A 54,309-nucleotide genomic window follows, 5' to 3' on the forward strand; every position below is an offset into this window, starting at 1 on the left:
ATGGCAAAGGCAAAGTTTGAACGGACGAAACCGCACGTCAACATCGGCACGATCGGCCACGTTGACCACGGCAAGACGACGCTGACGGCGGCGATCACCAAATACTACGGTGAATTCCGCGCCTACGACCAGATCGACGGTGCGCCGGAAGAGCGCGCGCGCGGGATCACGATCTCGACGGCGCACGTGGAATACGAAACCGCGAACCGTCACTATGCGCACGTCGACTGCCCCGGCCACGCTGACTATGTGAAGAACATGATCACCGGCGCGGCGCAGATGGACGGCGCGATTCTGGTTTGCGCCGCCTCGGACGGCCCGATGCCGCAAACCCGCGAGCACATCCTGCTCGGCCGCCAGGTGGGTATCCCCTACATGGTGTGCTACATGAACAAGATCGACCTCGTCGATGACGAAGAGCTTGTCGAGCTGGTCGAGATGGAAATCCGCGAACTGTTCTCGTCCTACGAATACCCGGGCGACGACATTCCGATCGTCAAGGGCTCGGCCCACCAGGCGATGATCGGCGAGCGCAAGGACATCGGCGAAGATTCGATCCACGCCCTGATGAAGGCCGTCGACGAATACATCCCGACCCCGGCGCGCGCGGTTGACCAGCCGTTCCTGATGCCGATCGAAGACGTGTTCTCGATCTCGGGCCGCGGCACCGTGGTGACCGGCCGTGTGGAACGTGGCGTGATCAACGTCGGCGACGAAGTGGAAATCGTGGGCATCCGCGCGACCGCCAAGTCGACCTGCACCGGCGTCGAGATGTTCCGCAAGCTGCTCGACCGCGGCGAAGCGGGCGACAACGTCGGCGTTCTGCTGCGCGGCATCGACCGTGACGGCGTCGAGCGTGGCCAGGTGCTGTGCAAGCCGAAATCGGTGAACCCGCACACCCACTTCGAAGCCGAAGCCTACATCCTGACGAAGGAAGAAGGCGGCCGTCACACGCCGTTCTTTGCGAACTACCGTCCGCAATTCTACTTCCGCACGACGGACGTGACCGGGACCGTGAAGCTGCCGGAAGGCACGGAAATGGTGATGCCGGGCGACAACCTGAAGTTCGAAGTCGAACTGATCGCCCCGATCGCGATGGAAGAGAAACTGCGCTTCGCCATCCGCGAAGGCGGCCGCACCGTCGGCGCCGGCGTCGTGTCGAAGATCATCAAGTGATGATCCCGAGACGCGCCACCAAAGGTGCGTCGAAGATCATCAAGTAATTTTCCCGCAAGGGAAAATCGGAAGGCCGCCCAAACCGGGCGGCCTTTTGCATGCAGAGGGGTAGGCTGCGGCATCACTGTCGCGACTTCATGCAAATCGCTCTTGATTTCCCCCGCGTGGTGCCTTAGCACGCGCTCAGGCCTAGGAGTTTAGCTCAGTTGGTAGAGCATCGGTCTCCAAAACCGAGGGTCGTGGGTTCGAGTCCCCCAACTCCTGCCATCCATCTTTCCCGAAAGTATCGGATGACATCAGGCGCTTCGGCGCCTGTTTTTGTTTTCCGGCAGGCCGCGGTGCCGCACAGCAACGCGCTTGAAATCCGCCGCATCTGCGCGTATCTCGGCGCGGTCGCATGAGAGGAAGCAGCATGGCAAACCCGATCCAGTTCCTGAGCCAGGTGCGCTCGGAAGTTGGCAAGATCACGTGGCCGACCCGGCGTGAAACCGTTCTGACCACCGTCATGGTGCTGGTCATGGCGATGCTGACGGCGATCTTCTTTTCCTTCGTGGATTGGGTGATCGGTTTCGGCGTCACTGCAATGTTCATGTAAGACGCATGGAAGCCCTTGAAATACGGGGCGACCGAGGCTAAACGGGCACGACACTCAAGGACCGGCGTGCATCGATTCGAATGATGCGCGCCGTTCTTCGTTGAGGGAGCAACGGCAAGACCGTTGAAATGACAAAATTTCGGCGCTCGCCGCCGGGGGGAAAGAGGCAGGTTGATGGCGAAGCGGTGGTATTCGGTTTCCGTTCTCTCGAACTTCGAGAAGAAGGTCGCCGAGCAGATCAAACAGGCCGTGATCGACAAGGGCCTGGGTGACGAGATCGAGGAAGTTCTTGTCCCCACTGAAGAAGTGATCGAAATCCGCCGCGGCAAGAAGGTCACGTCGGAGCGTCGCTTCATGCCCGGATATGTGCTGGTGCGCATGGACATGACCGATCGCGGCTATCACGCGATCACCTCGATCAACCGCGTCACCGGCTTCCTGGGTCCGCAGGGCAAGCCGACGCCGATGCGTGATTCCGAGGTCAACACGATCCTGAACCGTCAGGGCCCGACCGGCGAAGTCGTCGCGCCGCGCAACCTGATTCGCTTCGAGATCGGCGAGAATGTTTCCGTGACCGACGGCCCGTTCGAGGGCTTCTCGGGCATGGTCGAGGAAGTGGACGACGTCGCGGGCCGCCTGAAGGTCACGGTGTCGATCTTTGGCCGGCCGACGCCGGTCGAGCTGGAATTCACCCAGGTGTCGAAAACCGCCTGAGGGGATGCGTGGGAGGCGGGTGACCGCCTGACCACTAAACTTCGCTCCATGGTGGGGCGGCAGTGATAAGGAGAAGGCCACATGGCCAAGAAAGTCATCGGGCAGCTGAAGCTGCAAGTGAAGGCGGGGCAAGCCAACCCCTCCCCGCCGATCGGTCCGGCGCTGGGTCAGCGCGGGATCAACATCATGGAATTCTGCAAGGCGTTCAACGCCCGCACGCAGGAAATGGAACTCGGTTCGCCGGTTCCGTGCCTGATCACCTATTATGCCGACAAGTCGTTCACGTTCGAAACGAAAACCTCGCCGGCCTCGTTCATGCTGAAGAAGGCCGCTGGCCTGAAGCCGGTGGGCAAGCGCAACCGTCCGAAAGGGTCGGTCAAGCCGGGCCACATGGTTGCTGGCACCGTCACCGCCGCTCAGGTGAAGGCGATCGCCGAAGCCAAGATGAAAGACCTGAACGCCAACGACATTCAGGGCGCCATCAACATCATCCTCGGCTCGGCGAAGTCGGTCGGCATCGAAGTCAAGGGGTAAGCCATGGCCAAGATCGGTAAACGTTCGGCCGCTGCGCGGACCGCTTTCGAAGGCAAGGCCAACCTCTCGGTTGAAGATGCTGTCAAGCTGATCAAGTCGGCGGCTTCGGCCAAGTTCGACGAAACGCTTGAAATCGCGATGAACCTGGGCGTCGACCCGCGTCACGCCGACCAGATGGTCCGTGGCGTGGTGCAGCTGCCGCACGGCACCGGCAAGACCGTCCGCGTGGCCGTCTTCGCCCGTGGCGCCAAGGCTGACGAGGCGAAAGCCGCCGGGGCCGACATCGTCGGTGCGGAAGACCTGATGGAAACCATCCAGCAGGGCAAGATCGAGTTCGATCGCTGCATCGCCACCCCGGACATGATGCCGCTCGTCGGCCGTCTGGGCAAGATCCTCGGGCCGCGCAACCTGATGCCGAACCCGAAAGTCGGCACCGTGACGATGGACGTGAAAACGGCGATCGAAGCGGCCAAGGGCGGCGAAGTGCAATTCAAGGTCGAAAAAGCTGGCGTGATCCACGGCGGCATCGGCAAGGTCTCGTTCGCCGAAGACAAGCTCGCGGACAACGTCCGTGCTTTTGTCGACGCGGTGTCGAAAGCCAAGCCGTCGGGCGCCAAGGGCACCTACCTGAAAAAGGTGTCGCTGTCCTCGACCATGGGCCCGGGCGTGACGGTCGATCTGACCTCGGCCGCGGCCCGCTGAGAATTTGCCGGGAAACCGGCGAATGACGGGGCGGTGACGCCCCGTCCTGTCCGAGACGGAGGGTGGGGGTTTCCCCCATAAGTCCTTCCTGAGATGGGGAACGAGAATTTCCGGGGCTGCTGCCTCGGGCGATCTCTCGGGAACCGATCGGACCCGACCTGCGGGCAGTCTGCTCGTGGGAAACAGAGCCGGGGGGAAACCCCCACACTTGGAGTGTAACCGTGGATAGAGCCCAAAAAGAGAAAGTGGTCGAGGAACTCGGCCAAATCTTCGAAAGCTCTGGCGTCGTGGTGGTTGCCCACTACGAAGGCATGACGGTTGCTCAGATGCAGGACCTGCGCGCGAAAATGCGTGACGTGGGTGGGTCCGTTCGCGTTGCCAAGAACACGCTCGCCAAGATCGCCCTGGAAGGCAAGCCCTGCGAGAGCATGGCCAAACTTCTGACGGGGATGACCGTTCTTGCCTATTCCGAAGACCCTGTGGCTGCTGCCAAGGTCGCGGACGCTTACGCCAAGACGAACGACAAGTTCGCCATTCTTGGTGGGGCCATGGGCAAGGACGCTCTGGATCCGGCCGGTGTCAAAGCCGTTGCCGCCATGCCGTCGCGCGAAGAGCTTATCGCTCAAATCGCGTCGTGCATCGGGGCGCCTGCTTCGAACATCGCCGGTGCCATTGGCGCGCCTGCTTCCAACATCGCGGGCATCCTCAAGACGCTTGAGGAGCGGGAAGCCGCCTGACGCAACAATCTGCCTTCGTCGGGAAATCTCGACGTCGGATCAACCCTATATCAGAATGGAACGGAAAAATGGCCGATCTTAAAGCCCTTGCCGAGCAAATCGTCAACCTGACGCTGCTGCAAGCTCAAGAACTGAAAACCATCCTCAAAGACGACTACGGCATCGAGCCGGCCGCCGGTGGCGCCGTCGTCATGGCTGGCCCGGCTGCTGGCCCGGCTGAAGCCGCGGAAGAAAAGACCGAATTCGACGTCGTCCTGGTTGACGCCGGTGCGAACAAGATCAACGTGATCAAAGAAGTCCGCGCCATCACCGGCCTGGGCCTGAAAGAAGCCAAAGACCTCGTCGAGGCCGGCGGCAAAGTCAAAGAAGCTGCGGCCAAAGCCGAAGCCGAAGACATCAAGAAAAAGCTCGAAGCGGCTGGCGCCAAAGTCGAGCTCAAGTAATCGGGCAGGGTGCGCACGCATCCGACCAGATAACTTCAGGCTGGGTTCGGGGTTTCCCCGAGCCCAGCTATGCCCGTCTCGGCAAGGGGTTTTGCGAAACCCTTTTCCAAGGCAGGGTCGGTTCGGGAGCCTTCCGGTGGGACGGAAGGCAGGTATGGAACCGCCTCCCATTCGCAAGCGGCGTGCATCGGGCCCCGACGATGCACACCCGCGAAGAGACGAAAGGTCACGACGAGCATGGCTCAAGCTTACGTTGGTCAGAAGCGTATCCGCCGCTACTACGGCAAAATCCGCGAAGTTCTGGAAATGCCGAACCTCATCGAGGTTCAGAAGGCCTCCTACGACCTGTTCCTGCGCTCGGGCGATGCCGACAAGCCGCTGGACGGCGAGGGCATTCAGGGCGTCTTCCAGTCGGTCTTCCCGATCAAGGACTTCAATGACAACGCGATCCTCGAATTCGTGAAATACGAGCTCGAGAAGCCGAAATATGACGTCGACGAATGCATGAGCCGCGACCTGACCTATTCGGCGCCGCTCAAGGTGACGCTGCGTCTGATCGTGTTCGATGTCGACGAAACCACCGGGGCGCGGTCGGTCAAGGACATCAAGGAACAGGACGTCTACATGGGCGACATGCCCCTGATGACGCCGAACGGCACCTTCATCGTCAACGGCACCGAGCGCGTGATCGTTTCGCAGATGCACCGCTCGCCGGGTGTGTTCTTCGACCATGACCGCGGCAAGACCCATTCCTCGGGCAAGCTCTTGTTCGCCTGCCGGATCATTCCCTACCGCGGCTCGTGGCTCGACTTCGAATTCGACGCCAAGGACCTCGTGTTCGCGCGCATTGACCGTCGCCGCAAACTGCCGGTGACGACGCTGCTTTATGCGCTCGGCCTCGATCAGGAAGGCATCATGGATGCCTATTACAACACCGTCACCTTCCGCGCCGAGGGCAAACGCGGCTGGGTGTCGAAGTTCTTCCCCGAGCGCGTGCGCGGCACCCGTCCGACCTATGACCTGATCGACGCCGCTTCGGGCGAAGTGATCCTGAAGGCGGGCGAAAAGGTCACGCCGCGGATGGTGAAGAAGTGGCTCGACGAAGCCAAGGTGACCGAACTGCTCTTGCCGTTCGACCACATCCTCGGCCGCTACTGCGCCAAGGACATCATCAACGAGCGCACCGGCTACATCTACATCGAAGCGGGCGACGAGCTGACGGCGGAATACGACCGTGACGGCCAGCTGGTCGGCGGTTCGGTGAAGACGCTTCTGGACAACGGCATCACCGAGATCCCCTGCCTCGACATCGACAACATCAACGTCGGTCCCTACATCCGCAACACGATGGCGGCGGACAAGAACATGGGCCGCGACGGCGCGCTGATGGACATTTACCGCGTCATGCGACCGGGGGAACCGCCGACCGTCGAGGCGGCGTCGTCGATGTTCGACACGCTGTTCTTCGATTCGGAACGCTATGACCTCTCGGCCGTGGGCCGGGTGAAGATGAACATGCGTCTTGATCTGGATGCGCCCGATACCCAGCGCACCCTGCGCCGTGCCGACATCATCTCCTGCATCAAGGGGCTGGTGGAACTGCGCGACGGCAAGGGCGAGATCGACGACATCGACCACCTCGGCAACCGCCGCGTGCGCTCGGTCGGCGAGCTGATGGAAAACCAGTATCGCGTCGGCCTGCTGCGCATGGAACGCGCGATCAAGGAACGGATGTCCTCGGTCGAGATCGACACGGTGATGCCGCAAGATCTGATCAACGCAAAACCGGCCGCGGCCGCGGTGCGCGAATTCTTCGGCTCCTCGCAGCTGTCGCAGTTCATGGACCAGACCAACCCGCTCTCGGAAGTCACGCACAAGCGTCGTCTTTCGGCGCTCGGGCCGGGCGGTCTGACTCGCGAACGCGCGGGCTTCGAGGTGCGCGACGTTCACCCGACCCACTACGGCCGGATGTGCCCCATCGAGACGCCCGAAGGTCAGAACATCGGTCTGATCAACTCGCTGGCGACCTTTGCCCGCGTGAACAAGTATGGCTTCATCGAGACCCCCTATCGCCGCGTGCGCGAAGGTCAGGTGACCGACGAAGTCGTCTACATGTCCGCGACGGAGGAAATGCGCCACACCATCGCGCAGGCGAACGCCACGCTCGATGAGAACGGCAAGTTCGTGAACGATCTGGTCTCGACCCGTCAGGCCGGCGAATTCATGCTCAACCCGGTTGATGCGGTGGACCTGATCGACGTGTCGCCGAAACAGCTGGTTTCGGTCGCCGCGGCGCTCATCCCCTTCCTTGAAAACGACGACGCCAACCGCGCCCTCATGGGCTCGAACATGCAACGTCAGGCGGTTCCGCTCTTGCGCAACGAAGCTCCGTTCGTCGGCACCGGCATGGAAGCGACCGTGGCGCGTGACTCGGGGGCCGCGATCATGGCCCGCCGCGGCGGGATCGTGGATCAGGTCGATGCGTCGCGTATCGTTATCCGCGCCAATGAAGACATCGGCATGGGCGACGCGGGCGTCGACATCTATCGTCTGCGCAAGTTCAAACGCTCGAACCAGTCCTCGACGATCAACCAGCGTCCGATCGTCAAGGTGGGCGACATCGTGTCCAAAGGTCAGGTTGTGGCTGACGGTCCCTCGACCGATCAGGGCGAACTGGCGCTTGGCCGCAACGTGGTCGTCGCCTTCATGCCCTGGAACGGCTACAACTACGAAGACTCCATCCTGATTTCGGAACGCATCCACCGCGATGACGTGTTCACCTCGATCCATATCGAGGAATACGAAGTTGCGGCGCGCGACACGAAGCTCGGGCCGGAAGAGATCACCCGCGACATCCCGAACGTCGGCGAGGAAGCGCTGCGCAACCTCGACGAAGCGGGCATCGTCTACATCGGCGCCGAAGTCGGCCCGGGCGATATCCTCGTGGGCAAGATCACGCCGAAGGGCGAAAGCCCGATGACGCCGGAAGAAAAGCTTCTGCGCGCCATCTTCGGGGAAAAGGCGTCCGACGTCCGCGATACCTCGCTGCGTCTGCCGCCCGGCGCCTATGGCACGATCGTCGAAGTCCGCGTCTTCAACCGTCATGGTGTCGACAAGGACGAACGCGCGCTGCAGATCGAGCGTGAGGAAATCGAACGTCTCGCCCGCGACCGCGACGACGAGATGGCGATCCTCGAGCGCAACATTTACGCGCGTCTGAAAACTCTGATCCTTGGCAAGGTGACGGTCAAAGGGCCGAAGAACACCTCGATCAAGGCGGGTTCGGAAATCACCGAAGAGCTGCTCGCCTCGCTGTCGCGTGGCCAGTGGTGGCAGCTCGCCCTTGAAAACGAAGCCGATGCGAAGGAAGTGGAAGCGCTGAATGACCAGTTCGACGCGCAGAAACGGGCTCTCGAGCATCGCTTCGACGACAAGGTGGAGAAAGTCCGTCAGGGCGACGATCTGCCTCCGGGCGTGATGAAGATGGTCAAGGTCTTCGTCGCCGTGAAGCGCAAGCTGCAAGCGGGCGACAAGATGGCCGGTCGTCACGGCAACAAGGGCGTGGTGTCGAAGGTCGTTCCGATCGAAGACATGCCGTTCCTTGCCGATGGCACCCCGGTCGACCTCGTTCTGAACCCGCTCGGCGTGCCGTCGCGGATGAACGTCGGTCAGATCCTTGAAACCCACATGGGTTGGGCGAGCCGTGGTCTGGGCATCCGGATCGATGAGGCGCTGAAAGCCTATCGTCGCAACGGTGACCTGAGCCCGGTGCGCGAGGAAATGCGCCACGGCTACGGCGACGAGACCTACGAGGCGGTCTTTGCCGAGATGGAGAACGAGCGGTTCATCGAATGCGCCGAACAGGTGCGCGGCGGTGTTCCGATCGCGACTCCGGTCTTCGACGGCGCCAAGGAAGCCGATGTGAACGATGCGCTGATCCGCGCGGGCTTCAACAAGTCGGGCCAATCGATCGTCTTCGACGGCCGCACCGGCGAGCAATTCGCCCGTCCGGTCACCGTGGGCGTGAAGTACTTCCTCAAGCTGCACCACCTCGTCGATGACAAGATGCACGCCCGTTCGACCGGGCCGTACTCGCTCGTCACCCAGCAACCGCTGGGCGGCAAGGCGCAGTTCGGTGGTCAGCGTCTCGGGGAGATGGAGGTCTGGGCTCTGGAAGCTTACGGCGCCGCCTACACCCTGCAGGAGATGCTGACGGTGAAGTCGGACGACGTCGCGGGCCGGACCAAGGTCTACGAGAGCATCGTCAAGGGCGAGGACAACTTCGAGGCCGGCGTGCCCGAGTCGTTCAACGTGCTCGTCAAGGAAGTGCGGGGCCTCGGCCTCAACATGGAACTCCTGGATTCGGAGGAAGAGTGAGCGCTTCGGCGCTCACCACCCCCCTCTGACCTCACGCAAGGAAAGATCTGATGAACCAGGAAATCACCAACAACAACCCGTTCAACCCGCTGGCGCAGCCGAAGGCCTTTGACGAGATCAAGATCTCGCTCGCGAGCCCTGAACGGATCCTTTCGTGGTCCTATGGCGAGATCAAGAAGCTCGAGACCATCAACTACCGGACCTTCAAGCCCGAGCGCGACGGCCTGTTCTGCGCCCGCATCTTCGGGCCGATCAAGGACTACGAGTGCCTGTGCGGCAAGTACAAGCGGATGAAGTATCGCGGCGTCGTCTGCGAGAAATGCGGCGTTGAAGTCACGCTGCAAAAGGTCCGCCGCGAGCGCATGGGCCACATCGAGCTGGCCTCGCCGGTCGCGCATATCTGGTTCCTGAAATCGCTGCCCTCGCGCATCGGCCTGATGCTCGACATGACGCTGCGGGATCTGGAACGCATCCTTTACTTCGAAAACTACGTCGTGATCGAACCCGGTCTGACGGAGCTTTCCTATGGTCAGCTGCTGACCGAGGACGAATATCTGGATGCGCAGGACCAGTTCGGCGCCGACGCCTTCACCGCGAACATCGGGGCGGAAGCGATCCGCGAGATGCTCTCGGCGATCGACCTTGAAGCGACCGCGGAACAGCTGCGCGAAGAGCTGAAGGAAGCCACGGGCGAGCTGAAGCCGAAGAAGATCATCAAGCGTCTGAAGATCGTCGAAAGCTTCCTTGAATCGCAAAACCGTCCCGAGTGGATGATCCTGACGGTGCTGCCGGTGATCCCGCCGGAACTGCGCCCGCTGGTTCCGCTCGATGGCGGCCGTTTCGCCACGTCCGACCTGAACGACCTTTACCGTCGCGTCATCAACCGGAACAACCGTCTGAAGCGGCTGATCGAACTGCGTGCGCCCGACATCATCGTGCGCAACGAAAAGCGGATGCTGCAGGAAGCTGTTGACGCTCTGTTTGACAACGGCCGTCGTGGCCGCGTCATCACCGGCACCAACAAGCGTCCGCTGAAATCGCTCTCGGACATGCTCAAGGGCAAGCAGGGCCGGTTCCGTCAGAACCTTCTCGGCAAGCGCGTCGACTTCTCGGGCCGGTCTGTCATCGTGACCGGGCCGGAACTCAAGCTGCACCAGTGCGGCCTGCCGAAGAAGATGGCGCTCGAACTGTTCAAGCCCTTCATCTACTCGCGCCTTGAAGCCAAGGGCCTGTCGAGCACGGTGAAACAGGCGAAGAAACTGGTCGAGAAAGAGCGTCCCGAGGTTTGGGATATCCTCGACGAGGTGATCCGCGAGCACCCGGTGCTGCTGAACCGCGCGCCGACGCTGCACCGTCTGGGCATTCAGGCGTTCGAGCCGATCCTGATCGAAGGCAAGGCGATCCAGCTGCACCCGCTCGTCTGCTCGGCGTTCAACGCCGACTTCGACGGTGACCAGATGGCCGTGCACGTTCCGCTGTCGCTGGAAGCGCAGCTGGAAGCGCGCGTGCTGATGATGTCGACGAACAACGTGCTGTCGCCTGCAAACGGCAGCCCGATCATCGTTCCGTCGCAGGACATGATCCTTGGCCTCTATTACACCACGATGGAGCGCAAGGGCATGGTCGGCGAAGGCATGGTCTTCGCCTCGGTCGAGGAAGTCGAACATGCGCTGACTTCGGGCGCCGTGCACCTGCACGCCAAGGTGAAGGCCCGGATCAAGCAGATCGACGACGAGGGCAACGAAGTCTGGAAGCGCTACGACACCACGCCGGGTCGGATCCGTCTGGGCAACCTGCTGCCGCTGAACGCCAAGGCGCCCTATGACCTTGTCAACCGCCCGCTGCGGAAGAAGGACGTGCAGAACGTCATCGACACCGTCTACCGCTACTGCGGTCAGAAGGAATCGGTGATCTTCTGTGACCAGATCATGGGTCTGGGCTTCCGCGAAGCCTTCAAGGCCGGGATTTCCTTCGGCAAGGACGACATGCTCATTCCGGAACGGAAATGGGAAATCGTCGATGCCGTGCGCGATCAGGTCAAGGAATTCGAACAGCAATACATGGACGGTCTGATCACCCAGGGTGAGAAGTACAACAAGGTCGTCGATGCTTGGTCGAAATGCTCGGATGCCGTCGCGGCCGAGATGATGAAGGAAATTTCCGCCGTTCGCGTCGATGATGCGGGCGCCGAGAAAGAGCCGAACTCGGTCTACATGATGTCCCACTCCGGGGCGCGGGGTTCGCCGGCGCAGATGAAGCAGCTGGGCGGGATGCGCGGTCTGATGGCCAAGCCCTCGGGCGAGATCATCGAGACGCCGATCATCTCGAACTTCAAGGAAGGCCTGACCGTGCTCGAGTACTTCAACTCGACCCACGGCGCCCGCAAGGGTCTGGCCGACACCGCTCTGAAGACGGCGAACTCGGGCTATCTGACCCGTCGTCTGGTGGACGTGGCGCAGGACTGCATCGTGCGTTCGCATGATTGCGGCACCGAACGCGCGATCACCGCTTCGGCGGCCGTGAACGATGGCGAAGTCGTCGCGCCGCTCAGCGAACGTGTGCTGGGCCGTGTGGCTGCCGATGACGTTCTGGTTCCGGGCACCGACGAGGTGCTGGTGCGCAAGAACGAGCTGATCGACGAACGGAAGGCCGACCTGATCGAGCAAAATGCGATCCAGTCGATCCGCATCCGTTCGGCGCTGACCTGCGAGGCCGAAGAGGGCGTTTGCGCGCTCTGCTACGGTCGCGATCTGGCGCGCGGCACGCTGGTGAACCAGGGTGAAGCGGTGGGCATCATCGCGGCGCAGTCGATCGGGGAACCGGGCACGCAGCTGACGATGCGGACCTTCCACATCGGCGGTATCGCCCAGGGTGGTCAGCAGTCGTTCCTTGAAGCCTCGCAAGAGGGCAAGATCGAGTTCCGCAACGCCAACCTGCTCATCAACGACGCGGGCGAGCAGATCGTCATGGGCCGCAACATGCAGCTGGCGATCGTCTCGGATCAGGGCGAGGAACGCGCGAGCCACAAGCTCAGCTACGGTTCGAAGATCTTCGTCAAGGATGGCGACACGGTGAAACGTGGCACCAAACTGTTCGAATGGGACCCCTATACCCTGCCGATCATCGCCGAAAAGGCCGGTGTGGCGAAGTTCGTCGACCTGATCTCGGGCATTGCGGTGCGCGAAGAGACCGACGAAGCCACCGGCATGACGCAGAAGATCGTGACCGACTGGCGCTCGGCGCCGAAGGGCAACGATCTGAAGCCGGAAATCATCATCGTCAATGCCGATGGGGAACCGGTGCGCAACGATGCGGGCAACCCGGTGACCTATCCGATGTCGGTCGACGCGATTCTGTCGATCGAAGACGGTCAGGACGTGAAGGCCGGTGACGTGGTGGCGCGTATCCCGCGCGAAGGGGCGAAGACCAAGGACATCACCGGGGGTCTTCCCCGCGTGGCGGAACTGTTCGAAGCCCGTCGCCCGAAAGATCACGCGATCATCGCCGAACTCGACGGCTATGTGCGCTTCGGCAAGGACTACAAGAACAAGCGCCGCATCACCATCGAGCCGTCGCAAGACGGGCTGGAGCCGGTCGAATACATGGTGCCGAAAGGCAAGCACATCCCGGTGCAGGAAGGCGACTTCGTGCAGAAGGGTGACTACATCATGGACGGCAACCCGGCGCCGCATGACATCCTGCGCATCATGGGGATCGAGGCTCTGGCCGACTACCTCATCGACGAAGTGCAGGACGTCTATCGACTGCAGGGCGTGAAGATCAACGACAAGCACATCGAGGTGATCGTGCGGCAGATGCTGCAGAAGATCGAGATCCTCGACAGTGGCGACACCACGCTTCTCAAGGGCGAGAACATCGACAAGTCGGAGTTCGACGAAGAGAATGCGAAGGTCGAAGCCCGTGGCGGCCGTCCGGCGACGGGCGAGCCGGTGCTGCTCGGGATCACCAAGGCGTCCTTGCAGACGCGGTCCTTCATCTCGGCGGCCTCGTTCCAGGAAACGACCCGCGTGCTGACGGAAGCCTCGGTGCAGGGCAAGCGCGACAAGCTTGTCGGCCTGAAGGAAAACGTGATCGTCGGCCGTCTGATCCCGGCGGGCACGGGTGGTGCCACCACCCGCGTGCGCAAGATCGCTGCCGAACGCGACAGCAAGGTCATCGAGGCCCGCCGCGCCGAGGCCATCGATGCCGCCGCGCTGGCCGCGCCGATCGACACGGCCTATGGCGACGACGACTTCGGCCCGGTGGAAACCCCGGAAAGCCGCGAGTGATCGCCTGACACGATTGAAGCCCCCGCGCAGCAGCCCTGCGCGGGGGCTTTTCTTTTGCCTTGACCCTTGCGCGGGAAGCGGAAATCCTGATCCCGTCCAGACGCGTTATGGAACCGGGAGCCTTTGAAATGACGACAGAGTTTCGCAATCAGATCGTGGGTCTGATCCGCTTTTCCTTTGTCACCGTGGGCGACTTCTACCCCGGCTTCGACACGGTCGAGGACATGAAAGCCTTCCTCTTCGACGAGGCCCGGCTGGAGCGCCGGTTCCGCCTGTTCGAGGGGATCTGCCTGCCGACGCTGAAGGCGCAGACCGATCAGGATTTCACCTGCATCTTCCTTGTTTCGCAGGACTTTCCGACGAAATGGCGCAAGCGGCTGGACATGTTGCTGGAGGGTCTGCCCTTCGTGCAGATCGTCGAAAAGCCGCCGATGAACCACTATCAGGGCATCCGCGAGGCCTTCGCCGAAGTGCCGAGCGCGGGCTTCACCCATCGCACCACCTTCCGGCTCGACGATGACGATGCGGTGAACCTGAATTTCATCGCGACGCTGCGGGGCCTGGCCGAAAAGGTCCACATGATTCCCGCGAAGGACGAGCCGATCGGCATTTCCTTCAATCGCGGCCTCTATCTGACCTATTCGAAGAAGGGCACGAGCTATCAGCGCGCGGTCGAGCGCACGCCCTTGTCGATCGGCACGGCGCTGCTGGCGCCGGTCGCCTTTGCGGGCAACATCTATGCCTACAACCACCGCGCGCTGGGTCAGTATCACAACACCTGGATGGATCAGCAGGATATCGTCTATCTGCGCACCCTGCATCGCGACAACAAATCGAATCCGCATTTCTCGGGCTCGATGGAAGCGGTCGAGCCGAAACGGGCGGCAGTCCTTCTGCAACAGAAATTCGGCTTCGATTTCGACACGATCGAGACCCTGATGACCGGCACCTGAGCCTGCGTGGGGCACTGCGGTTGACAAGGGGGGCGCAACCCCCTATAGCCGCGCCATCCTGCGGACAGACCTGCCCGCCGGTATTCGATCTTCAGTGGTGATGGTCCGGGTCCCATAACCCGCTCCTCTGGATATCGCCCGTTCGGCAGCCTTCGGGTGGCCCGGACGGTTTTGGCGTTTCGCGATGGGCGCGGAATGTCGTCGAGAAGTGGCGCACCCGCAGGGGTGCGAGTATTGACAGCAGAACGGGGAACCGAATGCCGACGATCCAGCAGCTGATCCGCAAACCGCGGCAGCCCAAGGTGCAGCGCAGCAAGTCGCAGCACCTTCAGTCGTGCCCGCAAAAGCGGGGCGTGTGCACGCGCGTGTACACCACGACGCCGAAGAAACCGAACTCCGCTATGCGTAAGGTGGCCAAGGTCCGCCTGACGAATGGCTTCGAGGTCATCTCCTACATCCCGGGCGAAAAGCACAACCTGCAAGAGCACTCCGTCGTGCTCATCCGCGGCGGCCGGGTGAAAGACCTTCCGGGTGTCCGTTACCACATCCTGCGCGGTGTGCTGGATACCCAAGGCGTCAAAGACCGTCGCCAGCGTCGTTCGAAATACGGCGCCAAGCGTCCGAAATAAGGAGATCACCAGATGTCTCGTCGTCACGCAGCTGAAAAGCGCGAAGTGTTGCCCGACGCCAAATATGGCGATCGCGTGCTGACCAAATTCATGAACAACCTGATGATCGACGGCAAGAAGTCGGTCGCGGAACGGATCGTCTACAACGCGCTCGAGCGCGTCGAAGGCCGCGCCAAGCGTGCTCCTGTGGAAGTGTTCCACGAAGCGCTCGACAACGTGAAGCCCTCGGTCGAAGTCCGCTCGCGTCGCGTCGGCGGTGCCACCTATCAGGTGCCGGTCGAAGTGCGTCCGTCGCGCCGTGAGGCGCTGGCGATCCGCTGGCTGATCAACGCCGCCAAAAACCGCAACGAGAACACCATGGAAGAGCGCCTCGCGGGCGAGCTGCTCGATGCCATGAACTCGCGCGGTTCGGCGGTGAAGAAGCGCGAAGATACCCACAAGATGGCCGACGCGAACAAAGCGTTCAGCCATTACCGCTGGTAAGGGGTCATCATGGCACGCGAATATCCGCTCGAGCGGTACCGCAACTTCGGGATCATTGCCCACATCGACGCGGGCAAGACCACGACGTCGGAACGCATCCTGTACTACACCGGCAAGTCGCACAAAATCGGCGAGGTCCATGACGGGGCCGCGACGATGGACTGGATGGAGCAGGAACAAGAGCGCGGCATCACCATCACCTCGGCTGCCACGACCACGTTCTGGAACCGTCAGATCGATCCGTCGACCGGCGTGGGCGACAAGGCCTCGAAGTTCCGCTTCAACATCATCGACACCCCCGGCCACGTCGACTTCACCATCGAAGTCGAACGGTCTCTCGCGGTGCTCGACGGGGCTGTGGTTCTGCTCGACGGCAACGCCGGCGTGGAACCGCAGACCGAAACCGTGTGGCGTCAAGCTGACCGCTACAAGGTTCCGCGGATCGTGTTCGTCAACAAGATGGACAAGACCGGCGCCGACTTCTTCAACTGCGTCCGCATGATCAAGGACCGCACCGGCGCGAATGCGATGCCGGTTGCCCTGCCGATCGGCTCGGAAGACAAGCTTGAAGGCATCATCGATCTCGTGACCATGGAAGAATGGGTCTACGAGGGCGAAGATCTTGGCGCGTCGTGGAAGCGTCAGCCGATCCGTGCGGAACTGAAGGACGAAGCCGACGAATGGCGTCTGAACCTTCTGGAAACCGCCGTCGGTCAGGACGATGATGCGATGGAAGCCTACCTCGAGGGCAACGAGCCCGACGAGGAAACGCTGCGCAAGCTGATCCGCAAGGGCACGCTCGCCATCGACTTCATCCCGGTGCTCGCTGGGTCCGCGTTCAAGAACAAGGGCGTGCAGCCGCTGCTGAACGCCGTGATCGACTATCTGCCGAGCCCGCTCGACGTACCGCCCTACATGGGCTTCGCGCCGGGTGACGAGACGGAAACCCGCAACATCGCCCGTTCGGCCGATGACGCGCAACCCTTCTCGGGGCTGGCGTTCAAGATCATGAACGACCCCTTCGTGGGCTCGCTGACCTTCACCCGGATCTATTCGGGCAAGCTGGCCAAGGGCGACGCGATGCTGAACGCGACCAAGCAGCGCCGCGAGCGCGTTGGCCGCATGATGATGATGCACGCCATCGAACGCGAGGAAATCACCGAAGCGTTTGCGGGCGACATCATCGCGCTTGGCGGTCTGAAAGAGACCACCACCGGGGATACGCTCTGTGATCCGGCGGCGCCGGTCGTTCTCGAAACCATGACCTTCCCGGTCCCGGTGATCGAGATCGCGGTGGAACCGAAGACCAAGGCCGACCAGGAAAAGATGGGCATCGCTCTCGCCCGTCTGGCTGCCGAAGACCCGTCCTTCCGCGTCGAAACCGATCTCGAATCGGGTCAGACGATCATGAAGGGCATGGGCGAACTTCACCTCGACATCCTCGTCGACCGTATGCGTCGCGAGTTCAAGGTCGAGGCGAACATCGGTGCGCCGCAGGTGGCCTATCGCGAAACGATCTCGCGCGAGCATGAAATCGACTACACGCACAAGAAACAGACCGGTGGTACCGGCCAGTTTGCGCGCGTGAAGCTCGTCATCTCGCCGACCGAACCGGGCGAAGGCTATTCGTTCGAGTCGAAGATCGTGGGTGGTGCGGTGCCGAAGGAATACATCCCCGGCGTCGAAAAGGGCATCAAGTCGGTGATGGACTCCGGTCCGCTCGCGGGCTTCCCGGTGATCGACTTCAAGGTGGCGCTGATCGACGGTGCCTTCCACGACGTCGACTCGTCGGTTCTGGCCTTCGAAATCGCCTCGCGTGCCGCCATGCGTGAAGGCCTGAAAAAGGCCGGCGCGAAGCTGCTCGAGCCGATCATGAAAGTCGAAGTCGTGACGCCGGAAGAATACACCGGCAGCGTCATCGGCGACCTGACCTCGCGTCGGGGCATGATCAACGGCCAGGACAGCCGCGGCAACGCGAACGTCATCAACGCGATGGTCCCGCTGGCGAACATGTTCGGCTACATCAACACGCTGCGCTCGATGTCCTCGGGCCGTGCCGTGTTCTCGATGGAGTTCGACCATTACGACACCGTGCCGGACAACATCTCGGCCGAGATCCAGAAAAAACACGCCTGATGCGACGGGGCCCGGCAGATCCGGGCCCCCTCCCGCACAGGACAAACGACTTAGGAGGCCATTATGGCAAAGGCAAAGTTTGAACGGACGAAACCGCACGTCAACATCGGCACGATCGGCCACGTTGACCACGGCAAGACGACGCTGACGGCGGCGATCACCAAATACTACGGTGAATTCCGCGCCTACGACCAGATCGACGGTGCGCCGGAAGAGCGCGCGCGCGGGATCACGATCTCGACGGCGCACGTGGAATACGAAACCGCGAACCGTCACTATGCGCACGTCGACTGCCCCGGCCACGCTGACTATGTGAAGAACATGATCACCGGCGCGGCGCAGATGGACGGCGCGATTCTGGTTTGCGCCGCCTCGGACGGCCCGATGCCGCAAACCCGCGAGCACATCCTGCTCGGCCGCCAGGTGGGTATCCCCTACATGGTGTGCTACATGAACAAGATCGACCTCGTCGATGACGAAGAGCTTGTCGAGCTGGTCGAGATGGAAATCCGCGAACTGTTCTCGTCCTACGAATACCCGGGCGACGACATTCCGATCGTCAAGGGCTCGGCCCACCAGGCGATGATCGGCGAGCGCAAGGACATCGGCGAAGATTCGATCCACGCCCTGATGAAGGCCGTCGACGAATACATCCCGACCCCGGCGCGCGCGGTTGACCAGCCGTTCCTGATGCCGATCGAAGACGTGTTCTCGATCTCGGGCCGCGGCACCGTGGTGACCGGCCGTGTGGAACGTGGCGTGATCAACGTCGGCGACGAAGTGGAAATCGTGGGCATCCGCGCGACCGCCAAGTCGACCTGCACCGGCGTCGAGATGTTCCGCAAGCTGCTCGACCGCGGCGAAGCGGGCGACAACGTCGGCGTTCTGCTGCGCGGCATCGACCGTGACGGCGTCGAGCGTGGTCAGGTGCTGTGCAAGCCGAAATCGGTGAACCCGCACACCCACTTCGAAGCCGAAGCCTACATCCTGACGAAGGAAGAAGGCGGCCGCCACACGCCGTTCTTTGCGAACTACCGTCCGCAATTCTACTTCCGCACGACGGACGTGACCGGGACCGTGAAGCTGCCGGAAGGCACGGAAATGGTGATGCCGGGCGACAACCTGAAGTTCGAAGTCGAACTGATCGCCCCGATCGCGATGGAAGAGAAACTGCGCTTCGCCATCCGCGAAGGCGGCCGCACCGTCGGCGCCGGCGTCGTCTCGAAGATCATCAAGTAAGACCTGCCGGTCTTTTTGAACGAAATCGGAAGGAGCGCCCTCGGGCGCTCCTTTTGCTCTTGACAGACTCGGGGGGCTCCCGTAGGGCACCGGCCTGATCTGCCAAGATTACGGTTCGATGCAGGCGTCGCATTCGGCGGGGTCTGCCTCTCAACTTGAAAGCCCTGCGAAAAGGGAAGACTGCATGTCTGGTCAAAACATTCGCATCCGGCTCAAGGCGTTCGATTACCGCGTGCTGGATGCCAGCACCCAGGAAATCGTGAACACCGCGAAGCGTACGGGTGCACAGGTCCGCGGGCCGATCCCGCTGCCCAACAAAATCGAGAAATTCACGGTTCTCCGTGGTCCGCACATCGACAAGAAGTCGCGCGACCAGTGGGAAATCCGCACGCACAAGCGTCTTCTCGACATCGTCGATCCGACCCCGCAAACCGTGGACGCGCTGATGAAGCTCGACCTCGCGGCTGGCGTGGACGTCGAGATCAAAGTCTGAGGAGCGGGCACATGCGTTCTGGTGTTATCGCCAAGAAGCTGGGCATGACCCGGCTGTTCCTCGAAGACGGCAAGCAGGTTCCGGTGACCGTGCTGCTGCTGGACAACCTGCAGGTTGTCGCGCAGCGCACCGTGGAAACCGACGGCTACACCGCGGTGCAACTCGGTGCGGGCGAGGCGAAAGCCAAGCGCACCACCGCTGCGATGCGTGGCCATTTCGCGAAAGCGAATGTGGCGCCGAAGCGCAAGCTGTGCGAATTCCGCGTTTCGCCGGAAAACCTGATCGACGTTGGCGCCGAGATCTCGGCCGAGCATTACCTTGCCGGTCAGCATGTCGACATCGCCGGCACCTCGATCGGTAAAGGCTTTGCCGGTGCCATGAAGCGTCACAACTTCGGTGGTCTGCGCGCCTCGCACGGTGTGTCGGTCTCGCACCGGTCGCACGGTTCGACCGGCCAGTGCCAGGATCCGGGCAAGGTGTTCAAGGGCAAGAAGATGGCTGGCCATCTTGGTGCTGCCCGCGTCACCACCCAGAACCTGCAAGTCGTCCGCACCGACGCCGCCCGTGGCCTGATCATGGTCAAAGGGTCGGTTCCGGGCGCCAAGGGCGGCTGGGTCACGATCAAGGACGCGGTGAAGAAAGCCGCTCCGGCCGATCTGCCGCTGCCCGCCGCGCTGAAGGGCGCTGCTGCTCCGGCCGAACAAGTCTCGGTCGAAGGGGGTGAAGCATGAAACTCGATGTGATCAAGCTTGACGGCGGCACCGCCGGTTCGATCGAGCTGGACGACGCGCTGTTCGGCCTCGAGCCGCGTGCCGACATCCTGCACCGCCTCGTGCGCTGGCAGCGGGCCAAGGCCCAGGCTGGCACCCACTCGGTGCTCGGCAAGTCGGACGTCAGCTACTCGACCAAGAAGATCTATCGCCAAAAAGGCACCGGCGGCGCTCGCCACGGGTCCAAGAAGGCTCCGATCTTCCGTCACGGTGGCGTCTACAAGGGCCCGACCCCGCGGTCGCACGCCCACGACCTGACCAAGAAGTTCCGTGCCCTCGGCCTGCGCCATGCGCTCTCGGCCAAGGCGAAATCGGGCAGCCTCGTGGTGATCGAAGCGGCTGACATGGCCGAAGCGAAAACCGCCCTTCTGGCGAAAGCCGCGAAGGAACTGGGCTGGAAAAAGGTCCTGGTCATCGACGGCGCCTCGGTCAACGAGAACTTCGCTCTGGCGGCGCGCAACCTCGACGGCATCGACGTGCTGCCGACCATGGGCGCCAACGTCTATGACATCCTCAAGCGTGACACGCTCGTGATCACGAAAGCGGGTGTCGAAGCTCTGGAGGCTCGCCTGAAATGAGCGCGAAACCCGAACATTACGACGTGATCGTGAAGCCCGTCATCACCGAGAAAGCCACCATGGCTTCCGAGGCTGGTGCGGTCGTCTTCCAGGTGACCAAGACGGCGACCAAACCCGCCATCAAGGAAGCCGTGGAAGCGCTCTTCGGCGTCAAGGTGAAGGCGGTCAACACCACCATCACCAAAGGCAAGACCAAGCGTTTCAAGGGCCGCCCCGGCGTGCGCTCGGACGTGAAGAAAGCCTATGTGACGCTCGAAGCCGGAAACACCATCGACGTCTCGACCGGCCTCTGATAGAAGCCGCACGAATCTCTCGGGCCGGGGCTTCCCGGCCCGCAGAGTTTTGCTTTTCAGGCGACTGAAAACGTGAGCGGGGAGCTACGGCGCCCCATACGAAACGGACCTGACAGGTCCAAAGCAACGGAAGACAGAGAGCATGGCACTCAAGTCGTATAAGCCGACGACGCCTGGCCAGCGTGGACTGGTTCTGATCGACCGTTCGGAGCTTTGGAAAGGTCGCCCCGTCAAAGCCCTCACCGAGGGTCTGACGAAAACGGGCGGCCGGAACAACACCGGACGCGTCACGATGTGGCACAAGGGTGGTGGCGCGAAGCGTCTCTACCGCATCGTCGACTTCAAACGTCGCAAATTCGACGTCGCCGCCACGGTCGAACGGATCGAATATGACCCGAACCGGACCGCCTTCATCGCGCTGGTGAAATACACCGACGGCGAACTGGCCTATATCCTCGCGCCGCAGCGCCTTGCCGTGGGTGACACCGTCATCGCCGGCCTGAAGCAGGACATCAAGCCGGGCAACGCGATGCCCTTCTCGGGCATGCCGATCGGCACGATCGTTCACAACGTCGAACTGAAACCGGGCAAGGGCGGCCAGCTGGCGCGCGCTGCCGGGACCTACGCCCAATTCGTCGGCCGTGACGGGGGCTACGCCCAGATCCGTCTGTCGTCGGGCGAACTGCGCCTCGTGCGTCAGGAATGCATGGCGACCATCGGTGCCGTGTCGAACGCCGACCATTCGAACCAGAACCTCGGGAAAGCCGGGCGTCGTCGCCACATGGGCATCCGCCCGACCGTTCGCGGTGTTGCGATGAACCCGATCGACCACCCGCATGGTGGTGGTGAAGGCCGGACCTCGGGTGGCCGTACCCCGGTGACCCCGTGGGGCAAGGACACCAAGGGCAAGAAGACCCGTTCGAACAAGAAGACGGACAAGTACATTCTCCGTTCGCGTCACGCCAAGAAGGGTCGCTAACACATGGCACGTTCTCTCTGGAAAGGCCCCTTCGTCGATGCCTATCTGCTGAAGAAAGCGGAAAAGGCTCGGGCTTCGGGCAAATCGGACGTCATCAAGATCTGGTCGCGTCGTTCCACCATCCTGCCGCAGTTCGTCGGCCTCACCTTTGGCGTCTACAACGGCCAGAAGCATATCCCGGTGAACGTCACCGAGGAGATGATCGGCCAGAAGTTCGGTGAATATTCGCCGACCCGGACCTACTACGGTCACGCCGCCGACAAGAAAGCGAAGAGGAAGTAATCGCCATGGGTAAGGAACAAAATCCGCGCCGCGTGGCGGACAACGAAGCCTTCGCGAAAGCGAAGATGCTGCGCACCTCGCCGCAGAAACTGAACCTCGTCGCCGCGCTGATCCGTGGCAAGAAGGTCGAAAAGGCTCTGGCCGATCTGACCTTCTCGAAGAAGCGGATCGCCGAAGACGTGCGCAAGTGCCTGCAATCGGCGATCGCGAACGCCGAAAACAACCACGGCCTTGACGTCGACAGCCTCGTGGTTGCCGAAGCCTGGGTCGGCAAGAACCTCGTGATGAAGCGTGGCCGTCCGCGGGCGCGTGGCCGGTTCGGCAAGATCATGAAGCCGTTTTCGGAAATCACCATCAAGGTGCGTCAGGTCGAGGAGCGCGCGTAATGGGTCAGAAGGTCAACCCCATCGGGATGCGTCTCCAGGTCAACCGTACCTGGGACAGCCGCTGGTTCGCCGAATCGAAAGACTACGGCAACCTGCTTCTGGAAGACCTGCGCATGCGCGAGTTCATCCATGAAGAGGCGAAGCAAGCCGGCATCGCCCGCGTGATCATCGAGCGTCCGCACAAGAAGTGCCGTGTCACGATCCACGCTGCGCGTCCGGGTGTCATCATCGGCAAAAAAGGCGCCGATATCGAGACCCTGCGCAAGAAGCTGGCGAATTTCACCGCTTCGGAACTGCACCTGAACATCGTCGAAGTCCGCAAGCCGGAACTCGATTCGCAGCTGGTGGCCGAGTCGATCTGCCAACAGCTCGAGCGTCGGGTCTCGTTCCGCCGCGCGATGAAACGTGCCGTGCAGAACGCGATGCGCATGGGCGCCCTCGGGATCCGGGTCAACGTTTCGGGCCGCCTTGGTGGCGCCGAGATCGCCCGTACCGAATGGTACCGTGAAGGTCGCGTGCCGCTGCACACCCTGCGTGCCGACATCGACTACGCGCTGGACGAAGCCATGACCCCCTATGGGATCATCGGCGTCAAGGTCTGGATCTTCAAAGGCGAGATCATGGAACATGATCCGCAGGCCCGTGACCGCAAGGCCGCCGAAGCCCAAGACGGCCCGGCTCCGCGCGGTCCGCGTCGCGACCGCGACGCTCGCTGAGGAGTGACTTGAAATGCTGCAACCGAAACGGACGAAATTCCGCAAACAGCACAAGGGCCGCATCCACGGCGAAGCCAAAGGCGGCTTCAACCTGAACTTCGGCTCGTTCGCCCTCAAGGCGACCGAACCGGAGCGTGTGACCGCGCGTCAGATCGAAGCGGCTCGCCGCGCGATCACCCGCCACATGAAGCGTCAGGGCCGCGTCTGGATCCGCGTGTTCCCGGATGTGCCGGTGACCTCGAAACCCACCGAGGTTCGGATGGGTAAAGGGAAAGGCTCTGTCGATTTCTGGGCGTGCAAGGTCAAACCGGGCCGCATCATGTTCGAAATCGACGGCGTTCCGGACGCCATCGCCCGCGAAGCCCTGCGCCTTGGCGCGAACAAGCTTCCGGTGATGACCCGCATCGTCGCCCGCGAAGACTGGTAAGTCTTCCAAGGTTCGAGATCGAAACCCCCGTCGGAAACGGCGGGGGTTTTGCTTTGGGCAAGGCCATCTCCTTTGTGACAGAAAGATGACGTTCGGTCCTTGCGGCGGGGCAGGGCTTGCCCGATGCTGGGCGGAAAGCTGGAGTACGGACGTGTCGGCACGGCGCATCGAAAAGACCTTCGTGGCCGGTCAACCCGGATGGGTGAAGCGCGTCGAACAGGTCGGGCTGCGGCTGCGGCTGCAAAAGGGCGACCCGCGACGGCTGTTCGAAGCCGAGCGGAGCGCCTATCTGAGCCTGCAGGACGCGCATCTGCCCTTTCCGAAAGTGCTGGCCGAGGGGCCGGATCATTTCGTTCTCGCCGATGCCGGCCCGACCGTGCGCAGTCTGCTGCGGCGCTCCGGCTCCGAGGCACCCGACGTGCGGGCGGCACTGGTCGCGGCGGCGCGGGCGCTGGCCGGTCTGCATGCGGCGGGCTACAGCCACGGGCGGCCAAACCTCTGCGACATCTGCTGGCAGGATGGACAGATCACCTTCATCGATCTGGAAAAATACCGTGCGCGGCACAACACGCCGGGTGGTCACGTCTGGGATGTGCTGATCTTCTTCTTTGATCTTTGTGCCGAGACGGGCCGCATCGACGCCTCGGTTCTGGCCGCCCGCGCGGCCTATCGTGCCGCCGACACGAAGGGCATCTGGGAGGCGGCCGTGCGGCGGATGCGCCAGATGCGCCCGTTCTGGGCGGTGCTCGTGGCGCTGACCCGGCCGCTTCGGCACAAGCGCGACTTCCGCGCGATCGGCCCTTTCGTGGCGCTGTTTCGCGATCCGCAGTAGGGCGGACCCGCTTTCATTCGGGGCTTGCTCCGGCGGGCGCTTTCCTGTAGGCAGCGGCATCCGCGCGCCGGTCCCTTCGGGAATCGGCCGTGGCTTACATAACCCACCGGACCACGGGTCACCCCAAGTGTGCATCACGCACCCAAGCGGGGCCTTCCGGTGCCAGACAAGGAACCCTGGGATGAAAGCCCAAGATCTCAAGGCGAAGACGCCTGACGAGCTCCGCGACGCGCTTGTCGCGCTCAAGAAGGAAGCCTTCAACCTCCGCTTCCAAGCCGCCACCAACCAGCTGGAAAACACCGCCCGCATGCGCGCCGTCCGTCGTGACGTTGCCCGCGTGAAGACGGTGCTGAACCAAAAAGCTGCTGAAGCCGCGAAGTAAGGAGACTTCCGATGCCCAAACGTATCCTTCAAGGGGTCGTGACCTCGGACAAGAACGATCAGACGATCACTGTCCTCGTGGAACGCCGCTTCAAGCATCCGCTGCTGCAAAAAACGGTGCGGAAATCGAAGAAATACCGCGCGCATGACGCGCTGAACCAATTCAAGACCGGTGACACCGTCCGCATCGAGGAATGTGCGCCGATCTCGAAGACGAAACGCTGGACGGTCGTCGTCGAGGCCTGAGGAAACTCAGGCCCGGCGATGAACTTTTCAGTTCATCGAAACCCTGGGACGACTACCTGCATAGCCGTTCCCAAAGGTCGGGAGTAACAACATGATCCAGATGCAGACCAATCTGGATGTCGCTGACAACTCCGGCGCTCGCCGAGTTCAGTGCATCAAGGTTCTGGGCGGTTCGCACCGCCGCTACGCATCCGTGGGCGACATCATCGTGGTGTCGGTCAAGGAGGCGATTCCGAAAGGCCGCGTGAAGAAGGGGGATGTCCGCAAGGCCGTCGTCGTTCGCACCGCCAAGGAAGTCCGTCGCGAAGATGGCACCGCCATCCGCTTCGACCGCAACGCCGCCGTCATCCTGAACAACCAGGGCGAACCGGTCGGCACCCGTATCTTCGGGCCGGTCGTTCGCGAACTGCGCGCGAAGAACTTCATGAAGATCATCTCGCTTGCGCCGGAGGTGCTGTGATGGCTGCGAAACTCCGCAAGGGCGACAAGGTCGTCGTGCTGACCGGCAAGGACAAGGGCAAGCAAGGTGAAATCACCGCTGTCATGCCCAAGGACAACAAGGCCGTCGTCGAAGGCGTCAATATGGCGATCCGCCATCAGCGTCAGACCGCGAATGCGCAGGGCGGCCGCACGCCGAAGGCGATGCCGATCGACCTGTCGAACCTCTCGCTGATCGACGCGAACGGCAAGGCGACCCGCGTCGGCTTCCGGATCGAAGCCGATGGCACCAAGGTCCGTTTTGCCAAGACCACCGGGGAGGCGATCTGATGCTCGACCAAGCCACCTATACCCCGCGTCTGAAGGCGCTTTATGCCGCCTCGATCCGCGCTGCGATGAAAGAGCAGTTCGGCTACAAGAACGACATGCAGATCCCCAAGATCGAAAAAGTCGTTCTGAACATGGGCGTCGGCGAAGCCGTCAAGGACACCAAGAAAGTCAAGCAAGCCGCTGAAGAGCTGACGCTCATCGCCGGTCAGAAGGCTGTCATCACCAAGGCCAAGAACTCGATCGCCGGGTTCCGCGTCCGTGAAGAGATGCCGCTGGGCTGCAAGGTGACCCTGCGCGGTGACCGGATGTATGAATTCCTCGACCGTCTGATCAACATCGCCCTGCCGCGCGTGCGCGACTTCCGCGGTGTGAAGCCCAGCTTCGACGGCCGTGGCAACTTCGCGATGGGTCTCAAGGAACATATCGTGTTCCCGGAGATCGACTTCGACAAGGTCGACGAAGTGCTCGGGATGGACATCATCATCTGCACCTCGACCCAGGTCGATGCCGAAGCGAAGGCGCTGTTGAAAGCCTTCAACATGCCTTTCAACGCCTGATCGCGGAGAGAATTTATGGCCAAGAAATCCATGGTTGAACGCGAAGTGAAGCGCGCCAAGCTGGTGAAGCAATTCGCCAACAAGCGCGCCTCGCTCAAGGCGATCATCGAAGATCAGTCCCGCCCGATGGAAGAGCGCTTCAAGGCGACTCTGAAACTGGCGGAACTCCCCCGCAACTCGTCGGCCGTGCGTCTGCACAACCGTTGCCAACTGACCGGCCGTCCCCACGCTTACTACCGTAAGCTCAAACTCTCGCGGATCATGCTGCGTGACCTGGCCTCGTTCGGCCAGATCCCCGGCATGGTGAAGTCGAGCTGGTAAGGGAGACCGGGAATGTCCATGAACGATCCCCTCGGCGATATGCTGACCCGCATCCGCAACGCGCAACTGCGCGGCAAGTCCACCGTGAAAACCCCGGCGTCGAAACTGCGCGCCTGGGTGCTCGATGTGCTCGCAGCGGAAGGCTACATCCGTGGCTATGAGAAAACGACCTCGACCGAAGGCCATCCGGAGCTCGAGATCAGCCTGAAGTACTTCGAAGGCACCCCGGTGATCCGCGAAATCCATCGCGTGTCGAAGCCGGGCCGCCGGGTCTATGCTTCGGTCAAGGAAATCCCGTCGGTCCGCAACGGCCTCGGCGTTTCCATCGTCTCCACGCCGAAAGGCGTCATGACGGACGCGGCTGCGCGCACTGCCAATGTTGGCGGTGAAGTGCTCTGCACCGTGTTCTAAGGAGGGAAGCATGTCTCGTATCGGCAAGAAACCGGTCGAAATGCCCAAGGGCGTCAGCGCGACGCTTTCGGGTCAGACCATCGAAGTGAAGGGGCCGAAAGGCACCCGCAGCTTCACCGCCACCGACGACGTGACGGTTGCTCTCGACGGCTCGACCGTCACCGTGACCCCGCGCGGCACCTCGAAACGTGCCCGCCAGCAATGGGGCATGGTGCGTTCGATGATCGAGAACCTCGCCATCGGCGTCTCCACCGGCTTCAAGAAAGAGCTCGAAATCCAGGGCGTGGGTTACCGCGCTGCGATGGCGGGAAATGTTCTGAAGCTCTCGCTCGGCTATTCGCATGAAGTCAACTTCGAGGTGCCCGCTGGCGTGACCATCGCCACCCCGAAGCAGACCGAAATCACCATCGAAGGCATCGACCAGCAACTGGTCGGCCAGGTGGCCGCGAACATCCGCGAATGGCGTCGTCCCGAGCCCTACAAGGGCAAAGGGATCCGCTACAAGGGCGAGTTCATCTTCCGCAAGGAAGGCAAGAAGAAGTAAGGGGCGCGAAAATGGCGAACAAGAAGAGAGAGCTGTTCCTCAAACGCCGCCTGCGCGTCCGGAACAAACTGAAGGCGATGGCCAATGGCCGCGCCCGTCTGTCGGTGCATCGCTCGTCGAAGAACATCAGCGTCCAGCTGATCGACGACGTCAAAGGCGTGACGATTGCTGCGGCGTCGACTCTGGAAAAAGAGTTCGGCTTGGTTGGCAAGAACAACGTCGAAGCGGCCACCAAGATCGGTGCCGCGATCGCCGAGCGTGCGAAGAAAGCCGGTGTCGAAGAGTGCTACTTCGACCGTGGCGGCTTCCTGTTCCACGGGAAGATCAAGGCTCTGGCCGACGCAGCCCGCGAAGGCGGTCTGAAGTTCTGAGCCCGGTGGGGGGCGCTTGCGCCCTCCCGATGATCCGGGGGCGGTCCCTTTGGGGCTGCCCACCTGGATTGGTACAACGGCGTGGACCCACGCCATTCACGAAAGGAATGCCTGATGGCAGAACGTGAAAACCGCCGGGAGCGTCGCGCCGAGCGCGAAGAGACCCCGGAATTCGCCGATCGTCTGGTTGCGATCAACCGCGTGTCGAAAACCGTGAAGGGTGGTAAGCGCTTCGGCTTCGCTGCGCTCGTCGTGGTGGGTGACCAGCGTGGTCGCGTCGGCTTCGGCAAGGGCAAGGCCAAGGAAGTGCCGGAAGCGATCCGCAAGGCGACCGAACAGGCGAAGCGCTCGCTCGTTCGCGTGCCGCTGCGTGATGGCCGCACCCTGCACCATGACATCGAAGGCCGTCACGGCGCTGGCAAAGTGGTGATGCGGACGGCTCCGGCCGGGACCGGGATCATCGCCGGTGGTCCGATGCGCGCCGTGTTCGAGATGCTGGGCGTTCAGGACGTGGTCGCGAAGTCGATCGGGTCGCAGAACCCCTACAACATGATCCGCGCCACCATCGACGGTCTGAAACTGGAAGCCTCGCCCCGCAACGTCGCGGCGCGCCGTGGCAAGAAAGTGGCCGACATCCTGCCGAAGACCGCCGCTGAAGCGGCCGAAGCCTGAGGAGTGTGAGAGATGGCGAAGAAAACCATCGTCGTGCAACAGGTGGCCTCGGCCGCCCGTCGTCCGGCCATCCAGACCGCGACCCTCAAAGGTCTCGGCCTGAACAAGATCCGCCGCACCCGTGAGCTGGAAGACACTCCGGCCGTCCGTGGCATGGTCAACAAGATCTCGCACCTCGTGAAGATCATCGAAGAGCGCGGCTGAGCGTCCTTCGCGAAGATTGAGGAACGCCCCGGGTATCCCCCGGGGCGTTTTTCGTTTAGGACGGTGGGGCAACCAAGGAGGCGATGATGGACCTGAAGCAGCAGAAAGCCGAGACCGAACAGGTGTTTCGGGAAATCCAGTCGATGGAATCGCTGCCCGAGAAGGCCTGCATCAACTTCCAGTTCGTCACCGACGAGCCGAAGGCCGACTGGGACGGCTTTACCGAGGCCGCCGAGGCCGCGGGCTATTCGGTCGAATGGTATGAAGCTGATGACGAGGACGACGAGGATTGCCTCGAGATCACCACGGGTCCGGTGGTGCTGACCTTCGAGACCCTCTGGGCCGAGGAAGAGAAGCTGACGCTGATGGCCGCGATCTACGGTTTCATCGCCGACGGCTGGGGGTTCTTCGAGGAGGAGTGATATCGACCGGCAGGTTGCAGAGCATGACGAAAAGGTCATTTAATTCGTGTTCTGGCGCTGAGGCTGTCTATATTTTGCGTTGGGGTCGGAGGCTGGCGCCATATGAGGTGGGACGCTTTCGCGAAAGGAAGAGGGCACCCACCTGAGGCAGGTAGTTTTCTACCCGCAGCTTGTGAAGGGGTTGCGACTCGCGGTAATGTATCGCTGCGGAGCGGAGGCACACACTATAGCGAGGAGTGTGTCCCGTGGTCCCCGACAAGAAGCCGTCCCTCAAAGTCCTGACGTTCGACCTGATCTCTCAGGCAGAGCTATCGTTCGGTTTCTTCCGCGGAAGAGGACTCGGCGCCGTGCTTTTGGCTCTGGTCGCTCTGGTCTTTCTCACACTGCCGGAAAGCTCGATTGTAACTCTTGTGGGGGCGGCGAGGGAGTATGTGCAGGCGAGCAGGTGATCTGGGGCGATCATCGGCCAAGGCGTGACAGCTAGTGCTTGCGGGATTTCCTCGCTCCCGCTATACGCCCACGGTGGCTCTGCCACAGAATCAACAACAAACGCCGCGTGTGCTCCGGTTTCGCTTCCGGGGGCATCTTCCGGCAAAGGAGAAGCGACATGAAACTCAATGAACTCCGCGACAACGCGGGTGCGGCCAAGAAATCCAAACGCGTTGCGCGTGGTCCGGGTTCGGGCAAGGGCAAGACCGCTGGCCGTGGTATCAAAGGTCAGAAATCGCGTTCGGGCGTCGCTCTGGGCGGCTACGAAGGCGGTCAGATGCCGCTCTATCGGCGTCTGCCGAAGCGTGGCTTCAACAAGCCGAACCGCAAGGCTTTCGCCGTCGTCAACCTCGGCCTGATCGAGAAATTCATCGGCCTCGGCAAGCTCGACGCCTCGGCGCCGATCACCGACGATATCCTCGTTGCCGCTGGTCTGACCTCGCGCAAGCGTGACGGCATCCGCGTTCTCGCCAAGGGCGAAATCACCACCAAGGTCACGCTGGTTGTGACCGGCGCCTCCGCCGCGGCCGTTGAAGCCGTCGCGAAAGCCGGTGGCACGCTGACCGTTGCTGCGGCCGCTGCCGAATAATCGGTTGTGAACGGGCCTTGGCCCGCTTACATAGGCAACAGTTTTCCAGGCGCCGCCGACCGGGGAACGGTCTGGCGGCGCTTCTCGCATGAAAGAGACGGGCATGGCATCTGCTGCAGAGCAAATGGCGGCGAACCTGAGCTGGTCGGCCTTGGGCAAGGCCTCCGACCTCAGGGCGCGCATCTTCTTCACCATCGGGCTGCTGATCATCTACCGGCTCGGAACCTATATCCCGGTGCCCGGCATCGATGCTGACGCGCTGCGGAGCTTCATGGAACGCGCCTCGCAGGGGATCGGCGGCATGCTGTCGATGTTCACCGGCGGCGCGCTGGGGCGGATGGGCGTCTTTGCGCTTGGCATCATGCCCTATATTTCGGCCTCGATCATCGTTCAGCTTCTGACTGCGCTCGTGCCCGCGCTCGAGCAGATGAAGAAGGAAGGCGAGCAGGGCCGCAAGAAGATCAACCAGATCACCCGCTATTCGACCGTCGGTCTGGCGACGTTCCAGGCCTGGGGTCTGGCCACCAGCCTTTACAACGGCGGCATGGCGAACGAGTCGGTGCCGCATCTGTTCTTCATCTCTTCGGTGGTGGTGACGCTGGTCGGCGGTACGATGTTCCTGATGTGGCTCGGCGAGCAGATCACCGCGCGCGGTATCGGCAACGGTGTCTCGCTGATCATCTTCGTCGGCATCGTCGCGAACATCCCGCACGCCGCGGCGACCTTCTTCGCGCAGGGCCGGGCGGCCGGGAACACCTCGATCCCGATCACGATCGGCGTGTTGGTGATGGTGATCGCCGTCATCGCCTTCGTCGTCTTCATGGAACGGGCGCTGCGCAAGATCCACATCCAGTATCCCCGCCGTCAGGTGGGCATGAAGATCTATGACGGCAGCTCCTCGCACCTGCCGATCAAGGTCAACCCGGCGGGCGTCATCCCGGCGATCTTCGCCTCGTCGCTGCTGCTTCTGCCCACCACGATCTCGACCTTCTCGGGCGACAACACCGGCCCGATCATGTCGACGATCCTCGCCTATTTCGGCCCCGGTCAGCCGCTCTATCTGGCGTTCTATGCGGGCATGATCGTGTTCTTCGCCTATTTCTACACGGCGAACGTCACCTTCAAATCCGACGAAGTGGCCGAGAACCTGAAGAATCAGGGCGGCTTCATTCCCGGCATCCGTCCGGGCAAGAAGACCGAAGACTACCTCGACTATGTCGTGGCCCGCATTCTGGTGATCGGCTCCGCCTATCTGGCGCTGGTTTGCCTGCTGCCCACGATCCTGCAAACGGAACTGCATGTTCCGTTCTACTTCGGCGGCACCTCTGTGCTGATCGTGGTCTCGGTGACGATGGACACGATCAACCAGATTCAGTCGCATCTTCTGGCGCATCAATATGAGGGGCTCATCGAGCGGTCTCAGCTGCGCGGCAAACGCAAATCGGCCACGAAGAAGGCGCCCACCCGGCGCTGAGGGAGGAAAGCATGGCCAATATCATCCTGCTGGGGCCGCCCGGCGCAGGCAAGGGCACCCAGGCCCGCAAGCTCGTTGACGAACGGGGCATGGTGCAGCTGTCGACCGGCGACATGCTGCGCGAGGCCAAGACCTCGGGCACCGAAATGGGCAAGAAGGTCGCCGAAGTGATGGACCGCGGCGAACTCGTCACCGACGAGATCGTCATCGGCCTGATCGAGGAAAAGCTCTCGTCCGGTCAGGGCAACGGCTTCATCTTCGACGGCTTCCCGCGCACGCTGCCGCAGGCGGATGCGCTCGGGCGGCTCTTGGCGAAGATCGGCCAGAAGCTCGACGCCGTGATCGAGATGCGCGTGGATGACGAGGTGCTGGTGCACCGGATCTCGGGGCGCTTCACCTGCGGCAAGTGCGGCGAAGTCTATCACGACGCCACGAAGCCCACGAAAGTGGCGGGCACCTGCGATGTCTGCGGCTCGACCGACCTGCGTCGGCGCGCCGATGACAACGAGGAAAGCCTGCGCACCCGGCTGATGGAGTATTACAAGAAGACCTCGCCGCTGATCGGCTACTACTATCACGCGGGCGATCTGTTCGGTGTCGATGGTCTGGCCGAAATCGACGACGTGGCGGCCTCGGTCGCGGCCATCCTCGATCAGCAAGTCTGAGGCGTGTTACCGCTTGACCTGCGCCAAAATAGCCTCTAGGTCGCGGTGTCTCGCATGAGAATCGCCCGAATCTCCGGAATGCCGGAGGTTCGGGCGTTAAGCCGTCCGGAGAGGTGATTTTCCGGACAAGTTGTGAAAAAAGGTTCTGGCACCACGGAACCGCAACGAAAGGAAGCACGCTTTGGCACGTATTGCTGGCGTCAACATTCCGACCGGGAAACGCGTCCCGATCGCTCTTCAATACATCCACGGCATCGGCCCGATGTTTGCCAAGCAAATCGTCGAAGCCGTCGGCATCGCCGAAGCGCGTCGGGTGAACGAACTGACCGACGCCGAAGTGCTCGCCATCCGCGAATACATCGACGCGCATTTCACCGTCGAAGGTGACCTGCGCCGCGAAGTCTCGATGAACATCAAGCGTCTGATGGACCTTGGTTGCTACCGTGGCCTGCGTCACCGCAAGAACCTGCCGGTTCGCGGTCAGCGCACCCACACCAACGCCCGTACCCGCAAGGGCCCGGCGAAACCGATCGCCGGCAAGAAGAAGTAAGGGGAGGGTAGCACATGGCTCGTGACAAGACTCGCGTCAAACGCAAGGAACGCAAGAACATCGCCGCTGGTGTGGTGCATGTGAACTCGTCGTTCAACAACACCAAGATCCTGATCTCGGACGTGCAAGGCAACGCCATCTCGTGGTCGTCGTCGGGCACCATGGGCTTCAAGGGCTCGCGCAAATCGACCCCCTATGCCGCGCAGATGGCCGCCGAAGACGCTGCCCGCAAGGCGCAGGAACACGGCCTGAAAACCGTGGACGTCGAAGTGCAGGGCCCGGGTTCGGGCCGTGAGTCGGCGCTGCGCGCGCTGGCTGCGGTTGGCCTCAACATCACCTCGATCCGGGATGTGACGCCGATCGCCCACAACGGCTGCCGTCCGCCCAAGCGCCGCCGCGTCTAATCAACTGTGTTAAGCCGGGCCGTGCGGGGTGTCCTCGCGCGGCCCGGTCAGTTTCGTTTTTTCCTCGGGCGTTCCGGGCAAGGGACATGGGTCCGGAACAAGAATGGAGGCAGAGCGCATGATCCACAAGAATTGGGCCGAGTTGATCAAGCCGACGCAGCTTGAAATCAAGGCGGGCAACGATCCGCAACGGCAAGCCACCGTCATCGCGGAACCGCTGGAGCGCGGCTTCGGTCTGACGCTGGGCAACGCGCTGCGCCGCGTGCTGATGAGTTCGCTTCAGGGCGCGGCCATCACCTCGGTGCAGATCGACAACGTGCTGCACGAGTTCTCCTCGGTCGCGGGCGTGCGTGAAGACGTCACCGACATCATCCTGAACCTCAAGGGCATCTCGCTCAAGATGGACGTCGAAGGGCCGAAACGCCTCTCGATCTCGGCCAAGGGTCCGCGCGTCGTGACCGGCGCCGACATCTCTGAATCGATGGGCATCGAGGTTCTGAACAAGGACCACGTGATCTGCCACCTCGACGATGGCGCCGACGTGTTCATGGAACTGACCGTGAATACCGGCAAAGGCTACGTGGCCGCCGACAAGAACCGTCCGGAAGATGCGCCGATCGGGCTTATCCCGATCGATGCGATCTATTCGCCGGTGAAGAAGGTCGCCTATGACGTGCAACCGACCCGCGAAGGTCAGGTGCTCGACTATGACAAGCTGACGATGAAGATCGAAACCGATGGCTCGCTGACGCCGGAAGACGCGGTGGCCTATGCTGCGCGCATCCTGCAAGACCAGCTGTCGATCTTCGTGAACTTCGAAGAGCCGGAATCGGCCTCGAAAGCCGATGCCGACGACGGGCTCGAGTTCAACCCGCTTCTGCTGAAGAAAGTGGACGAGCTGGAACTGTCGGTCCGTTCGGCGAACTGCCTCAAGAACGACAACATCGTCTATATCGGCGATCTCATCCAGAAGACCGAAGCCGAGATGCTCCGCACCCCGAACTTCGGCCGCAAGTCGCTCAACGAGATCAAGGAAGTGCTCTCCTCGATGGGGCTGCACCTCGGCATGGAAGTCGAGGATTGGCCGCCGGAGAACATCGAAGATCTCGCGAAGCGCTTCGAAGACCAGTTCTGATCTTTCGGGGGGCGGTAACGCCCCCCGGCAAATGCCGGGAAGACCGGGAACCCTGGGCAATGATGCCCCAACGAAGCCCCCCGCACGCACGGGGCGCAACACAAAGCACAACGCAATAGGAGACCATCATGCGTCACGCTCGCGGCTACCGCCGTCTGAACCGCACCCACGAACACCGCAAGGCGCTGTTCGCCAACATGTGCGGCTCGCTCATCGAGCACGAACAAATCAAAACCACCCTGCCGAAAGCCAAGGAACTGCGTCCGATCATCGAAAAGCTGATCACGCTGGCCAAGCGCGGCGACCTGCACGCGCGCCGTCAAGCGGCCGCGATGCTGAAGCAGGACAAGGACGTGGCCAAGCTCTTCGAAGTGCTCGGGCCGCGTTACAAGGACCGCAACGGTGGCTACACCCGCGTTCTGAAAGCCGGCTTCCGCTATGGCGACATGGCCCCGATGGCCTTCATCGAATTCGTCGAGCGTGATGTCTCGGCGAAGGGCGCGGCTGACAAGGCCCGTGAAGCGGCTTTCGAAGCTGCCGACGAATAAGGCATCCACAAGTAAAAGGGAAAACCCGCCCCTTGAGGCGGGTTTTCTTTTTCGCGTGGCCTGCAATGCAGGGTTGAAATTGTATCGAAACGCTTCAGAAATGCGGCGGAAACGCGCCAAAAGCAACCAAACAACAGCAATTGGCAGTTGATCTTTTGCCGCTTCACTTGTCTAAAAAGACATGTCCATTCACGTCGAAATCAACAAATGCCTGCGGGAAATCGGTCGTGTTGCGACGGATGGCTATTTCATTGGTCTGCACATCCGTTTTGCCGCGCCGATCATGCAGTTTCAGACCTATCCCGACGCCTGGACGGACCATTACACCCGACAAGCCTATGCGCTGCGCGATCCGACGATCGCCTGGGGCTTCTCGCAAGAGGGGGCATCCCGGTGGAGCGAGTTCGGCCTGCCTGACCCGTTCAACATCCTCGGCGAGGCGCGGAAATTCGGGCTGAATTACGGGGTGACGGTGTCCTGCGGACCGGTCACCTCGCGCACTATCGCGTCTTTCACGCTGCGGAACCGCGAGTTCCGCGATGACGAGATCGAGTTGATCGCGCAGCAGATCCGGCGTCTGCATGAGCTGTCGCAGCCGCCGGAAGCCCTGACCAAGGCGCAGATCGAGGCGCTGCGCTGTGTCGCGGCCGGGGATCGCCATGCGGCGGCGGCGGCGAAGCTGGGCATCACGCAATCGGCCTTCAAGGCGCGGCTTCTGTCGGCGCGCGAACGTCTGATGGCGCGCACCACCGCCGAGGCGATCCAGCGCGCCAAGGAATACCGGATGCTGTAAGCTTTTCCGATCTTTCGCCCTTTCGCGGCGAAGGCGGGATGGTATTCTGGCACGGTCATGCCCGATCTTTTCGACACATCCGCACCCAAGGGGGCCGAGGCTCCGCGGCCACTCGCTGACCGCATCCGCCCGCAGCATCTGTCCGAGGTGATCGGCCAGACCCATGTGCTTGGCCCGGAGGGGCCATTGGGGGCGATGCTGGCGGCGCAGTCGCTCGGCTCGGTGATCCTCTGGGGGCCGCCCGGCGTTGGCAAGACGACGATCGCCCGGCTGCTCGCACATGAGACTGACCGCGCCTTCGTGCAGATCTCGGCGATCTTTTCCGGCGTGCCCGAACTGCGCAAGGTCTTCGACGCGGCGAAGCTGCGGATGGGGCAGGGGCGGGGGACGCTGCTTTTCGTCGATGAAATCCACCGCTTCAACAAGGCGCAGCAGGACAGTTTCCTGCCGCATATGGAGGACGGCACCATCCTTCTGGTCGGCGCCACCACCGAAAACCCGAGCTTCGAGCTGAACGCCGCGCTTTTGTCGCGGGCGCAGGTGATCGTGCTGGAGCGGCTCAGCCTTGCCGATCTCGAACGGCTGGCGCAGCGGGCGGAGCAGGCGATGGGCAAGGCCCTGCCGCTGAAAGCCCCGGCGCGCGAGGCGCTTCTGGAAATGGCCGATGGCGATGGCCGCGCCGCGCTCAACCTGATCGAGCAGGTGATGGCGTGGAAGCTGTCGGCCCCGCTCGATACCGAAGCGCTCTCGACCCGGCTGATGCGACGGGCGGCAAATTACGACAAGTCGGGCGACGGCCATTACAACCTGATTTCGGCGCTGCACAAATCCGTCCGCGGTTCCGACCCGGATGCCGCGCTGTACTGGTATTGCCGCATGCTGGAGGGCGGCGAGGATCCCCGCTTCATCGCCCGGCGCCTGACCCGGATGGCGGTCGAGGATATTGCGCTGGCCGATCCGCAGGCGCAGACGCAATGCCTGCACGCCTGGGAGACCTATGAACGGTTGGGCTCGCCCGAGGGCGAACTCGCGCTGGCGCAAGCGGTGATCTATCTTGCGCTCGCGCCGAAATCGAACGCGGGCTATGTCGCCTACAAGGCCGCCCGCGAGGCCGCCCGCAAGACTGGCTCGGCCCCGCCGCCCAAGCACATCCTCAACGCCCCCACCCGGCTGATGGAGGAACAGGGCTTCGGCGCGGGCTATCACTACGACCACGACGCCGAGGACGGCTTCTCGGGCCAGCATTATTTCCCCGATGGCATGAAGCGGCCGGTCTTTTACAGCCCGGTCGAACGCGGCTTTGAACGCGAGTTGAAGAAGCGCGTCGACTGGTTCGCGAAGCTGCGCGAAAAGCGCGGCAGTTGACATTGGCCGCGCGGGGGGCAAAGGAAACCGGATGATCCAGACCCTGCTTTTCGTTGCGCTTGGCGGTGCCCTCGGCTCCGCGCTGCGCTATCTCGTCAATGTCTCGCTGCCGCGGCTCATGGGCCACGGCTTCCCCTATGCCACGATGGTGGTGAATGTCGTCGGCAGCTTTGCCATGGGGGTGCTTGTCGTCGTTCTGGCGATGAAGGGCGGCAACCGCTTCGCCCCCTTCCTGATGACCGGGATCCTGGGCGGCTTCACCACCTTCTCGGCCTTTTCGCTGGATGCGGCGAAGCTCTGGGAAGCGGGCGAGGTGACCACGGCCGCAAGCTATGTCGTCGGCACGGTGGTTCTGGGTCTGGCAGCACTTTTCGCGGGCATGGCGTTCGCACGGGGGTTTTTCGCATGAGTTCGGTGCAACTGATCAAGGTGACCGAGGATGAGGGCGAAAGCCGTCTGGACCGTTGGCTGAAGAAGAAATTCCCGGTCCTGACCCAGGGCGCGGTGGAAAAGATGTGCCGCACCGGGCAGGTACGGGTCGATGGCGGCCGGGTGAAGGCCTCTGACCGGATCGGGCCGGGCATGGAAGTCCGCGTGCCGCCGCTGCCCGAGGCCGGGGCGAAGGCGCCTGAAAGCCGCTCGGAAGCACGGCGCGAGGCGACGCAGATCTCGCCCGCGGACGAAAAGATGATCCAGGCTGCGGTGCTCTGGAAGGATGAACACATCATCGCGCTGAACAAGCCTGCCGGGCTGCCCTCGCAGGGGGGCTCGGGGCAGGGGGATCGGCATGTGGACGGGCTGCTTGATGCGCTGAAGTTCGGCTACAAGGACCGGCCGAAGATGGTGCACCGGCTCGACAAGGACACGTCCGGCGTGCTGCTCATTGCCCGCACCGACCGCGTCGCCCGGGCACTGTCGGAGTCGTTCCGGTTGAAGACCACCCGCAAGATCTATTGGGCGGCGGTGGCGGGCGTGCCGAGCCCGAAGAAGGGCACGATTCGCTATGGTCTGGTGAAGGCCCCCGGCCACGGTCGCGGCGGCGAGGGCGAGAAGATGATCTGCATCCACCCGTCGAAGGTTGATTCGACGCCGGATGCGAAACGCGCCACCACCGATTTCGCGGTGATCGACGGGCTGGGAAGTCGCGTTTCATGGGTCGGTCTGGTGCCGATCACCGGCCGCACGCACCAGTTGCGCGCGCATATGGCGGAACTTGGCCATCCGATCGTCGGCGATGGTAAATACGGCGGCTCGGGGCAGGAGAACCTGGGCGACGGCTGGGGCTCGCAGCTGGGGGGCGAGCTTTCGCGCAAGCTGCACCTGCATGCGCGCACGATTTCCTTCGACCATCCGATCACCAAGAAGCGCGTCACCATCACCGCGCCGCTGCCCGATCACATGGTGCGGACCTGGAAGACGCTGGGCTGGATCGAAGGCGAAGCGCCGCTCGACCCGTTCGAGGACGATCGATGAAGCTTGCGATCTTCGATGTCGACGGCACGATCAGCGACAGTCAGGCGCATATTCTGGCCGCGATGACCGAGGCGTTCCGGGCCGTCGGGCTGACCCCGCCGCCGCCCGCGGCGGTGCTGGCGATCGTCGGCCTGTCGCTGCCCGTCGCGCTGGCCCGGCTCGCGCCCGATCAGGACGCGGCGACGCAGGCAGCGGTGGTGGCCGCCTACAAGGCCAGCTATTTCACCGGCCGCGCCGCGCAGCCTGCGCCGCTTTACCCCGGCGCGAAGGACTGTCTTTTGCATCTCGCCGCGCGCGAGGATTGGCTCTTGGCCATCGCCACCGGCAAGTCGCGCCGGGGCGTGACTGCGCTGATCGCCCATCACGGGCTCGAGGGTCTTTTCACCTCGTCGCAGGTGGCCGACGACCATCCGTCGAAGCCGCATCCCTCGATGGTGCTGGAAGCCCTGCGGGTGGCGGGGGTTGAGGCGAAAGACGCTGTGATGATCGGGGATACCACCTACGACATCGAGATGGGCCGCGCCGCGGGTGTGGCGACGATCGGGGTCAGCTGGGGCTATCACCCTGTTTCGGAATTGAAAAAGGCCGGTGCCGGGCGGATCGTCGAGAGTTTCGCCGAACTGGAACAGGCCTTGCAGGAGGGTCTTGCATGAGTGGCTGGAGCGCAAAACGGTTCTGGAAAGCGGCAACGGTCGAGCCCTGCGAGGGCGGTTTCACGGTGAAGCTCGATGGGCGCGCGGTGAAGACCCCGGCCAAGGCGGCGCTGGTTCTGCCGACCCGGGCGATGGCGGAAGCCGTGGCCGCCGAATGGCAGGCGCAGGGCGAAAAGGTCGATCCGACGACGATGCCGGTGACGCGCTCGGCCAATGCGGCGCTCGACAAGGTGCGCGCGCAGCAGGCCGAAGTGGCCGAACTGATCGCGGCGTATGGCGAGACCGATCTGCTCTGCTACCGCGCCAAGGCCCCCGAAGAGCTGGTGGCGCTGCAGGCCGCGGCGTGGGATCGCTGGCTCGATTGGGCCGACAGCCGCTATCAGGCGCGGCTGATCGTGACCGCGGGCGTGCTGCCCGTCGCGCAGCCTGCGCAGGCGCAACTGGCGCTCGCGGCCCGGGTCTCGGCTTGCGACATCTGGGAGCTGGCGGCGCTGCATGATCTGGTCGGCATCACCGGCTCGCTGGTGCTGGGTCTGGCCGTCGCCGAGGGCGAGATCGACGCCGATGAAGCCTGGCGGCTGTCGCGCATCGACGAGGAGTGGCAGATCGCGCAATGGGGCGAGGACGAGGAAGCCGCCGAGATGGCCGCGCTGAAGAAGCAGGCGCTCGCCCATGCCGGACGATTCTGGATACTGCGGCATACCGCCTGAACCTCTTCACCAGGGCGCGTCTGCGGTCTTTGCGATGCGCGCAGGGCGGGCATTTGCTCGTGGAATGGGCAGTTGCGACACCGAAAATTACTCAGGCGTCTTGACCAATTCCTGCGTATTTGCGCAAACTCCGGCAGCCGGTCATGATCGGCACAGAACTTGCAGACCCGTTAAGGGCACTCTCACCGCCGCAACGGCGGCAACTCAGGAAGAGGTAAACATGAAAAAATCCGTATTCTTCGGCACGGTCGCGCTGGTCGCCCTCGTGGCGGGCGCAGCTTCGGCCTCGACGCTCGATGACGTCAAGGCCCGCGGCCAGCTGATCTGCGGCGTCAACCCGGGCCTGACGGGTTTCGGCGCGCCGGATGCGAACGGGAACTACCAGGGCTTCGACGTGGCCGCCTGCAAGGCCGTTGCCGCCGCCGTTCTGGGCGACCCGATGAAAGTGCAATACAAGGCCCTGACCGGCGAGACGCGCTTCACCGCGCTTGCCTCGGGCGAAGTCGACATGCTTGCTCGCAACTCGACCTGGACCTTTGGCCGTGACACCGAGCTCGCGCTCGATTTCGTCGCCGTCAACTACTACGACGGTCAGGGCTTCATGGTGAACAAATCGCTCGGCGTCAGCTCGGCCAAGGAACTCGATGGCGCCACCGTCTGCGTGCAGACCGGCACCACCACCGAGATGAACCTCGCCGACTACTTCAAGTCGAACAACATGACCTATACGCCGGTGAACATCGCCGATGACGCCGAAGGTCAGCAGAAGTTCCTCGCCGGTGCCTGCGACAGCTACACCACCGACGCTTCGGGTCTGGCCGCCTCGCGCGCGACGATGCCGAATGCCGCCGACATCGTGATCCTGCCCGAGATCATCTCGAAGGAACCGCTGGCGCTGGCCGTTCGTCACGGCGACAACAACTGGGGCGATATCGTGCGCTGGAGCTTCTACGCGCTCGTCGCCGCCGAGGAATACGGCATCACCAAGGCGAACCTTGAAGAAGTGGCCGCTTCGACCCAGAACCCGGAAATCCGCCGTCTGCTCGGCCTCGAAGGCGACATGGGCAAGAAGATCGGTCTCGACAATGATTTCGCCAAGCGCGCGATCATGGCCTCGGGCAACTACGGCGAGATCTTCGAAGCCAATATCGGGGCCTCCACCTCGATCGGTCTGGCTCGCGGTCTGAACGCGCAGTGGACGCAAGGCGGGCTGATGTACGCCCCGCCGTTCCGCTGATCCAACCCACCGATGCGGCCGGGAGTCCTCCCGGCCGCATTTTGCATTTCAAGGACGGTCTGTCGGGGCACAAGTCCCGAACGCAGTCGGCGCAAAGCCGCGGGACAGATCGGACAGGGGAAAACCATGGCACTCGCTAGTGACCCGCCGAAAGATGGCTTTCGGCTCTCGATGCTCATTTACGACACGCGGTTCCGCTCGATCACCATCCAGATCGTGGTGCTGCTGTTGTTCCTCGCCGGCCTCGTCTGGCTCTTGCACAACGCCTATGTGAACCTCGAGGCGAAGGGCAAGGATTTCGACTTCCACTTCCTGTGGACGCGCGCGGGCTATGACCTTGCGCAGACGTTGATCCCCTATTCGAACGACGACACCCATTTCCGGGCGCTGATCGAAGGGCTGTTGAACACGCTGCTGGTCTCGGTTCTGGGCTGTATCCTGGCCACGGTGCTGGGAACGGTGATCGGCGTGCTGCGACTGTCGCACAACTGGCTCGTGGCGCGGATCATGACGGTCTATGTCGAGACCTTCCGCAACATCCCGCTGCTTCTGTGGATCCTGCTCATGGGCACGATCCTGGCCGAGACCCGGCCGGTGCCAAAGGACTTCCGCGTCACCGAGGCGATGAAGGCCGCGGGCGAGGAACCCAAGGCCTCGATGTGGCTCTTCGACTCGATCGCGGTGACGAACCGCGGCACCAACGTGCCTGCCCCGGTCTTCGACAACTCGCTCGGAGTGGTCGATATCGGCTGGAACCTGCCCGTCAGCCTGAACGCGCTTGCGGTGATCGCGGTCATGGCGGCCTCGTTCTGGGGCTGGCGTCGGTTCATGGCCCGCGCGAAAGCGGTGCAGGAAACCACCGGCCGTCGCCCCGTGACCTGGTGGCCGAGCCTGCTGATCCTTTTCGCGCCGATCATCGCGCTGCTTTATGCGCTCGGGTTCCATCTGGATTATCCCAAGATCACCAAGTTCGACTTCACCGGCGGCTTCCAGATGCTGCATTCCTTCACCGCGCTGCTGATCGCGCTGACGCTTTATACCGCCGCCTTCATCGCGGAAATCGTGCGGGCGGGGATTCAGGCGATCTCGAAGGGCCAGTCCGAGGCGGCCTATGCGCTTGGCCTGCGTCCGGGCCGGACCATGAGCCTCGTGATCCTGCCGCAGGCTTTGCGGGTGATCGTGCCGCCCTTGATCTCGCAGTTCCTGAACCTGACGAAGAACTCGTCGCTCGCCATCGCGGTCAGCTACATGGACCTGCGCGGCACGCTGGGCGGCATCACGCTGAACCAGACCGGCCGCGAACTCGAATGCATGCTCTTGATGATGCTGATCTATCTGACCATCAGCCTGACGATCTCGAGCCTGATGAACATCTACAACAAATCGATCAAGCTGAAGGAGCGGTGAGATGAGCGATACCTCTTTCGTCCGCACCGAGATGCTGCCGCCGAAACCCGCGCCCGTGTCGCAGGTGGGCGTGGTCAAATGGATGCGGGAAAACCTGTTCTCGGGTCCGCTCAACACCGCGCTGACGGTCTTTGGCCTGCTGGTCACGGCCTGGCTGGTGCAGGCGGGGGCGCCCTGGTTGATCCACGGCGTCTGGAACGCGAATTCGCTGACCGAGTGCCGCACGATCATCGCCGAGCGGTGGGGGCCCGAGGCCACCGGCGCCTGCTGGGCGATCATCCGGGTGCGCTGGAACCAGTTCCTGTTCGGCTTCTATCCGGTCGAGGAATACTGGCGGCTGTTTCTGACCTTCGCCGGGCTGTTCCTTGCGCTCGCCCCGGTGCTGTTTGACGCGCTGCCGCGCAAGCTGATCTGGGGCACGCTGCTTTACCCGCTCGTGGCGTTCTGGCTGCTCTGGGGCGGGCCGGTCTGGGGGCCGGTGGGCGTGCTCGTCGGCTTTGCGCTGATGGGCCTCGCCTTCACCAGGCTCGCACCGAAGCTGGGCGTGCCGGTTGCGGCCGGGGCGGGGCTGATCCTGGCCGCGGTGGTCTGGCTTTACGCTGTAGGCCCGTTCGAGAGCGCGATGCAGTCGGTTCTGCCGCTCGCCCTGCCCGAGGTGGTCAGCGACAAGTTCGGTGGCTTCCTGCTCGCGCTGGTGATCGGGGTGACGGCGATCGTCGTCTCGCTGCCGCTCGGCATCCTGCTCGCGCTCGGGCGGCAGTCGGACATGGTGATGGTGAAGGCGCTCTCGGTCGGCATGATCGAATTCATCCGCGGCGTGCCGCTGATCACGCTGCTCTTCACCGCCTCGCTGCTGCTGCAGTATTTCCTGCCGCCGGGAACGACGTTTGACCTGATCCTGCGCGTGGTGATCCTCGTGACGCTTTTCGCCGCGGCCTATATCGCCGAGGTGATCCGGGGCGGTCTGGCGGCGCTGCCGCGCGGCCAATATGAGGCGGCCGATGCGCTGGGGCTCGATTACTGGCAGGCGCAGCGGCTTATCATCATGCCGCAGGCGCTGAAAATCTCGATCCCCGGCATCGTGTCGAGCTTCATCGGGCTGTTCAAGGATACGACGCTGGTGACCTTTGTCGGGCTTTTCGACCCGCTCAAGGGCATTTCGGGCGTCGTGCGCTCCGACATGGCGTGGAAGGGCACCTATTGGGAGCCCTATATCTTCGTCGCCGTCATCTTCTTCCTCTTCAACTTCAGCATGTCGCGGTATTCGATGTATCTCGAACGCAAGCTGAAGCGTGACCACCGATAAGGAGGCGCTCATGTCAGAGCCCAGCTATGACCACGCGGTCGACCGCAGCCACATGAAGGTCAGCGACGAGGTCGCGATCCAGATCAGCCAGATGAACAAGTGGTACGGCCAGTTCCACGTTCTGCGCGACATCAACCTCACCGTGAACCGGGGCGAGCGCATCGTCATTGCCGGGCCTTCGGGCTCGGGCAAGTCGACGATGATCCGCTGCATCAACCGGCTCGAGGAACACCAGTCGGGCAAGATCATCGTCGATGGCATCGAACTGACCTCGGATCTGAAGAACATCGACAAGGTGCGCTCGGAAGTGGGGATGGTGTTCCAGCACTTCAACCTGTTCCCGCATCTGACGATCCTCGAAAACCTGACGCTGGCGCCGATCTGGGTGCGCAAGGTACCCAAGCGCGAGGCCGAGGAAACCGCGATGTATTACCTGCAGAAGGTGAAGATCCCGGAGCAGGCGCATAAATATCCGGGGCAGTTGTCGGGCGGCCAGCAGCAGCGGGTGGCGATTGCGCGCTCGCTGTGCATGAAGCCGAAGATCATGCTGTTCGACGAGCCCACCTCGGCGCTCGATCCCGAGATGATCAAGGAAGTGCTGGATACGATGATCCAGCTCGCCGAGGAAGGCATGACGATGCTCTGCGTGACCCACGAGATGGGCTTTGCGCAGGCGGTCGCGAACCGGGTGATCTTCATGGCGGACGGGCAGATCGTCGAGCAGAACAACCCGCATGACTTCTTCCACAACCCGCAATCGGAGCGGACGAAGCAGTTCCTGAGCCAGATTCTGGGACACTGAAGGGTGGGGGCGCTGCCCCCACACCCCCGAGGTATTTGGGGCAAGATGAAAGGGCGGCCGTCGGGCTGCCCCTTTCTTATTTGCCGCGGCTGGCGGGCAGGAAGAAGTCGAGCATCGAGCCTTGGCCGAGCGCGACTTGCGACCAGTCATCGATCTGGAAATCGACGATCAGCGTGGCGCAGGTCGGATATTTGCGGAAATCCGGATCGTAGTTCGGTCGCGACGGCAGCGAGGCGGCGAAATCGGCAATGCCCGGGTTATGCGCGATCAGCATCACCGTGGAGGCGGTCGCCGTCTTCAGCACGGCCAGCAGCGTTTCGGGCGTGGCCTGATAGAGGCTGTCGATGTAATGCACGTCGGGCCGGGTCTCGATCACGGCCGAGGCGACACCTTCCCAGGTTTCGCGGGTGCGCAGCGCGGTCGAGCACAGCACCTCCTCGGGTTCGAGCCCGCGCGAGGCGAGGAAATCGCCCAGCTCATGCGCCGCGGCCCGGCCACGCGCGTTCAGCGGGCGGTCGGCATCGGCCATCAGGGGATCGTCCCAGCTCGATTTCGCATGGCGGGTGAGGATCAGGCGACGGTGTCCGGGGGGGGTCATCTGTGGAAGTGCCTCATGTGCCAAGCGGATTGTTTTTCCAGCCTGCCATAGCTTTGACCCGGGGGGCAAGAGCGGCGCACGAGGCAACCTGCAGAAAGGCAATTCTGCCCTTCCCCGGTGTTGAGGAAGGCGTGGCAGGCGGGGACGTCATAGCCCTGTGCAGACAGGGCGCCGCAGGGGCAGGCCGTCGTGCAGGGCGCGGCGCAGCCCGTGCAGGGGTGTTTTGACGCAGGGGGCAGGGAAAGCCTTTCGGGCAGCGCCAGAGCCCCCCGAAACGAGGTCCAAAGACCCATCCGCGCCTGCACAAGCATCTGCACCGGCGCGGAAAAAGCCTGTCCCGACTCGGTTGCCCAGCGAAAGAACGGCGGGTAGGGCGGCCCGTCCGAGGGAAAGACCGCGCGCCCGCCGAAGGCTGTGGCAAGCGCCCCGATCACCCGCTTCGACCAGCGGTCGAGCGGATCGGCGGCGCCATCGGCAAATTCCGGCTCTGCGGTGACATGGTGCCAGAAGCCGGGCTCGTCAGGGGAGAGGAGGAGGATCGTCTCCTCCTGCGCGTGGACCATCCCCGCCACGAACAGCTTGTCCGCGGCAAGGGCTTCGGTCAGGGCAAGCGGCAGGTTCACCGGCGGCGCGGCTTGACCCGCGTCAGCGTCGACCGGATCATCGAGCCCGCCCCGTGTTCGGTGAGAAGTTCGAGCAGACAGGCATTCGCCACCCGGCCATCGAGGATGACCACGGCGCGCACGCCCTCCTTGACCGCCTTCAGCGCGGTTTCGACCTTCGGGATCATGCCGCCCGAGATCGTGCCATCCTCGATCAGCGCATGCACCTCGTCGGGGCTCATCTGGGTGATGACCTCGCCCGCCTTGTTCTTGACGCCCGCGACATCGGTCAGAAGCAGCAGCCGGTCGGCCTGCAGCGCCCCCGCGATGGCGCCCGCGGCGGTGTCGCCGTTGACGTTGAAGGTCTCGTTGTCGTTCACGCCCGTCGCCACCGGGGCGATCACCGGAATGAGCCCGGCGCCATAAAGGTCGCGCACGATCTGCACGTTCATCTCGACCGGCTTGCCGACGAAGCCGAGTTCCGGATCGTCCGCCTCGCAGACCATCAGATCGTCGTCCTTGCCGGAGATGCCGACGGCACGGCCGCCCTGATCGTTGATCGCCTGCACGATGCGCTTGTTGACAAGGCCCGAGAGGATCATCTCGACCACCTCGACCGTGGCCTTGTCGGTGACCCGTTTGCCGCGCACCCAATCCGACTTGATGCCGAGCTTGGCCAGCATCTCGTTGATCATCGGGCCGCCGCCATGCACGACGACCGGGTTCATGCCGACCTGCTTCATCAGCACGACATCGCGGGCGAATTCCGCCATCGCCTCGTCGTCGCCCATGGCATTGCCGCCGAATTTCACCACCACCACCGCACCGGTGTAGCGCTGCAGATAGGGAAGCGCTTCGGAAAGCGTTTTCGCGGTGGCGATCCAGTCACGGTCCATCGTCTGTTTTCTCATCAGGGGCCCTCGGGGAAGTCGGGAAAGTGTTAGAACCAATCGCGCCCCCTGCCAAGGGCATTGCCAATGCCGCCGGGGTGATTACATCGAGGGGGAAAAGCAGGAGAACGGGCATGGATGGACGGAAGGTATTGCTGTTGACTGGGGCGAGCCGCGGGATCGGCCATGCCACGGTGAAGCGCTTCGCGCGCGAGGGCTGGCGGATCATCACCTGCTCGCGCCAACCCTTTCCCGAGCAATGCCCCTGGGGCGGCGGGCGCGAGGATCACATCCAGCTCGATCTGGGCGACCCCAACGCGACGATTCAGGCGATCGACGAGATCAAGTCGCGGCTGGGCGGCAAGCTGCATGCGCTGGTGAACAATGCCGGGATCTCGCCGAAAGGGCCGGGCGGCTCGCGGCTGAATTCCATCGACACCGACCTGCGCACCTGGGGTCAGGTGTTCCATGTGAACTTCTTCGCCTCGATCGTGCTGGCCCGCGGGCTGAAGGACGAACTCTCGGCGGCCAAGGGCGCGGTGGTGAACGTCACCTCGATCGCGGGCTCGCGCGTGCATCCCTTTGCGGGGGCGGCCTATTCGACCTCGAAAGCGGCGCTGAAGGCGCTGACGCGGGAAATGGCGCATGATTTCGGGCCGATGGGCGTGCGGGTCAATGCGATCGCGCCCGGCGAGATCGAAACCTCGATCCTGTCGCCCGGCACCGAAAAGATCGTCGAGACCTTGCCGCTGCGCCGCCTTGGCCAGCCGCGCGAAGTGGCCGACGTGATCTGGTTCCTGTGCTCGGATGCCTCGAGCTACGTCACCGGGACGGAAATCGAGGTGAACGCCGGGCAGCACGTCTGACCGGCGGGGAAGGGGGGGCTTGCCCCCCTATTCCAGCGTGGCGATGATCGCGCGCAGGGTTTCGATGCCGTCACCCTTTTCCGACGAGGTGACGACGATCTCGGGATAGGCCGCGGGGTGCTTCGAGAGCGCGCCCTTGACCTGCTCGATCACCCGCTCCAGCTCGGCCTTGGAGATTTTGTCGGCCTTGGTCAGCACCGCCTGAAAGGTCACGGCGGAGCGGTCGAGCAGCTGCAGGATTTCCTCGTCGACCGCCTTCACCCCGTGGCGCGCATCGATCAGTACGAAAGCGCGGCGCAGGGTGGCGCGGCCCGACAGGTAGGATTTCAGTAGTGCCTGCCACTTCTTCACGATCGCCACCGGGGCTTCGGCGAAGCCGTAGCCGGGAAGGTCGACCAGATAGGGGCCGCCATCGGTGGTGAAGAAGTTGATCTCCTGCGTCCGGCCCGGCGTGTTCGAGGCGCGGGCGAGGTTTTTGCGCCCGGTCAGCGCGTTGATCAGCGAGGATTTCCCCACATTCGAGCGGCCCGCGAAGCAGACTTCGAGCCGGTCGGCCGGGGGCAGGCCGGTCATCGCGACCACGCCCTTGACGAACTCGACCTGCGCGGCGAACAGCAACCGGCCGCGCTCGCGGGCGTCCTGTTCGGGCTCCGGGGCCAGCGTGAATTGCATCTGCATCAAAGCACCTCCACCGTATCGTTCAGCGTGATGGTGCCGCTTTCGATCACTGTTGCATAGCAGCCGAAGTGCCAGTCGCCGTTCAGGCGTTCGAGCAGCTCCAGCATTTCAAGGTCTTCCACCCCGGTCTCCGGGTTGGTGCAGGTCGCCCGGCAGCGGGTGATCGGCATCGCGACTTCAAGCACGGCCCCGCCGATGCGCAGCCGCTTGCCCACCAGATCGCGCTCCGCCCAGGGCGCCCAGCCCTCGACCCAGAGATTGCCGCGGAAGCGGTGGCGCGAGAGCGCGACCCCGGCAGCTTGCCCGAGCGCGGTCAGCGAGGCGAGCGACAGCAGCGAAATATAGGGCTCGGCCATGTCGGCCAGCGCGATCCCCTCGACCCGTTCCACCGCGCGGGGCGCAGGGCGGCTGTCGGGCCAGAGCGGTTTCAGCCAGTCGATCAGCCGCGCCTGATCCTCGGCCCGGTCGGGATCAAGGGTCAGATCGGGCTGCTCGGGATGGCGCAGGGTGATCTGCCCGCCCTGAGCCATCCGCGCTGTGATCGCCATCAGCTTCGGGGCCGCTACACCGCGCACGAAGTTCTGCTTGCGCGCCCAGACGCCCAGCGGGCTTTCGAATTTGGCCGCCTCATGCGAGACCGCCCAGACCCGGTCAAAAGGCAGAACGCGCCCCTGCATCAGGGGCGCGCTTTGGATGTCCTCATGGCCGATCGACTTGATCGGATGGCGGACGATGTGGCTCAGTCGTCCGGTCATTTCTTCGGCGTTTCAGGCGCGGGCTTCTTGCGGAAGCTCGACGCGATATTGCCAAAAAGATCGGGCCGTTTGCCGTGCAGCGTCATGATCGAATACTGCTGGATGAAGGTGATCGTGTTGTTCGCGATCCAGTACAGCACGAGGCCCGAGGCGAAGCTGCCCAGCATGAACATGAAGATCCACGGCATCCAGGCGAAGACGGCGGCCTGGCTCGGGTCCGACGGTGCCGGGTTCAGCTTTTGCTGGAACCACATCGAGATGCCCAGCAGGATCGGCAGCACGCCAAGGCTGAACATGAACAGCATCGAGCCCGGTTGCGGCGTCGCAAAGTCGAGCAACCCGAACAGGTTCAGGATCGAGGACGGATCGGGGGCCGACAGGTCATGGATCCAGCCGATGAACGGCGCGTGATAAAGCTCGATCGTGACGTAGATCACCTTGTAGAGCGAGAAGAAGATCGGGATCTGCAGCAAGACCGGCAGGCAGCCCGCGGCGGGATTGATCTTCTCGCGCTTGTAAAGCTCCATCATCCCTTTCTGCATCGCCTGCTTGTCGTCCTTGGTGCGCTCTTTCAGCGCCTCCATCATCGGCTGGATTTCCTTCATCTTCGCCATCGAGATGTAGGAGGTCCGCGCCAGCGGGAAGACGATCAGCTTGATGATCACGGTCAAGGCGATGATCGCGAAGCCCATGTTGCCCAGCACGGCGTGCAGCCAGTGCAGCAGACGGAACATCGGTTTCGTCAGGAAATAGTACCAGCCCCAGTCGATCGAATCGACGAAGCGGGTGATCTGCGGCCGGTTCGGGTCGACGCGGTCGCCCAGCAGGCTGTCGAACCAGCCCGGAGCGTTCTGGTATTCGGCGATCGCTTCCCATTCCTTTGCGCCCGCGAAGAGCCGCATCGTGACCGAGGTGCTCGCCCCGACGGCGATTTCCACGGCGGGCTGGCGGGTCTCGGTCTGGTAAAGATCGGCCGACGGCACGTATTTCACCACCGAGGTGAAGCGCGCGGTCTCGGGGATCAGGGTGGTCATCCAGTATTTGTCGGTGAACCCGGCCCAGCCGCCCGAATCGGCGGTCAGCACATCGGCCTGTCCCTCGCCCTCGACCGTGTCGAGATCGGTGATCTTCTTGTATTTGATTTCCTGCAACTCGCCATTGGTCATCCGCACCGCACCCTCGTGCAGCACATAGACACGGTTGCCGCTCGGAATGCCGTGACGGGCGATGATGCCCCAGGGCGCGATGCTGACGGGCGCGGCCCCGGTGTTTTTCACCGCATCGGTGACGGTGAACAGGTATTGCGGATCGACGGCGATAGTGCGGGTAAACAGAAGCCCGGCGCCATTGTCCCAGGTCAGGGTCAGCGGCGTTTCCGGGGTCAGTTTCGCGCCCGGCTGCGCGGTCCAGAGCGTCTTCGGTCCGGGCACCTGCGCGGCCGTCACGCCAGCCAGCGCCGACCAGCCCTGAACCACATAATAGGGTTTCGCAGCCGCAAGATCGCTGCCGCCAACCGGTGCCAGCAAGCGCACCAGAGGCGAATTCTCGTCCAGCTTTTCATGGTAGCGCTTCAGCGACAGATCATCGAAGCGTGCGCCCAGAAGCGAGATCGAGCCGGTCAGCGCCGGGGTGTCGATCGCGACCCGCGGCGCCTCGGGCGCGGGGTCGACCGCCGGAACGGCCGTTGCCACCGGAGCTGCCGCCGTCGGCGTGCTTTCGCTTGCCGTCTGGCTTTGTGTGACCGGGTCCGTCGCTTTCGGTTTCGGCGGCGGGAAGAAAACGGTCCAGACGACGATCACCAGTGCCGAAAGCACCGTCGCAAGGATGAGGTTCCTGTTTTGATTGTCCATGGGCGTGTATTTCCCCTGCCGGTCCGGAGTCGGCCCGGTTCAACAGAAGGGGCGGCAAAAGGTCAAGCGGTTTCGCGCAGGAGCCCCGTGCAAGCGCCGATTCCCGCCTTTTGTCGCAGCGGAAAAAGGGCCCGGCGGCGCTGTCAATCAGGCGCCGCGGCGCAGATCCGGACGCGGGATCGACGAAAGCCGTGCATCGTGGCGCAGCATCCACGCGGCGCATTCATCCAGCGGCAACGGCGCCGAAATCGCCTTGCCCTGCACATGACTGCAGCCCAGCTGCCCCAGCATCGCATGTTCGCCGATCGTCGCCACGCCCTCGGCCAGGGTTTCAAGGCCGAGCCCCGCGGCGAACGAAACGATGGCCGAGACCAGACGCTGCTGTTCCGGATCCCGCTCGACATTGGTGACGAAAGAGCGGTGAATGCGAATCCGTTCCGCTCCGGTGCGGCGGATCGCCGAGACCGAGATCGGACCGGTGCCGAATCCGGCCAGCTCGATCCGGCAGCCCATCTTGGCGCATTGCGAGACATTGCGCATGATCACTTCGTCATCGAGCCGCGCTGTCACCTCGCGGTGCAGGACAAGGCAGACTTGCTGCGGATGCACGTCGAAACGGTCGAATTCCCATTTCAGCCGGTCATACATCTTGGGGTCGGTGACATGTTCGATCCCGATCGGCAGGCTGATCAGGCCGGGGGTGATCGGCAGCTTGTCCCATGCGCGCAACGCGCCGAAGCATTGGAACAGCATCACCTCGGACAGGCGGACCTGCAGGCCCTTGGCGATCACCGCGGGCAGGATCTCGGCTTCCGCCAGAATGCCGCGGTCGCGGTCCAGCCAGCGCGGCACCGCCTGCATGCCGGAAATCGCCCCGGTGTCGGTGCTGATCTGCGGCTGGAAGTAAGCGACGATGCGACCTTCCTCGAGGGCGGGGGTGATGTCCGAGGCCAGCTTGCTTTGCACGGTCGGGCCCTGCTTGATCTCGGGCGAATAGGCGCGGATCGCCCCGGGGCCGTTGCGGCCGGCCTCGTCGGCGGCCATCTCGGCGGCGTTCAGAATCGCTTTGCCCGTCGGGTCCGGCGCCCGGGTCATCAGACAGAAACCGACATGGCTGGTGATGTTGATGCTGCGCCCGCTGATCGAATAAGGCGCGTCGCAGGCCAGTTGCAGCCGCCTGGCCAGCTGGATCATGCTTTCAAGATCGGGGCGCTGGGTCGGGGTCAGGATCGCCGCATACCGTTCGCCATCCAGCAGGGCGATTCGGTCCGAATTGCGCAGCACGCCGCGGATGCGCTCGCCAAAGCCATGCAGGAACTCTTCGAACTCCTCGCGCGACATCTGCCGCGCCAAGGCCGTCGGATCATCGACCCCGATCACCAGACAGGCGGTGCCCTTGCCACTTTCCCGCGCGTCTTGCGCGGCGGTCTGCATCATCTCTTCGGCATCGGCGCGCTGCGGCAGGGCCTGCAGGTTGATGCCTTCTTCCTCGGTCTCTTCGGGGGGGGGCCAGAGGGCGGCTCATCCAGGCGACCATCAGAGCGGTGGCCCCGACAAGGGTCATGCCTTCGAGCCCGAACCACAGGCCGGCCAGCGAGACCGCCGGCAAGAAAGCGACCATCTCCCGACGCAAGAGAATCGGCCCCCGCAGTTTTGCCTTGCGTTTCTTGCCCTTCTTCGTTGCCTTGACCATTCTGCCCTCAACCCGTCATGAGGGGCGCACCCCTCCTGTCGGGGTCGACCGTAGGCAGGTTTGGTCAGCGATTGGTTAAGGAGCTTGTCGCAAATTCGGAATGTTTTCGATAAAATCCGACGCAATCGGCGCTTCGGCTCGCATCAGTGCGGCGAAATCGAAAATACCCGGGTCGCACAGATGCGAGGGGCGCACGTTCATCAGGGAGCGGAACATCACCTGACGACGGCCCGGGCTGCGGGCTTCCCAGCCGTCGAGAATCTGTTTCACCTGCACCCGCTGCAGGCCTTCCTGCGAGCCGCAAAGATTGCAGGGGATGATCGGATAGCCCATGCCACGGGCGAATTTCTCGCAATCGGCCTCGGCGACGAAGGCGAGCGGGCGATAGACGAACAGATCGCCTTCCTCGTTCAGCAGTTTCGGCGGCATCGTCGCCAGCCGTCCACCGTGAAAGAGGTTCATGAAGAAGGTTTCAAGGATGTCGTCGCGGTGGTGGCCGAGCACGACGGCCGAGCAGCCTTCCTCGCGGGCGATGCGATAGAGGTTGCCGCGCCGCAGTCGCGAACACAGGCTGCAGGTGGTCTGACCTTCCGGGATCTTTTCCTTGACCACCGAATAGGTGTCCTGAAACTCGATCCGGTGCGGCACCTGCATCCGGGTCAGGAACTCGGGCAGGACGGTGGCCGGAAAGCCCGGCTGGCCCTGATCGAGGTTGCAGGCGAGCAGCTCGACCGGCAGGAGGCCGCGCCATTTCAGCTCGATCAGCGCGGCCAGCAGCGTGTAGCTGTCCTTGCCGCCCGAAAGACACACCAGCCAGCGATCGCCGGGCTGGATCATGCCATAGGTCTCGATTGCCTCGCGGGTCTCGCGCAGGATGCGCTTGCGCAGCTTCTTGAACTCGGTCGAGGACGGCGCCCCCGCCAGAAGCGGCGGCAGGCCGGTGTCGTCATCGTCAAACATGGTCGTGATCCTTGTGCCGCGTCGCATCGAAGGCCGGATCGGCGCCCGGCACCGGGTCGTAGCCATGCCCGCCCCACGGATGGCAGGACAGAACCCGTTTCGCCGCAAGCCAGGTGCCCTTGAAGGCCCCGTGGCGTTCCAGCGCGTCCATCGCATA

General features: G+C 63.1%; 64 protein-coding genes and 1 tRNA gene (1 of these 65 cut by a window edge). 56 read left to right on the forward strand and 9 right to left on the reverse strand.

What is annotated here, in order from left to right:
- From tuf (C8J30_RS05630) to C8J30_RS05900, 55 genes are all read left to right on the forward strand, one after another.
- Nucleotides 1-1,176: elongation factor Tu (gene tuf / locus C8J30_RS05630; protein ID WP_110804761.1), on the forward strand; the 1,176-nt coding region annotated here is incomplete at its 5' end.
- 191 nt (nucleotides 1,177-1,367) lie between these two features.
- Nucleotides 1,368-1,443 (forward strand) — tRNA-Trp (locus tag C8J30_RS05635).
- A 145-nt stretch (nucleotides 1,444-1,588) separates the two neighbouring features.
- A complete protein-coding gene (gene secE / locus C8J30_RS05640; RefSeq protein WP_110804762.1) occupies nucleotides 1,589-1,771 on the forward strand; it encodes a preprotein translocase subunit SecE in 183 nt (60 codons plus the stop codon).
- A gap of 174 nt (nucleotides 1,772-1,945) precedes the next feature.
- The gene (nusG, locus tag C8J30_RS05645; protein ID WP_110804763.1) at nucleotides 1,946-2,485 is read left to right on the forward strand and encodes a transcription termination/antitermination protein NusG; all 540 of its coding nucleotides are present in this window, start codon (nucleotides 1,946-1,948) and stop codon (nucleotides 2,483-2,485) included.
- An 81-nt stretch (nucleotides 2,486-2,566) separates the two neighbouring features.
- Nucleotides 2,567-3,019, forward strand: a complete 453-nt coding sequence (gene rplK / locus C8J30_RS05650; protein ID WP_110804764.1) for a 50S ribosomal protein L11 — start codon at nucleotides 2,567-2,569, stop codon at nucleotides 3,017-3,019.
- 3 nt (nucleotides 3,020-3,022) lie between these two features.
- Nucleotides 3,023-3,721, forward strand: coding sequence for a 50S ribosomal protein L1 (gene rplA, locus C8J30_RS05655; RefSeq protein WP_110804765.1), 699 nt, complete (start codon nucleotides 3,023-3,025; stop codon nucleotides 3,719-3,721).
- A 221-nt stretch (nucleotides 3,722-3,942) separates the two neighbouring features.
- Nucleotides 3,943-4,458 carry a 50S ribosomal protein L10 gene (gene rplJ, locus C8J30_RS05660; RefSeq protein WP_110804766.1) on the forward strand — a complete coding sequence of 172 codons (516 nt, stop codon included), beginning with the start codon at nucleotides 3,943-3,945 and terminating at the stop codon, nucleotides 4,456-4,458.
- A gap of 68 nt (nucleotides 4,459-4,526) precedes the next feature.
- Nucleotides 4,527-4,901: a 50S ribosomal protein L7/L12 gene (gene rplL / locus C8J30_RS05665; protein WP_110804767.1), complete on the forward strand. Its 375-nt coding sequence runs from the start codon at nucleotides 4,527-4,529 to the stop codon at nucleotides 4,899-4,901.
- A 237-nt stretch (nucleotides 4,902-5,138) separates the two neighbouring features.
- A complete protein-coding gene (gene rpoB / locus C8J30_RS05670; protein WP_110804768.1) occupies nucleotides 5,139-9,278 on the forward strand; it encodes a DNA-directed RNA polymerase subunit beta in 4,140 nt (1,379 codons plus the stop codon).
- A gap of 50 nt (nucleotides 9,279-9,328) precedes the next feature.
- A complete protein-coding gene (gene rpoC, locus C8J30_RS05675; RefSeq protein WP_110804769.1) occupies nucleotides 9,329-13,567 on the forward strand; it encodes a DNA-directed RNA polymerase subunit beta' in 4,239 nt (1,412 codons plus the stop codon).
- Between the two features lie 128 nt (nucleotides 13,568-13,695).
- The gene (locus tag C8J30_RS05680) at nucleotides 13,696-14,520 is read left to right on the forward strand and encodes a glycosyltransferase (RefSeq protein WP_181420790.1); all 825 of its coding nucleotides are present in this window, start codon (nucleotides 13,696-13,698) and stop codon (nucleotides 14,518-14,520) included.
- Nucleotides 14,521-14,777: 257 nt separating this feature from the next.
- Nucleotides 14,778-15,149: a 30S ribosomal protein S12 gene (gene rpsL, locus C8J30_RS05685; protein ID WP_010399029.1), complete on the forward strand. Its 372-nt coding sequence runs from the start codon at nucleotides 14,778-14,780 to the stop codon at nucleotides 15,147-15,149.
- A 12-nt stretch (nucleotides 15,150-15,161) separates the two neighbouring features.
- Nucleotides 15,162-15,632: a 30S ribosomal protein S7 gene (rpsG, locus tag C8J30_RS05690; protein ID WP_055209137.1), complete on the forward strand. Its 471-nt coding sequence runs from the start codon at nucleotides 15,162-15,164 to the stop codon at nucleotides 15,630-15,632.
- Between the two features lie 9 nt (nucleotides 15,633-15,641).
- Nucleotides 15,642-17,768 (forward strand): elongation factor G, encoded by a 2,127-nt coding sequence (gene fusA, locus C8J30_RS05695; protein ID WP_110804771.1) that lies wholly within the window; start codon nucleotides 15,642-15,644, stop codon nucleotides 17,766-17,768.
- A gap of 63 nt (nucleotides 17,769-17,831) precedes the next feature.
- Entirely contained in the window at nucleotides 17,832-19,007 is a 1,176-nt protein-coding gene (gene tuf / locus C8J30_RS05700) for an elongation factor Tu (protein WP_110804761.1), read from the forward strand.
- A 184-nt stretch (nucleotides 19,008-19,191) separates the two neighbouring features.
- On the forward strand, nucleotides 19,192-19,500 hold the full coding sequence (gene rpsJ, locus C8J30_RS05705) for a 30S ribosomal protein S10 (RefSeq protein ID WP_013066043.1): 309 nt from the start codon (nucleotides 19,192-19,194) through the stop codon (nucleotides 19,498-19,500).
- 11 nt (nucleotides 19,501-19,511) lie between these two features.
- Nucleotides 19,512-20,231 carry a 50S ribosomal protein L3 gene (gene rplC, locus C8J30_RS05710; RefSeq protein WP_110804772.1) on the forward strand — a complete coding sequence of 240 codons (720 nt, stop codon included), beginning with the start codon at nucleotides 19,512-19,514 and terminating at the stop codon, nucleotides 20,229-20,231.
- On the forward strand, nucleotides 20,228-20,848 hold the full coding sequence (gene rplD, locus C8J30_RS05715) for a 50S ribosomal protein L4 (RefSeq protein ID WP_110804773.1): 621 nt from the start codon (nucleotides 20,228-20,230) through the stop codon (nucleotides 20,846-20,848). Before rplC ends, rplD begins: the two co-directional genes overlap by 4 nt.
- Nucleotides 20,845-21,141, forward strand: a complete 297-nt coding sequence (locus tag C8J30_RS05720; protein ID WP_013066046.1) for a 50S ribosomal protein L23 — start codon at nucleotides 20,845-20,847, stop codon at nucleotides 21,139-21,141. The genes rplD and C8J30_RS05720 overlap by 4 nt, the downstream gene beginning before the upstream one ends.
- Before the next feature lie 142 nt (nucleotides 21,142-21,283).
- A complete protein-coding gene (gene rplB / locus C8J30_RS05725; protein WP_110804774.1) occupies nucleotides 21,284-22,120 on the forward strand; it encodes a 50S ribosomal protein L2 in 837 nt (278 codons plus the stop codon).
- Between the two features lie 3 nt (nucleotides 22,121-22,123).
- On the forward strand, nucleotides 22,124-22,402 hold the full coding sequence (gene rpsS / locus C8J30_RS05730) for a 30S ribosomal protein S19 (protein WP_055211973.1): 279 nt from the start codon (nucleotides 22,124-22,126) through the stop codon (nucleotides 22,400-22,402).
- A gap of 5 nt (nucleotides 22,403-22,407) precedes the next feature.
- Nucleotides 22,408-22,788, forward strand: a complete 381-nt coding sequence (rplV, locus tag C8J30_RS05735) for a 50S ribosomal protein L22 (RefSeq protein ID WP_110804775.1) — start codon at nucleotides 22,408-22,410, stop codon at nucleotides 22,786-22,788.
- Entirely contained in the window at nucleotides 22,788-23,504 is a 717-nt protein-coding gene (gene rpsC, locus C8J30_RS05740; protein WP_013066050.1) for a 30S ribosomal protein S3, read from the forward strand. Before rplV ends, rpsC begins: the two co-directional genes overlap by 1 nt.
- A gap of 13 nt (nucleotides 23,505-23,517) precedes the next feature.
- Nucleotides 23,518-23,931 carry a 50S ribosomal protein L16 gene (gene rplP, locus C8J30_RS05745; RefSeq protein ID WP_013066051.1) on the forward strand — a complete coding sequence of 138 codons (414 nt, stop codon included), beginning with the start codon at nucleotides 23,518-23,520 and terminating at the stop codon, nucleotides 23,929-23,931.
- A 151-nt stretch (nucleotides 23,932-24,082) separates the two neighbouring features.
- Nucleotides 24,083-24,763 carry a hypothetical protein gene (locus C8J30_RS05750; protein ID WP_110804776.1) on the forward strand — a complete coding sequence of 227 codons (681 nt, stop codon included), beginning with the start codon at nucleotides 24,083-24,085 and terminating at the stop codon, nucleotides 24,761-24,763.
- Between the two features lie 181 nt (nucleotides 24,764-24,944).
- Entirely contained in the window at nucleotides 24,945-25,145 is a 201-nt protein-coding gene (gene rpmC, locus C8J30_RS05755) for a 50S ribosomal protein L29 (RefSeq protein WP_013066053.1), read from the forward strand.
- A gap of 11 nt (nucleotides 25,146-25,156) precedes the next feature.
- Nucleotides 25,157-25,390 carry a 30S ribosomal protein S17 gene (gene rpsQ, locus C8J30_RS05760; RefSeq protein WP_013066054.1) on the forward strand — a complete coding sequence of 78 codons (234 nt, stop codon included), beginning with the start codon at nucleotides 25,157-25,159 and terminating at the stop codon, nucleotides 25,388-25,390.
- A 91-nt stretch (nucleotides 25,391-25,481) separates the two neighbouring features.
- Nucleotides 25,482-25,850 (forward strand): 50S ribosomal protein L14, encoded by a 369-nt coding sequence (gene rplN, locus C8J30_RS05765; RefSeq protein WP_013066055.1) that lies wholly within the window; start codon nucleotides 25,482-25,484, stop codon nucleotides 25,848-25,850.
- Nucleotides 25,850-26,158 carry a 50S ribosomal protein L24 gene (gene rplX / locus C8J30_RS05770; protein ID WP_110804777.1) on the forward strand — a complete coding sequence of 103 codons (309 nt, stop codon included), beginning with the start codon at nucleotides 25,850-25,852 and terminating at the stop codon, nucleotides 26,156-26,158. Before rplN ends, rplX begins: the two co-directional genes overlap by 1 nt.
- Nucleotides 26,158-26,715, forward strand: coding sequence for a 50S ribosomal protein L5 (gene rplE / locus C8J30_RS05775; protein WP_110804778.1), 558 nt, complete (start codon nucleotides 26,158-26,160; stop codon nucleotides 26,713-26,715). The genes rplX and rplE overlap by 1 nt, the downstream gene beginning before the upstream one ends.
- Nucleotides 26,716-26,730: 15 nt before the next feature.
- On the forward strand, nucleotides 26,731-27,036 hold the full coding sequence (gene rpsN, locus C8J30_RS05780) for a 30S ribosomal protein S14 (RefSeq protein WP_013066058.1): 306 nt from the start codon (nucleotides 26,731-26,733) through the stop codon (nucleotides 27,034-27,036).
- A 12-nt stretch (nucleotides 27,037-27,048) separates the two neighbouring features.
- On the forward strand, nucleotides 27,049-27,447 hold the full coding sequence (gene rpsH, locus C8J30_RS05785; protein WP_181420791.1) for a 30S ribosomal protein S8: 399 nt from the start codon (nucleotides 27,049-27,051) through the stop codon (nucleotides 27,445-27,447).
- Between the two features lie 10 nt (nucleotides 27,448-27,457).
- Nucleotides 27,458-27,991, forward strand: a complete 534-nt coding sequence (gene rplF / locus C8J30_RS05790) for a 50S ribosomal protein L6 (protein ID WP_110804779.1) — start codon at nucleotides 27,458-27,460, stop codon at nucleotides 27,989-27,991.
- 11 nt (nucleotides 27,992-28,002) lie between these two features.
- Nucleotides 28,003-28,362 (forward strand): 50S ribosomal protein L18, encoded by a 360-nt coding sequence (gene rplR, locus C8J30_RS05795; protein ID WP_013066061.1) that lies wholly within the window; start codon nucleotides 28,003-28,005, stop codon nucleotides 28,360-28,362.
- A 114-nt stretch (nucleotides 28,363-28,476) separates the two neighbouring features.
- Nucleotides 28,477-29,034, forward strand: coding sequence for a 30S ribosomal protein S5 (gene rpsE / locus C8J30_RS05800; protein ID WP_110804780.1), 558 nt, complete (start codon nucleotides 28,477-28,479; stop codon nucleotides 29,032-29,034).
- Nucleotides 29,035-29,046: 12 nt separating this feature from the next.
- Nucleotides 29,047-29,238, forward strand: a complete 192-nt coding sequence (gene rpmD / locus C8J30_RS05805) for a 50S ribosomal protein L30 (RefSeq protein ID WP_013066063.1) — start codon at nucleotides 29,047-29,049, stop codon at nucleotides 29,236-29,238.
- Nucleotides 29,239-29,324: 86 nt separating this feature from the next.
- The gene (locus C8J30_RS05810; RefSeq protein WP_181420792.1) at nucleotides 29,325-29,660 is read left to right on the forward strand and encodes a ribonuclease E inhibitor RraB; all 336 of its coding nucleotides are present in this window, start codon (nucleotides 29,325-29,327) and stop codon (nucleotides 29,658-29,660) included.
- Nucleotides 29,661-29,905: 245 nt separating this feature from the next.
- Nucleotides 29,906-30,109 carry a hypothetical protein gene (locus C8J30_RS05815; protein ID WP_146227865.1) on the forward strand — a complete coding sequence of 68 codons (204 nt, stop codon included), beginning with the start codon at nucleotides 29,906-29,908 and terminating at the stop codon, nucleotides 30,107-30,109.
- 158 nt (nucleotides 30,110-30,267) lie between these two features.
- The gene (gene rplO / locus C8J30_RS05820; protein ID WP_110804783.1) at nucleotides 30,268-30,738 is read left to right on the forward strand and encodes a 50S ribosomal protein L15; all 471 of its coding nucleotides are present in this window, start codon (nucleotides 30,268-30,270) and stop codon (nucleotides 30,736-30,738) included.
- A 103-nt stretch (nucleotides 30,739-30,841) separates the two neighbouring features.
- On the forward strand, nucleotides 30,842-32,212 hold the full coding sequence (gene secY / locus C8J30_RS05825; RefSeq protein WP_110805016.1) for a preprotein translocase subunit SecY: 1,371 nt from the start codon (nucleotides 30,842-30,844) through the stop codon (nucleotides 32,210-32,212).
- 11 nt (nucleotides 32,213-32,223) lie between these two features.
- Nucleotides 32,224-32,877 carry an adenylate kinase gene (locus C8J30_RS05830; protein ID WP_110804784.1) on the forward strand — a complete coding sequence of 218 codons (654 nt, stop codon included), beginning with the start codon at nucleotides 32,224-32,226 and terminating at the stop codon, nucleotides 32,875-32,877.
- A gap of 181 nt (nucleotides 32,878-33,058) precedes the next feature.
- Nucleotides 33,059-33,427, forward strand: a complete 369-nt coding sequence (rpsM, locus tag C8J30_RS05835; RefSeq protein WP_013066069.1) for a 30S ribosomal protein S13 — start codon at nucleotides 33,059-33,061, stop codon at nucleotides 33,425-33,427.
- Nucleotides 33,428-33,441: 14 nt separating this feature from the next.
- Nucleotides 33,442-33,831, forward strand: coding sequence for a 30S ribosomal protein S11 (gene rpsK, locus C8J30_RS05840; protein WP_013066070.1), 390 nt, complete (start codon nucleotides 33,442-33,444; stop codon nucleotides 33,829-33,831).
- A gap of 118 nt (nucleotides 33,832-33,949) precedes the next feature.
- Nucleotides 33,950-34,966, forward strand: a complete 1,017-nt coding sequence (locus C8J30_RS05845; protein WP_110805017.1) for a DNA-directed RNA polymerase subunit alpha — start codon at nucleotides 33,950-33,952, stop codon at nucleotides 34,964-34,966.
- 128 nt (nucleotides 34,967-35,094) lie between these two features.
- Nucleotides 35,095-35,514 carry a 50S ribosomal protein L17 gene (gene rplQ / locus C8J30_RS05850; protein ID WP_110804785.1) on the forward strand — a complete coding sequence of 140 codons (420 nt, stop codon included), beginning with the start codon at nucleotides 35,095-35,097 and terminating at the stop codon, nucleotides 35,512-35,514.
- A gap of 181 nt (nucleotides 35,515-35,695) precedes the next feature.
- Entirely contained in the window at nucleotides 35,696-36,307 is a 612-nt protein-coding gene (locus C8J30_RS05855; RefSeq protein WP_110804786.1) for an autoinducer binding domain-containing protein, read from the forward strand.
- A gap of 57 nt (nucleotides 36,308-36,364) precedes the next feature.
- Nucleotides 36,365-37,672 (forward strand): replication-associated recombination protein A, encoded by a 1,308-nt coding sequence (locus tag C8J30_RS05860; RefSeq protein ID WP_110804787.1) that lies wholly within the window; start codon nucleotides 36,365-36,367, stop codon nucleotides 37,670-37,672.
- Between the two features lie 31 nt (nucleotides 37,673-37,703).
- Complete coding sequence (gene crcB / locus C8J30_RS05865; RefSeq protein ID WP_110804788.1) at nucleotides 37,704-38,081, forward strand: fluoride efflux transporter CrcB; 378 nt, start codon at nucleotides 37,704-37,706, stop codon at nucleotides 38,079-38,081.
- The gene (locus tag C8J30_RS05870; RefSeq protein ID WP_110804789.1) at nucleotides 38,078-39,145 is read left to right on the forward strand and encodes an RluA family pseudouridine synthase; all 1,068 of its coding nucleotides are present in this window, start codon (nucleotides 38,078-38,080) and stop codon (nucleotides 39,143-39,145) included. The genes crcB and C8J30_RS05870 overlap by 4 nt, the downstream gene beginning before the upstream one ends.
- Nucleotides 39,142-39,798, forward strand: a complete 657-nt coding sequence (locus tag C8J30_RS05875; RefSeq protein ID WP_110804790.1) for an HAD-IA family hydrolase — start codon at nucleotides 39,142-39,144, stop codon at nucleotides 39,796-39,798. The genes C8J30_RS05870 and C8J30_RS05875 overlap by 4 nt, the downstream gene beginning before the upstream one ends.
- Nucleotides 39,795-40,508, forward strand: coding sequence for an ATP12 family chaperone protein (locus C8J30_RS05880; protein ID WP_110804791.1), 714 nt, complete (start codon nucleotides 39,795-39,797; stop codon nucleotides 40,506-40,508). The genes C8J30_RS05875 and C8J30_RS05880 overlap by 4 nt, the downstream gene beginning before the upstream one ends.
- Before the next feature lie 220 nt (nucleotides 40,509-40,728).
- Nucleotides 40,729-41,745: an amino acid ABC transporter substrate-binding protein gene (locus C8J30_RS05885; protein WP_110804792.1), complete on the forward strand. Its 1,017-nt coding sequence runs from the start codon at nucleotides 40,729-40,731 to the stop codon at nucleotides 41,743-41,745.
- Between the two features lie 126 nt (nucleotides 41,746-41,871).
- Nucleotides 41,872-43,152, forward strand: coding sequence for an amino acid ABC transporter permease (locus tag C8J30_RS05890; RefSeq protein ID WP_110804793.1), 1,281 nt, complete (start codon nucleotides 41,872-41,874; stop codon nucleotides 43,150-43,152).
- 1 nt (nucleotide 43,153) lies between these two features.
- The gene (locus C8J30_RS05895) at nucleotides 43,154-44,458 is read left to right on the forward strand and encodes an amino acid ABC transporter permease (protein WP_110804794.1); all 1,305 of its coding nucleotides are present in this window, start codon (nucleotides 43,154-43,156) and stop codon (nucleotides 44,456-44,458) included.
- 10 nt (nucleotides 44,459-44,468) lie between these two features.
- Nucleotides 44,469-45,260 (forward strand): amino acid ABC transporter ATP-binding protein, encoded by a 792-nt coding sequence (locus C8J30_RS05900; RefSeq protein ID WP_110805018.1) that lies wholly within the window; start codon nucleotides 44,469-44,471, stop codon nucleotides 45,258-45,260.
- A gap of 76 nt (nucleotides 45,261-45,336) precedes the next feature.
- Here the strand turns inward: C8J30_RS05900 and C8J30_RS05905 are convergent, their stop codons facing one another.
- The 3 genes from C8J30_RS05905 to argB are packed head-to-tail and all read right to left on the reverse strand — an operon-like array spanning nucleotide 45,337 to nucleotide 47,356.
- Nucleotides 45,337-45,858 (reverse strand): SixA phosphatase family protein, encoded by a 522-nt coding sequence (locus C8J30_RS05905; RefSeq protein ID WP_110804795.1) that lies wholly within the window; start codon nucleotides 45,856-45,858, stop codon nucleotides 45,337-45,339.
- Nucleotides 45,855-46,481, reverse strand: coding sequence for a ferredoxin (locus C8J30_RS05910; RefSeq protein ID WP_110804796.1), 627 nt, complete (start codon nucleotides 46,479-46,481; stop codon nucleotides 45,855-45,857). The genes C8J30_RS05905 and C8J30_RS05910 overlap by 4 nt, the downstream gene beginning before the upstream one ends.
- Complete coding sequence (argB, locus tag C8J30_RS05915) at nucleotides 46,478-47,356, reverse strand: acetylglutamate kinase (protein WP_110804797.1); 879 nt, start codon at nucleotides 47,354-47,356, stop codon at nucleotides 46,478-46,480. Before argB ends, C8J30_RS05910 begins: the two co-directional genes overlap by 4 nt.
- A 128-nt stretch (nucleotides 47,357-47,484) precedes the next feature.
- Between argB and C8J30_RS05920 the strand changes: the two genes are divergently transcribed.
- Nucleotides 47,485-48,216 (forward strand): SDR family oxidoreductase, encoded by a 732-nt coding sequence (locus C8J30_RS05920; RefSeq protein WP_110804798.1) that lies wholly within the window; start codon nucleotides 47,485-47,487, stop codon nucleotides 48,214-48,216.
- A 27-nt stretch (nucleotides 48,217-48,243) separates the two neighbouring features.
- Here the strand turns inward: C8J30_RS05920 and yihA are convergent, their stop codons facing one another.
- From yihA to yidD, 6 genes are all read right to left on the reverse strand, one after another.
- Entirely contained in the window at nucleotides 48,244-48,894 is a 651-nt protein-coding gene (gene yihA / locus C8J30_RS05925) for a ribosome biogenesis GTP-binding protein YihA/YsxC (protein ID WP_110804799.1), read from the reverse strand.
- Entirely contained in the window at nucleotides 48,894-49,649 is a 756-nt protein-coding gene (locus C8J30_RS05930; protein ID WP_110804800.1) for an MOSC domain-containing protein, read from the reverse strand. The genes yihA and C8J30_RS05930 overlap by 1 nt, the downstream gene beginning before the upstream one ends.
- Complete coding sequence (yidC, locus tag C8J30_RS05935; RefSeq protein ID WP_110804801.1) at nucleotides 49,646-51,499, reverse strand: membrane protein insertase YidC; 1,854 nt, start codon at nucleotides 51,497-51,499, stop codon at nucleotides 49,646-49,648. Before yidC ends, C8J30_RS05930 begins: the two co-directional genes overlap by 4 nt.
- Nucleotides 51,500-51,646: 147 nt before the next feature.
- On the reverse strand, nucleotides 51,647-52,978 hold the full coding sequence (locus tag C8J30_RS05940) for a GGDEF domain-containing phosphodiesterase (RefSeq protein WP_342767520.1): 1,332 nt from the start codon (nucleotides 52,976-52,978) through the stop codon (nucleotides 51,647-51,649).
- A gap of 289 nt (nucleotides 52,979-53,267) precedes the next feature.
- A complete protein-coding gene (gene ttcA, locus C8J30_RS05945) occupies nucleotides 53,268-54,152 on the reverse strand; it encodes a tRNA 2-thiocytidine(32) synthetase TtcA (protein ID WP_110804803.1) in 885 nt (294 codons plus the stop codon).
- Nucleotides 54,145-54,309: the 3' portion of a membrane protein insertion efficiency factor YidD gene (gene yidD / locus C8J30_RS05950; RefSeq protein ID WP_110804804.1), read on the reverse strand. 105 nt of this gene lie beyond the right edge of the window; 165 of the gene's 270 nt are visible here — the last part of the coding sequence; the start codon falls outside the window, past its right edge; it ends in the stop codon at nucleotides 54,145-54,147. The genes ttcA and yidD overlap by 8 nt, the downstream gene beginning before the upstream one ends.

Source organism: Rhodobacter viridis (assembly GCF_003217355.1).
GTDB lineage: Bacteria > Pseudomonadota > Alphaproteobacteria > Rhodobacterales > Rhodobacteraceae > Rhodobacter > Rhodobacter viridis.

Excerpts from the sequence above, each read along its gene's own strand:
- secE (WP_110804762.1), top strand. The coding sequence starts at position 1,589 with ATGGCAAACCCGATCCAGTTCCTGAGCCAGGTGCGCTCGGAAGTTGGC.
- nusG (WP_110804763.1), top strand. The coding sequence starts at position 1,946 with ATGGCGAAGCGGTGGTATTCGGTTTCCGTTCTCTCGAACTTCGAGAAG.
- rplK (WP_110804764.1), top strand. The coding sequence starts at position 2,567 with ATGGCCAAGAAAGTCATCGGGCAGCTGAAGCTGCAAGTGAAGGCGGGG.
- rplA (WP_110804765.1), top strand. The coding sequence starts at position 3,023 with ATGGCCAAGATCGGTAAACGTTCGGCCGCTGCGCGGACCGCTTTCGAA.
- rplL (WP_110804767.1), top strand. The coding sequence starts at position 4,527 with ATGGCCGATCTTAAAGCCCTTGCCGAGCAAATCGTCAACCTGACGCTG.
- rpoB (WP_110804768.1), top strand. The coding sequence starts at position 5,139 with ATGGCTCAAGCTTACGTTGGTCAGAAGCGTATCCGCCGCTACTACGGC.
- rpoC (WP_110804769.1), top strand. The coding sequence starts at position 9,329 with ATGAACCAGGAAATCACCAACAACAACCCGTTCAACCCGCTGGCGCAG.
- C8J30_RS05680 (WP_181420790.1), top strand. The coding sequence starts at position 13,696 with ATGACGACAGAGTTTCGCAATCAGATCGTGGGTCTGATCCGCTTTTCC.
- rpsL (WP_010399029.1), top strand. The coding sequence starts at position 14,778 with ATGCCGACGATCCAGCAGCTGATCCGCAAACCGCGGCAGCCCAAGGTG.
- rpsG (WP_055209137.1), top strand. The coding sequence starts at position 15,162 with ATGTCTCGTCGTCACGCAGCTGAAAAGCGCGAAGTGTTGCCCGACGCC.
- fusA (WP_110804771.1), top strand. The coding sequence starts at position 15,642 with ATGGCACGCGAATATCCGCTCGAGCGGTACCGCAACTTCGGGATCATT.
- tuf (WP_110804761.1), top strand. The coding sequence starts at position 17,832 with ATGGCAAAGGCAAAGTTTGAACGGACGAAACCGCACGTCAACATCGGC.
- rpsJ (WP_013066043.1), top strand. The coding sequence starts at position 19,192 with ATGTCTGGTCAAAACATTCGCATCCGGCTCAAGGCGTTCGATTACCGC.
- rplC (WP_110804772.1), top strand. The coding sequence starts at position 19,512 with ATGCGTTCTGGTGTTATCGCCAAGAAGCTGGGCATGACCCGGCTGTTC.
- rplD (WP_110804773.1), top strand. The coding sequence starts at position 20,228 with ATGAAACTCGATGTGATCAAGCTTGACGGCGGCACCGCCGGTTCGATC.
- C8J30_RS05720 (WP_013066046.1), top strand. The coding sequence starts at position 20,845 with ATGAGCGCGAAACCCGAACATTACGACGTGATCGTGAAGCCCGTCATC.
- rplB (WP_110804774.1), top strand. The coding sequence starts at position 21,284 with ATGGCACTCAAGTCGTATAAGCCGACGACGCCTGGCCAGCGTGGACTG.
- rpsS (WP_055211973.1), top strand. The coding sequence starts at position 22,124 with ATGGCACGTTCTCTCTGGAAAGGCCCCTTCGTCGATGCCTATCTGCTG.
- rplV (WP_110804775.1), top strand. The coding sequence starts at position 22,408 with ATGGGTAAGGAACAAAATCCGCGCCGCGTGGCGGACAACGAAGCCTTC.
- rpsC (WP_013066050.1), top strand. The coding sequence starts at position 22,788 with ATGGGTCAGAAGGTCAACCCCATCGGGATGCGTCTCCAGGTCAACCGT.
- rplP (WP_013066051.1), top strand. The coding sequence starts at position 23,518 with ATGCTGCAACCGAAACGGACGAAATTCCGCAAACAGCACAAGGGCCGC.
- rpmC (WP_013066053.1), top strand. The coding sequence starts at position 24,945 with ATGAAAGCCCAAGATCTCAAGGCGAAGACGCCTGACGAGCTCCGCGAC.
- rpsQ (WP_013066054.1), top strand. The coding sequence starts at position 25,157 with ATGCCCAAACGTATCCTTCAAGGGGTCGTGACCTCGGACAAGAACGAT.
- rplN (WP_013066055.1), top strand. The coding sequence starts at position 25,482 with ATGATCCAGATGCAGACCAATCTGGATGTCGCTGACAACTCCGGCGCT.
- rplX (WP_110804777.1), top strand. The coding sequence starts at position 25,850 with ATGGCTGCGAAACTCCGCAAGGGCGACAAGGTCGTCGTGCTGACCGGC.
- rplE (WP_110804778.1), top strand. The coding sequence starts at position 26,158 with ATGCTCGACCAAGCCACCTATACCCCGCGTCTGAAGGCGCTTTATGCC.
- rpsN (WP_013066058.1), top strand. The coding sequence starts at position 26,731 with ATGGCCAAGAAATCCATGGTTGAACGCGAAGTGAAGCGCGCCAAGCTG.
- rpsH (WP_181420791.1), top strand. The coding sequence starts at position 27,049 with ATGTCCATGAACGATCCCCTCGGCGATATGCTGACCCGCATCCGCAAC.
- rplF (WP_110804779.1), top strand. The coding sequence starts at position 27,458 with ATGTCTCGTATCGGCAAGAAACCGGTCGAAATGCCCAAGGGCGTCAGC.
- rplR (WP_013066061.1), top strand. The coding sequence starts at position 28,003 with ATGGCGAACAAGAAGAGAGAGCTGTTCCTCAAACGCCGCCTGCGCGTC.
- rpsE (WP_110804780.1), top strand. The coding sequence starts at position 28,477 with ATGGCAGAACGTGAAAACCGCCGGGAGCGTCGCGCCGAGCGCGAAGAG.
- rpmD (WP_013066063.1), top strand. The coding sequence starts at position 29,047 with ATGGCGAAGAAAACCATCGTCGTGCAACAGGTGGCCTCGGCCGCCCGT.
- C8J30_RS05810 (WP_181420792.1), top strand. The coding sequence starts at position 29,325 with ATGGACCTGAAGCAGCAGAAAGCCGAGACCGAACAGGTGTTTCGGGAA.
- rplO (WP_110804783.1), top strand. The coding sequence starts at position 30,268 with ATGAAACTCAATGAACTCCGCGACAACGCGGGTGCGGCCAAGAAATCC.
- secY (WP_110805016.1), top strand. The coding sequence starts at position 30,842 with ATGGCATCTGCTGCAGAGCAAATGGCGGCGAACCTGAGCTGGTCGGCC.
- C8J30_RS05830 (WP_110804784.1), top strand. The coding sequence starts at position 32,224 with ATGGCCAATATCATCCTGCTGGGGCCGCCCGGCGCAGGCAAGGGCACC.
- rpsK (WP_013066070.1), top strand. The coding sequence starts at position 33,442 with ATGGCTCGTGACAAGACTCGCGTCAAACGCAAGGAACGCAAGAACATC.
- C8J30_RS05845 (WP_110805017.1), top strand. The coding sequence starts at position 33,950 with ATGATCCACAAGAATTGGGCCGAGTTGATCAAGCCGACGCAGCTTGAA.
- rplQ (WP_110804785.1), top strand. The coding sequence starts at position 35,095 with ATGCGTCACGCTCGCGGCTACCGCCGTCTGAACCGCACCCACGAACAC.
- C8J30_RS05855 (WP_110804786.1), top strand. The coding sequence starts at position 35,696 with ATGTCCATTCACGTCGAAATCAACAAATGCCTGCGGGAAATCGGTCGT.
- C8J30_RS05860 (WP_110804787.1), top strand. The coding sequence starts at position 36,365 with ATGCCCGATCTTTTCGACACATCCGCACCCAAGGGGGCCGAGGCTCCG.
- crcB (WP_110804788.1), top strand. The coding sequence starts at position 37,704 with ATGATCCAGACCCTGCTTTTCGTTGCGCTTGGCGGTGCCCTCGGCTCC.
- C8J30_RS05870 (WP_110804789.1), top strand. The coding sequence starts at position 38,078 with ATGAGTTCGGTGCAACTGATCAAGGTGACCGAGGATGAGGGCGAAAGC.
- C8J30_RS05875 (WP_110804790.1), top strand. The coding sequence starts at position 39,142 with ATGAAGCTTGCGATCTTCGATGTCGACGGCACGATCAGCGACAGTCAG.
- C8J30_RS05880 (WP_110804791.1), top strand. The coding sequence starts at position 39,795 with ATGAGTGGCTGGAGCGCAAAACGGTTCTGGAAAGCGGCAACGGTCGAG.
- C8J30_RS05885 (WP_110804792.1), top strand. The coding sequence starts at position 40,729 with ATGAAAAAATCCGTATTCTTCGGCACGGTCGCGCTGGTCGCCCTCGTG.
- C8J30_RS05890 (WP_110804793.1), top strand. The coding sequence starts at position 41,872 with ATGGCACTCGCTAGTGACCCGCCGAAAGATGGCTTTCGGCTCTCGATG.
- C8J30_RS05895 (WP_110804794.1), top strand. The coding sequence starts at position 43,154 with ATGAGCGATACCTCTTTCGTCCGCACCGAGATGCTGCCGCCGAAACCC.
- C8J30_RS05900 (WP_110805018.1), top strand. The coding sequence starts at position 44,469 with ATGTCAGAGCCCAGCTATGACCACGCGGTCGACCGCAGCCACATGAAG.
- C8J30_RS05905 (WP_110804795.1), bottom strand. The coding sequence starts at position 45,858 with ATGACCCCCCCCGGACACCGTCGCCTGATCCTCACCCGCCATGCGAAA.
- argB (WP_110804797.1), bottom strand. The coding sequence starts at position 47,356 with ATGGACCGTGACTGGATCGCCACCGCGAAAACGCTTTCCGAAGCGCTT.
- C8J30_RS05920 (WP_110804798.1), top strand. The coding sequence starts at position 47,485 with ATGGATGGACGGAAGGTATTGCTGTTGACTGGGGCGAGCCGCGGGATC.
- yihA (WP_110804799.1), bottom strand. The coding sequence starts at position 48,894 with ATGCAGATGCAATTCACGCTGGCCCCGGAGCCCGAACAGGACGCCCGC.
- C8J30_RS05930 (WP_110804800.1), bottom strand. The coding sequence starts at position 49,649 with ATGACCGGACGACTGAGCCACATCGTCCGCCATCCGATCAAGTCGATC.
- yidC (WP_110804801.1), bottom strand. The coding sequence starts at position 51,499 with ATGGACAATCAAAACAGGAACCTCATCCTTGCGACGGTGCTTTCGGCA.
- ttcA (WP_110804803.1), bottom strand. The coding sequence starts at position 54,152 with ATGTTTGACGATGACGACACCGGCCTGCCGCCGCTTCTGGCGGGGGCG.